Source organism: Lachnospira rogosae (ex Hitch et al. 2025) (genome assembly GCF_040096455.1).
GTDB lineage: Bacteria > Bacillota > Clostridia > Lachnospirales > Lachnospiraceae > Lachnospira > Lachnospira rogosae.
The window spans coordinates 346,029-396,281 of record NZ_JBBMER010000003.1 but is presented as its reverse complement, the minus strand read 5'-3'; the positions used below and the strand labels follow the sequence as shown (position 1 = coordinate 396,281).

The window sequence follows — 50,253 nt, the reverse complement described above, 5'->3', positions numbered from 1 at the left end:
AATAACAGGAAACTTACAGTATCACATATAAGACACAATAAAACTAAAACAGGATATGTGAGTGAAAAAACTATCTACACATGTGAGAATTGCAGCGACTGCCCTTACAAGAGTGACTGCATAAAAGATAATAACTGCAAAACGCCATTAGGAGAAAGAACCAAGGTATTACAAGTTGCAAAAACATTTATAAAACACAGAAAAGAGGATTTGGAACGAATCATATCTGATGAAAGGGTATTGTATCGTATGAACCGGAGCATTCAGGCTGAAGGCTCATTTGGAGACATAAAACAGGACATTCAGTTCAGAAGATACCTAAGCAAAGGGACTGCGAATGTACTCGCTGAAAGTACTCTTTTAGCAATTGCAAGAAACATAAATAAACTTCATAATAAGATTCAGAACGGGAAGACAGGAACACATTTATTTCCTTTAAAAAGTGCCTGAATTTAGAAATATCAAAATAAAAATTTTTAAAATCTGTATAGGTTTATTAAAGTACGCCAATTTTTGGAACATCCCATTCATTTTAATAAATAGTAACTTAAAAATCGTATTTTTATAGGAAAAAGAGGCTGGTACTTTAACGATTTTCAATCGTTAAAGCGACAGCCCCTTTTTGTTATCCGAGAAGTGCGAGGCACTTCTCGAAACCCAACTGCTTCGAAGTTTGGGTTCGATTTCTCAGAGTGCTAAAGCACTCTTCGGTCGTGTCAGAGCAGAGGTCCACCGGACCTCTTAACACCCGTCTCGCGTGACGTACGGGAGGGATTATCAATAAGTCCTAAAACAAAAGTTAGTTCACTACCTCTAATATTCCTTGTGCATCGGCACGGGCCAGGACATCTAGCTGGGAGTCGGTGCTGAAATGAGTTCTGTAGTCGTTCTCGTTGCTTAGAAATGAGTGTTCTATTATAATTGTTGGTATTCCGGCATATGTGCCGTTGTATATAAGTCCATAATAATCTGCTGGTGAACCGTCTGGGTAGAGTTCATTTACTGTGTTGGTACGCTGTAATATGCCATTAGTGTATTCTGTGTTCCAGTCATCTGCTATTGGAATTCCTATATTGTTAAGATTGCGGATAATTGCATTTGCAAGCATATTTTCTTTATCATATATGCTTGCAAATCTTGAATCAGATGGCTGATATCGGCTACAGCTCATTAATACCATACAGCCTCTTGGATTAGTATTATCCTGGCTTTTGCTGTTAATATGAACCGATATAACATAATCGGCGTTATTGCCTTTAGCATAGTCTATTCTTCCCCCTATGCTCACATCTGTATCAGAAGTACGTGTCATAATGACATTAAGATTATCATTCTGTTCAAGATACCACTGAAGCTTTTTTGCTATTACAAGATTAATATCTTTCTCTTTAATGAGTACACCATCATATGTTTCTTTCGTTCCCTCATTACTTCCACCGTGTCCTGCATCTATACATATAGTTGTCTTGTGCTGCGCTTCCTGAATATTTTCCTGTGTATCATCATCTTCTGCTCCACCTGATACATAAGAAAATGTGTCATTATATACAGGCTGCTGGCTGTTATCATCTACATTGTTACCATTTTCTGTATAATTATCCGTATCATAATCCGAATTATCATTACTTATACTTTCATCACCGCTGTTATTTTCATCTTCAATATCTGCATTATTTTCGTTATCCGTTACAGCAGATGTGTTATCGGCTTCGCTGGTGTTCTGGTTCTCATCTGAATTAACAGACAGATCATCTGCATTTACATTCTGCATACTATCTGTATCACTATTATTTACCGCAACAACTGCCGTATCTGCTTCATTATTAGAATTATCAGACTTACCATCTGTCCTTCCGCACGCTGTCAGGCTCAATGTCAATGTACTTACTAACAACGCTGTATTTATCACTTTTATTATATTCTTTAAATTATTGTTTCTCATTTTACTCCATTCCTATGTATTTAATGTGTATATGATATACCTTTCATTTAATAATATCTATACCTCAATTTTATTTTTAAATTTACTTTTCAATTTTGTTTCAAATTTCATTTCTATATTTTATAGTGTTCTGATAATGTATTTTCAATAATATAATTTCAATAATAAAATATACCATTTTACATATCTTTTCACACACATATTATTAATATATCCCCTGTTTATGTGCCCTCATTTGTGTACACATTCACACATTTGTTGCGTCATTTTGCATTAATTTTAATATTTTTTAGTTTTTTACTTGTATATTATTCACAAAGTGTTAAAATATAAACATAAATTCAACGTGAATGGAGGTAAATATTATTATGGCACAGAGATTTATTCTTAACGGTACATCTTACCACGGAAAGGGAGCTATCAAGGAGATAGCTACAGAGGCTATTTCAAGGGGATTTAAGAAAGCATTTGTATGCTCTGACCCTGACCTTATCAAATTTGGTGTAACTAAGAAAGTTCTTGATGTATTAGACGAGAACGGACTGGCTTATGAGGTTTATTCAGACATCAAGCCTAATCCAACAGTAGAGAATGTTAAGACAGGTGTACAGGCATTTAAAGATGCTGGTACAGATTATCTTATCGCAATCGGCGGTGGTTCTTCAATGGATACAGCCAAGGCTATTGGTATTATTATTAACAACCCTGAATTCAGTGATGTTATAAGCCTTGAAGGTGTTGCTCCTACTAAGAAACCTGCCGTTCCTATTATTGCAGTTCCAACTACTGCTGGTACAGCCGCAGAAGTTACTATCAACTACGTTATCACAGATACAAGCAAGAACCGTAAAATGGTATGCGTTGACCCACACGATATCCCTGTCGTAGCTGTTGTTGACCCTGATATGATGTCTAGTATGCCTAAGGGGCTTACAGCCGCAACTGGTATGGATGCTTTAACACACGCTATTGAAGGTTACATAACTGCTGGTGCCTGGGAATTATCTGATATGTTCCATCTTAAAGCTATTGAAATCATTTCTAAGAGCCTTAGAGGTGCTGTTGAGAACACACCTGAGGGACGTGAAGGTATGGCACTTGGACAGTATATAGCAGGTATGGGCTTCTCTAATGTAGGTCTTGGTATTGTCCATTCCATGGCTCACCCACTTGGTGCCCTCTATGATACACCACACGGTGTTGCTAACGCTATTATCCTTCCAACAGTTATGGAATACAATGCTCCAGCAACCGGTGAGAAATATCGTGACATTGCCAAAGCTATGGGTGTCAAAGGCACAGATGATATGACACAGGAAGAATACAGAAAAGCTGCTGTAGATGCTGTAAGAAAGTTATCACAGGACGTAGGTATCCCAGCTAACTTAAAGGATATTGTCAAGGAAGAAGATATTCCATTCCTTGCACAGTCAGCTTATGATGATGCATGCAGACCTGGTAATCCAAGAGAAACAAGTGTTGAAGAGATAACAGAGCTTTACAAGAGCCTTATTTAACAGACAACTACTTAAATTATTGTTTATCATATTTTACACCTCTAAAAAAGAACCCCGCTATACCGGCAGGGTTCTTTTACTATTTACTATTTTAGTGTTATATAACAAAACATAGGTTATATGACAAAACGCATTAACAGCTTAATCCCACTCATCAAGCAGTCCATTAAATACATTTAATGCAGACTGTACAACTTCACGTTTTTCCATATCTATTCGGCATAGCTTAAGCAGGTCAATAGGGTGAAGACTGCTGCCGCCTGAAAGGAACTTTTTATAGCCCTCTTTAACAGCTTTATCTCCCTTTAATATTCCAGCCGCTATCGCAATAGCAGCAGAATATCCTGTTGCATACTGGTATACATAAAATGGAGTATAAAAATGTGGTATTCTCGCCCACTCGTATGCTATCTCATCATCAATAACACACTCACTTCCAAAATACTTTTCATTAAGCTTTCTGTATACATCACACAGGTTATCAGCAGTAAGGACATTGCCTTCTTCGACCATTTTATGGGCTGTCATCTCGAATTCAGCAAACATCGTCTGTCTGAACAATGTACCCTTAAACTGCTCAAAATAATGGTTAAGAAGATACTTTCTTCTCTTATTATCTTTATCATTCTTACAGCTTTCCAACAGATAATTCATAAGAAGTGCTTCGTTACAGGTTGAGGCAACTTCTGCAACGAATATCTTGTAACCGGCATATATATATGGCTGGTTGGAATTAGAATAATATGTGTGCATTGCGTGACCCATCTCGTGAATAATTGTAAACACATCATCTAATGTTCCTGAGAAATTAAGGAATACATAAGGGTGAGTTCCATATGCTCCCCATGAGAATGCTCCCGTTCTCTTTCCTTTATTCTCATATACATCAACCCAGCCTGTTTCAAAGCCTTCTTTAACCTTAGCAACATACTCTTCGCCCATAGGTGCTAAAGCTTCAAGAACCATCTGTCTGGCTTCATCATAGGTAACCTTCCACTCATAGTCCGCTACCATCGGAGCATATATATCATAAAAATGAAGCTCATCAACCCCTAAAGCTTTCTTTCTTATATCAACATACCTGTGCATAAGATTAAGATTGTCATCTACAGTATTAATGAGATTCTTGTATACATCTACAGGAATAAATGAATCAGACAGATACATATGTAATGTTGATTCATATTTTCTTGCTTCAGCCTTAAATACTGCCTGTTTTACGTTGCCATAAAAGCAGGCTGCAAGCGTATTGATGTACTGCTTATATTCCTTATAAAGACACTCAAAGGCTTCTTTTCTTACACTTCTTTGCTGGCTCTGCATATATTTTACATATGTTCCATTAGTCAGCTCAACCTTATTCCCAGATTCATCAATTATACTGCCAAAATGGACATCTGCATTGTTAAACTTAGAAAATATCTCATTAGGAACAGACATTACCTGCGATGCTTTTGCAAGAAGAACTTCTTCCTTCTCAGACAGCGAATGTTCTTTCTGGCTTAACATATCGTCAATCATATGCTTATACAACTTAAGCCTGTCATCTTTTAAATATTCATAGAGAACATTTTCATCCATACTTAATATTGCAGGCTCAACAAATGCGTACTTCTCAGCACATTTAGCTGCTGCCGTCTGTGCCCTGCCTGACATATCCTGATACACCGAATTAGCTGTATCCTCATAATATCTCATATATGCGTATACATATAATCTCTCAACAAGATAATCAGTATCATTCAATTCCTTTAATACATTATAAAGATTATCAGCCGACTCAGTTAAAACAAACTGATATTCACAAGGCTCGCCTGCCTGTTTAATAAGCTTCTGGTAATCTTCTTCCCACGCATTATCTGATGAGTAGATGTCATTAACTGCCCATTTGAACTCATTATCAATCTCACTTCTTAAAGGTGCTGCCATTATTCTGCCTCCGGTACATAAGCTGACACTGCTATTGCCAATGAACCATATCCTATATGGCACGCAACACTGAGTGACAATGGATCCATATGGAAATCATACTGAGGAAATGCTTCTTTTACAGCCTCAGCCCATTCCCTGGCTTCTTCTTCATTACCAGTATATGCAACTTCCATATGAAGCTTTCCTTGTTGTGCATAATCTTTAAATCTGTTATCACAGTCATCCTTCATAGCCTTAAGCATAATCTTCTTGGCTGATGACTTTCCTCTTGCCTTGGCAAATGCATCAAGCTTCTCACCCTGTATCTGTAATACAGGATTGAGCTTTAACATAGTTCCAATAGCTGCCGCCGCAGGTGTTATTCTTCCACCCTTCTTAAGATACTTAAGTGTTTCAAGAGTTATATATATGCTTGAGTCCATTTTGTGAGCTTCAAGTATATCCTTAATCTCCTCGGCATTCTTACCCTTATCTGCCAGAGCCTTTGCATCCATAACTGACTGGCGCATAGTAACTGATATACGCTGGTTATTAACAACCTGCACCTTTCCATCATAATCACCTGCAACCATAGTTGCTGTCTGGCAGGTACCACTAAGACCGCTTGACATAGGTATAAATACAACCTCATCATTGTCCTTTAACAATTCATCAAAATAGTCCTGTAATGTTCCTATTGATGGCTGTGATGTAGATATATCTGCATCATTTTTAAGCTTTTCATAGAATTCTTCCTGTGTAAGATTAATATCTTCAAGGTATTCCACTCCATCAATAAAAAAAGGCATAGGTATAACTGTAACACCCATATCCTTAGACTGTGCCTGTGTAATACCGCTATTGCTGTCTGTTAATATTGCTACTTTACTCATAATATGACCTTCCTATTATTTACTGTAATTGCTACCAATCATCACTAATATATATAGCAATTACTCTCTATCTACCCGTAGTATAAAAATGATTATCAACTCTTATTGTACATTATCTTTTAGTTTGCTACAATGATTTTTACATAAAATTTGCAACAGATTACCAATTTTACTTAAATCAGGGGGATTTAATATATGAACGCACACGCCAATACTACTTCATTCGCCAATACTACTTCATTCGCCAATACAGATATTATTATAGAAAATGTCTTCTCTTATGATGATGTTTTAAAGCTTTCCGAATTATGCAATTATGAACCATTCTGTGATGAACCTGAGGCTGAAGACTTAATACAACTTGCGGCTTTTACAAAGGATACCCACTGCCTTGTCGGGTTTATTTCGTGTTTAAACCCTATTATTAACTGCAACACTGATGACTCCGATGACATAGACACTCACAATAATTCAGATACTATTAAACCGAGTATATATGATGATATGGTAATTGAATTTACCGCTATGACTGCCCCTGACTACAGGCAGCAGCACATTTTCACAGCAATGTTTTATGCACTTATGTGCACCGTTAATGCTTTAATATCAGACAGAAACATAAAATACATCACCGCCATTGACGATAAAACCGCGAACAGCATTATCAGCCACAAGCATAATCCTGCTTGTAATATTTCCGGCAATATCAATATAGCATATGCCTGCAGCGAATATCTTATGGAACTTTCAATTAAACATATAACTAATAACTTTTCCACTGTCCTTCCGGACACTATTGAGTTATTAAAATATGATGATGAATATCAGCTTTTATCAAGTGCCTCTGATGAGCTTATATCATCAATATCATTTGAACATTTTAACACACATATATGTATACACGATGTATGGACTGACCCTGATATGCGCAGATGTGGCTATGCCAGATTATTATTAACAGAGCTTATTCAGGATTGGAAAAATGACAGCTTAAACAACAGCCACGATAATACTATAATTCCTCTTATACTTCACGTTTCAGGCAGTAATATGCCCGCTGTCAGGCTTTATAAGTCAAGCGGATTTGTTGTAAGGGAAGAACTAAAGTATTATAACGTAAAATAAGTCCTACAAGCAAAAGGTGTGGATAATGTAACTAACAATTCAGGCTTTAGCCCTGAATACTGCGGTTGTTACATTATCCACACCTTTAATAATTTAATCTGTTCTCTTCGTGCTATCCCATTTATTATCTTGCCGCTATAACATCTGACATATCATACATTCCTGCACTCTTACCTGCAAGGAACTTAGCTGCTTCTATAGCACCCTTTGCAAATACTGACTTAGAATATGCTGTGTGTGTGAATTCAATAACTTCATCTTCACCAGCGAATATTACATCATGTACTCCTACTATTGTTCCACCACGCACTGCGCTGATACCGATTTCTTTAGGATCTCTCTTTACTCTTTCCTGACTTCTGTCATATTTATAGTAATAATCATCACCAAGAACTTCCTTGATTGAATCTGCTAATGCAAGTGCTGTTCCACTTGGAGCATCTACCTTCTTGTTATGATGTCTTTCTACTATCTCAACATCGAAGCCTGCTGGTGCAAGAATCTTAGTTGCATCCTGTAAAAGCTTCATAAGCATATTAATGCCAAGTGACATATTAGCAGACTTAAGCACTGCAACTTTGCAGGCTGTCTTTCTTACGTGTTCAATCTGCTCATCTGTAAGTCCTGTTGTACATACTACAACCGGAATCTGCTTCTTTTCACAATAATCAAGAAGTGCATCCTCTGCCTTTGCTGCTGCAAAGTCAATTATGACATCTGCTTCTACATCACAGTCATTAACTGATGCAAATACAGGATAATCATTATGTCCATCGTCAAATGGATCAATTCCTGCTACTATCTTACATTCATCATCTTTGCTTACAAGGTCTGTAATAACTCTTCCCATATGTCCATTACAGCCATGCATAATAATTCTTGTCATTATCATAGCCTCCATACATTATTTTCTTTATTATTTCAATATTTATGTTCGCACACTTCTTTTATCTGCCAAATTATAGATTCTTACACTACTTTATAAGTCCGTAATTCTTAAGTGCTGTCTTTAACTTATTAAGGTTAGCTTCTTCCATTTCGCAAAGAGGCATTCTGAGTGGTCCTACTTCCATACCCATAAGATTAAGAGCTGTCTTAACTGGAATAGGATTAACCTCACTGAATAAAGCATCTACAAGCTCAAGTGCCTCAAACTGTAACTGACGGCTCTTTTCAATATTACCGGCAAAGAACTCAGCACATATGTCGTGTGTCTGCTTTGGTGCAACATTTGATAATACAGATATAACACCCTTAGCACCAATAGACATAAGCGGTACGATAAGTCCGTCTTCACCTGAATACATATCAAGACAGCCTTCTGCTAACATCATTGTCTTAGATTCCTGTGAAAGATTGCCTGTTGCAGCCTTAATGGCTACGATATTATCTACTTCCCTGGCAAGCTTTACTGCTGTCTCTGGCTGAATGTTGCAGCCTGTTCTGCTTGGTACATTATACATAATAATTGGAAGGTCAATTGATCTGGCAACTGCTGTGTAATGCTCTATAAGTCCCTTCTGTGTAGCCTTATTATAGTAAGGTGTTACAACAAGACATCCGTCAACGCCTGCCGCCTGTGCTTCCTTTGAAAGTTCAACAGCTGTCTTAGTACAGTTAGAACCTGTTCCTGCAACAACAGGAACTCTCTTTTTAACATAATCAGCAGTAAATCTTATAGCTTCGATATGCTCTTTTTCTGTCATAGTTGCAGACTCACCAGTTGTTCCACAGATAACAATCGCATCTGTTGAATTATTAATCTGATAATCAAGAAGCTCTGCAAGCTTATCATAGTTGATTTCTCCATTGGCTTTCATTGGTGTGACAATAGCGACACCTGCACCTGTAAATATTGACATAACTCCTCCATTCCAACGCTTATCCGTTGTATTAATATTAATTATTTCAATTCTATTCCTGTATTGTCTAATAGAGTACAACGTTTAAATAACCCTTTTACAATAAAACAGACCGATCTAATGACAGACCGGCCTAAGTAAGAATTCATTATACAAATATCATTATATAAATCTTCGCGTAGCCCTCCATCATAAGGCATCAATGCCCATAATGACAGTCATAAGATTATTAACCTTATGCCCAGCATATAACTTCCCTGAATTATATGCTTCGGCACTTTCCCCTTTCGCTGCACATCATATGCTTGGGGACATCCGTACAGTTACTCTTGAATCGTGCGACCTCTACTTTGTAGAATTAAAAGTTAATTTGACTATATCACTTGCGTAGTTCATTGTCAATATCAACACATTCTTATTTATATGATGTCAGGTGTAAATAGCCATAAACTATTCGTGACTACGCAATATTTTATTCTTCTTCAACTAAATCAATCTTGCTGACAGAAACCTCATAGGCTACTCTCTTCTCAACTGACTCCTCATCAACCTTTTTGGTGTATTCTCTTGACTGTACTCTTCCACATATCTGAAGGTGGCTTCCTACTTCAAGTCCGCCTGCAAATCTTGCATTTCTTCCCCACGCAATACATGGTATGTAATCAGACTTGCCATATGGTCTGTTGACAGCTACAAGAATATCAGCTATCTCTCTTCCTAATGGAGTCTTTCTATATATAGGTGGCTTACATACATAGCCATCAAGGAATATCTGATTAGACTTTGACTGCTCCTCTGGAATATCTTCATCTTCTATAAAGCGTAATTCTCTTACAAATATTGAAAGAACGAGCTTATTCTTAACACCTTCGTGTCTGTTATAAGAACGGAACTGTCCAGATACCTCTATCTTCATTCCCCTGTAGTCTTTAGTTACATCAATAAGTCTTTCACTTATCATAAGTGGAATTATATCCACCATATCACTGAGACGGTTGACAGATACATTTGCAATATAAAAGCCCTCTCCAAATACCTCGTGGCTAAATGTAAATTCTGATACCACTTCTCCGATGATACACACCCTGTTGTTTTCAATTACCTTATCAAGCATAAGTATTTCTCCCTTCTTTGACCGATATTATTATGCCTCGGTCCTGTGCTTTATTTATTGTTCTCAATATGTATATGTTCTAACTTGCTGTAATATTACAAAAATATTTTGAAAAAGTTGTGTACAAATTATAATATTTTTGAAAACATTATAAAAATACTGTGTTTTACTGTATTTACACAAATTGTATTTTTTTACGAACATAGTGGTATACCGGTATACTTCTATTAAAATATATGTTATAGTCTTACTAGCATAATCGCAATTATTAAATATTAATATGTATATATATGTGCAATCTGCTATAAAATATATTTGATATTTTTTAATATTTTTACCATATATACTATTGTATTTTGATAGCTTTGTGATAGAATATAAAAGTTGCTAACCATAACCATTCAATGTATAATATATATTGCTGGTAAATATGTAACAGTGATTGAACATTTTGACTTATATATGAAAGGAAAACATAATGAAAACTAAACGCGAAGATATTCGTAATATCGCTATTATCGCCCACGTTGACCATGGTAAGACAACTCTTGTAGATGAACTTTTGAAACAGAGTGGTACTTTCCGTGCTAATCAGGAAGTTGCTGAACGTGTAATGGATTCTAACGATATAGAACGTGAAAGAGGTATTACTATACTTTCAAAGAATACTGCCATTCACTATAAAGATACTAAGATTAATATTATTGATACTCCAGGACATGCTGATTTCGGTGGAGAAGTTGAGCGAGTTTTAAAGATGGTTAATGGTGTTGTTCTTGTCGTTGATGCTTTTGAAGGCGTTATGCCTCAGACTAAGTTCGTTCTTCAGAAGGCACTTGATCTTAATCTTGCAGTTATCGTATGTATTAATAAGATTGATCGTCCAGAAGCCAGACCTAATGAAGTTATCGATGAAATTCTTGAATTATTCATCGACCTTGATGCAAGCGATGAACAGCTTGATTGTCCATTCATATTCGCATCAGCTAAGTCTGGTTATGCTATGGCTGACCTTGATGACGAAAGAAAGGATATGCAGCCTTTATTTGACTGCATAGTTAATAATATACCAGCACCAGAGGGTGATCCTGATGCTGATACACAGATGCTTATATCTACTATTGATTATAATGAATTCGTTGGACGTATCGGTGTAGGTAAGATCGAGAATGGTAAGATTAAGGTTAATCAGGAAGTAGCTATTGTTAACCACCACGACCCATCTTTAAGAAAGAGAGTACGTGTAACTAAGCTTTACACATTCAACGGACTTAATAAGGTAGAAGTTAATGAGGCAGGCTTCGGTGATATCGTTGCCGTATCTGGTATTGCCGACCTTAAGATTGGTGATACACTCTGTTCTGTAGAGAACCCTGTTGCTATCCCATTCCAGAAGATTTCAGAGCCTACTCTTTCTATGGACTTTATGGTTAATGACAGCCCACTCGCTGGTAAAGAGGGTAAGTTCGTAACTTCAAGACATATCCGCGACAGACTTTTCAAGGAACTTAATACTGATGTAAGTTTAAGAGTAGAAGAAAATCCTGGTTCTGAGAACTCATTTAAGGTATCAGGACGTGGTGAACTTCATTTATCTGTTCTTATTGAGAATATGAGACGTGAAGGCTATGAATTTGCTGTAAGTAAGGCTGAAGTTCTCTACCACACTGATGAACGTGGCAAGAAGCTTGAACCTATGGAGCTTGCATATATTGATGTTCCAGAAGAATTCTCTGGTTCTGTAATCCAGAAGCTCAGCCAGAGAAAGGGAGAACTACTTGGAATGACACCTATTAATGGTGGTTACACAAGATTACAGTTCTCTATTCCATCCCGTGGTCTTATCGGCTACAGAGGTGAATTCCTTACTGACACTAAGGGTAATGGTATTATTAACACTTCATTTGAAGGTTATGAAGAATACAAGGGTGATATATCTTACAGAAAGACTGGCTCACTTATAGCTTACGAAGATGGTGAAGCTGTTACTTATGGTCTTTTCAATGCACAGGACAGAGGTACTCTTTTCATCGGACCTGGCGAAAAGGTATATGCTGGTATGATTATCGGTGAGAACCCAAGAACTGAGGATATTGAAGTTAATGTCTGCAAGACAAAGCACCTTACTAACACTCGTTCTTCAAGTGCTGATGAAGCTTTAAGACTTGTACCACCTAAGATATTAAGTCTTGAACAGGCTCTTGATTATATTGACACAGATGAGCTTCTTGAAGTAACACCAACTCATCTTAGAATCCGTAAAAAGATTCTTGATTCTACAGCAAGATACAGAGCTAATAAGAAGTAATTACATTTAATCATAATTCTTCTTATTAATATATAACAACCAATTAACAATTTATAATTATCAATGGAGGTCTACTATGGATAGCGATTTAGGAGCAAAAGTTAAAAAATTAAGAATTTCACAGGGTTTAACACAGGAAGACGTTGCTAAGGCACTTGATGTAACTCCAGGTTATATCAGTAATGTAGAAAATGGACGTAATCTTATGACATTAAGAATGCTTTCATACTATGCAGAGCTTACAGGCGTTTCTCTTGACTACCTTGCAGGAAGTGTTGATAAGAACTACCAGAGCACAGCTCTTGATAATGAAATTATGCAGTTAGTATCTAAATTAGATTCTGAGACTAAGGAAAAGTTAATCTCAACATTAAGAATCTGGATTAATAACTAATAAGATAAGTTGATATAATATATGTTCTTCGTCAAGTTAAGGACTTTGAATATCACATATAAAAGAAACCTGGTGCTAATAAATGGCATCAGGTTTCTTTTTACATATTGGCTGATAATTTATGCTGTGACTTCGTTAAAAATGCAGGCAGACCCCCTCTGTGCTTTCGGGTTAGACAGACATTATGACTGTATCTTCTTCATCTGATAGAACTCACCCTTGAGGTTCATTAATTCATCATATGTTCCGTATTCTACACAGTGGCCATCAGCTATTACGGCTATTTTGTCAGCGTCTTTTATTGTTGAAAGACGATGGGCTACTATAAAGGTTGTTCTATCTTTGGTAAGGTTATTGAGAGCCTCCTGTATAAGTTTTTCTGATATACTGTCTAAGGCTGATGTGGCCTCATCTAACACTATAACCTTAGGATTTCGTATAAGTGCTCTTGCTATTGATATACGCTGCCGCTGACCGCCTGAAAGCTTTCCACCGTGCTCTCCTACCATCGTATCAAGTCCGTCTGGAAGTGAATTGATTAAATCTGTAAGATTGGCGGCTTTAACTATTTCATCAAGTGTTGCCTCATCAACGTTATCAACACCATATGTAATATTATCCCTTATTGTCCCTGAAAATAATATTGATGTCTGTGGAACAACCGCAAGATACTTTCTATATGAGCGAAGGTCAATATCCTTCATATTGTGTCCGTCTATAAGCACTTCTCCGCTGTTAACCTGATTAAAACCTATTACTAGGTTAAGAATTGTCGATTTACCAGCTCCGGATTCACCAACCAGTGCAATTGTTTCGCCTTTATCCACATGAAGATTAAGGTTATGCAGAACTGGCCTGTCGATATTATTATATCTGAATGTTACATCTTTAAAATCGAACTCACCATATATGTCCTTAATTATTTCCTTACCTTCATTCTGTTCTATGTCATCTTCTAATAATACTTCACCTATTGAATTAACCGATTCAATACCTTTGGCTATTGTAGGAATAAGAGACATAAGTGATGATACCTGACTTACGATTGTAGCAAAATAGCTCTGGTAAAGTGTTATATCTCCCGGCATTACAGTTCCTTTAATTGCAAGAAAGCCTGTGAATCCAAGACATACTACCTGAAATATCTGGAATATCGCCCAGCCTACTGAACCAAATAATGATTGTATTACATCAAGTCTGTAGCCTTTTTCTGCAACAGCAAATAATTGTCCACTCATTTTCTGAACTTCTTCCTCCTCAAGTGCATGTGCCCTTGTGACAGGAATAAGCTCAACCATCTCCATTACCCTTGCAGAAGTTTCTTCCATCTCTTTTCTGAATTCATTATTACGCTTCTTCATTACATTCCTGAAAAATACCATTGTCGCAGCGGCAATTGGTGTTGTGAGCAGAAAGAATATGAATACTACAAGGCTCTTATTAATGGTTACTATAAGTGCTATAGCTATATTAAGTGCTATATTAAGTATGCTAAGAAACATCTGCGTTGACAGTGTTTCCACCGCTTCGACATCTCGCATAATCTTGGATTGCAGACGTCCTGACTGCGTTTCCTTATGATAAGATATAGATAACTGCTGCAGCTTTCTTACAAGTGCCCTTCTTAAGCCTGTCTCTGCATATCTTGTTGCTAATGATTTGTATCTTGTATACATATAATTCATAGGAATATTAAGTGCTACAAGAACAATCATAATCATCGCCTGTATAATTATGTTCTGATAAGTTTCTGGCGAACCACTCGTTATATCATTAATAATATTCGCTGTGACAATAGGCAGTACCCATACAGGTGCATGCTTTATAAAGAAGAATATAACAGCAAGAAAGAACTTATGATAGTTGCCTTTATAAAGACCTAACAATATCTGCATAGGGTGACCTTTATGCTTTTTATAACATTCTATAAACCAGCTCTCGACATCTATTCCCTTTGGTGCTCTTAAATTCAATATACTCACCCCGCTTTCATCGTTATAAAAAGGAATGTGCCGCGGCACATTCCCCTATTTATAGTTGTAATCATATGATGATAAAGTCATAAGTTCCAAATCCTATTACGCAGGTATTAACGACTTTCTGAACTTTTGACTCTGACATCTTATTATTTCTTAATTATATTATCTACATTTTCTGCGACAATTTCTTCACCGTCACAGCCTGTAACCTTAACATTATCAAGAATAAGTGTGTTGATATTACTTACAATCATACCTTGTCTGCTTGCTTCATCACAGCCTAACATCATAGCTGCAACACCTGACTTGGCATTATCTGCGTATGTAATATTAATATTCTCAAATGTAAGTTCTTCTATTTTGCTTTCTGGAAGTCCGCATATATAAGTACCTGCAACGTGGCAGTTCTTAGCATTGATATTCTTAAATGTGAACTTCTTAATTGAAGGTGTTCTATCATCTACAGGAAGCGGCTTCTTAGAACCAACATACTCTGTCTTACCATCCGGGTCACAGAAATAGAAGCTGTTGACTACAAATGGTGTCATAACATTATCCATATCTATATTCTCGAAAGAAATGTCATCAAGAACTGAAAGCTTTCCTCTTCCTCGTCTTGTCTTAACTCTTAAGCCTCTGTCTGTGTTCATAAACAGGCAGTCTTTGATATGCACGTCCATAACACCTGCGGCAATCTCGCTTCCTACTGTTACAGCTCCGTGTCCATCTCTCATACAGCACTGTCTTACTATCATATTGGTTGTTGGAACATTGTACTTCTGTGCCATATAGATTTTGCCTGATTTAATAGCAATACAATCATCTCCAACTGAAATATATGTACCAAGTACAAGTACGTCCTCACAGCTTTCTGGATCAAGACCATCTGTGTTGTGTGAGTCTGCTGGTGCTTTAATCTTTACATCTATAAATTTAAGGTGGTTACTAAAATATGGGTGAATAGTCCAGCAAGGTGAATTCTGTACTGTTATGCCCTGCATAGTAACATTTTCACAATGATTTATAAAGAAAAGGTTAGGTCTCCACGCTATATTACGCACTTTGCAGTTCTTCCACCAGTTATCGTGTGTTGTACCACCATCAATAGTACCCTCACCTGTTATAACAATATTTTTAACATTAAGACCACATATTATTGCCGAGAAAGAGTCTACCGGATTACCTTCCCATGAAGCCAGATTGTATTCTGACTTCTCATCATATGACTCAATAAGACCTGGTAATATAGGGAACTTATCTCTGTCTGTGAATGCAAGTAATGTAGCACCCTTGGCAAGCTCAAGTGTAAGGTCATCTTTTAAGAAAATGCTTGATATTCTGTAAGTTCCTTCTGGAACATATACTCTGCAATTCTTCTTAGAAGCCATAATTGCACACTGGATTGCATTGGTATCATCGTGCACACCATCACCATATGCACCGAAATCCCTTACATTAAGTGTTACAAATTCATAATCTGTATGAAGCTCGACAGGACCATATTCTTTACCGTCATATACCGCTGTTATCTCATAATCTGTATCTGGCTTGAAGCCATATAAAGATGTAACCTGCTTGTCTGTATGTGTGAACAATTCTCCATTAACATATATGTCATATTCTTTCTTGGAATAATACTTTCCTGCTTCTGTTAATTCTACAACTGCATTTCTGCTTGTATTAGTTACTAATACTAACTCCATAATGCTCCTCCCTTGCCACGGCCATAATCCTGATATTCTCTGTTGCGTACTGTCTCGCTGTATACTAATGCCGCCTTGCTTACTACATTCTTATCGGTATCATCATCAGTGAATATCTCACCTGCCATTACCTTATCGCACACGCCTAACACAATGCCTTCGTATTTCTCTGTGTGAAGTGCCTTCATTCTACATCCCTTTAATACAGCATAGGCAAACATAAGCTCTGACTCTTCATCAAAATCATCAAAGTCATCATAATCTCTCCCTGTTTCAAGAACAGCCTTAACTGATGCCTTGAAATAGTCCTGCATCTTTCTGTAGATTTCATATATCATCTGGTCCATAACTTCCATTGTATCAATAAGTGAAGCTGCATATACAGATAATACCTTAACCTTGGCTGTTGTATCTGATGAATACTTAGTGTCTGCAAAAAGCTCATCATTCATAGCGTTATACTGTCCAATAACATCATTATACTGCTCTTTTCCGCCGTCCTTTGTTTCATATGCCATATAAAATGGTTCATATGAATATGCCTTACATAAGCATTTCTTATCATCTGCATCTTTAAAATAACCTGCTTCATTTCTTGCAAAATTCTTAAAACCAGCCGCAAGCTTTACAGCTTCATTCTTATATTTATCATCACCTGTAAAATCTGATGCTGTATAGAACGCATTACCAATCATAAAATGCTTAAGGCTATTCTTATCGATGCTGTCTATAATACCACTCTCTATAACCTTATCAAGTGCTTCTGTTAATGCTTTAACTGCACTATCTTCTCTTAATGCCTTACATAATGAAGAAAGTGCGTTAAGTCTTAATCCAAGAGCGTACACATCGTTACTGCTGATTAATTCATCAACCTGTGATAACTTTGCATACATATTCTTTTCCAATTCTGAATTTCTGTTAATTATCATTGCAATCTCCTTACTATATATTAAGATGAGCACCTTGGTGCTCATTATTCCGTAATTTACGATGTCTTTCAACGCTTACAAAGTTTCGCAAGAAACTTTTAAGATGAGCACCTTGGTGCTCATTATTTCGTAATTCACGATACTTTTCAACACTTATAAAGTTTCGCAAGAAACTTTTAAGATGAGCACCTTGGTGCTCATTATTTTATGCTTTATATCTGAAATAATCAAATGCCGCATAATAATCATCTGTTCCGTGTCTTCCCTCGCTATCAGTATACTGGCTTCCATAATCTCCAGCGTAAGCATACATTCCAATCATTGCACCTGTAAAACGCTTACCCTTACGAATTCCTTCATCACACAGATAATAGACATTATCCAGAGTAACAACTTTATTATAGTCTTTATCATTATAACTATATGAAAATGTCCTTCTTAGATTATTCGTATCTATCTTAAGGTATATGTCTTTATTACTGTTATCAACGCATACACCATCGTGTGTAATGACCTCATCACCAATCTTCTCCACTACATTAAGCATAAGTCTTGGTGTTTCCTCTAACGTAGCAAATACACCGAATTTTATATAGGTGTTCTCATCATAATAGCAAGTCATGCCGCAGTTCTGACCCGGATATAATTCTGGCATACAAAGCTTGCATACAGCACTAAATCTGAAATGTTTCTGTCTTCTTAAAAGTATATTCTTAGCTTTCATAGTATCAAGGTTATATCTGCTTCCCTTGATATGAATATGAGAGTCTTTTAACTTAATGCCGTCCATCTCCGGCACTCTTGGGAACCACCATTCATTACTCAGATATGAATTATTAAAATCATCATCTGACTCATCTTCCCATATCATCTCTGGCAGATCAGGCTTTACCTGTAATGCACTAGGACCTTTAAGGTTATTGACTATCGGCCAGCCGTCCATAGTCCAGCTTATAGGGTCAAGAGCAGTTTCTCTTCCTAAAATGCTGTATCCATCGCCAATCTTTCTTCCACACAGATACACCATATACCAGTCACCATTCTGTGTCTGTACCGGCTTTCCGTGACCACACCTCTGTATTATCTCATCAGGGTTGTTCTGTCTCATAATAGGATTGTATGGGCAGGGTTCATATATTCCTTTAAGCTCCTTGCTTCTGGATACCGTTATTCTGTGTCCCGGTCCTGTTCCACCCTCTGCTTCAAACAGATAATAATATCCATCCTTCTTTAAAAGATGAGGTCCTTCCGGTGCTCTCTTATTATCTCCATAGAACAGAAGCTCTGCTTTGGATATCTGTTTAGTAGCATCCTCATTAAGCTCAAATATTCTTGCTCCCCTGTTAAGGAGCATATATCTTCTTCCATCATCATCATTAAATATAGATGGGTCAATACCATCTTCATCTATAATGGCAGGCTTGCTGTATGGTCCTTCCGGCTTATCTGAACTTACAACTATCTGCTTTCTGTATACATTACCTGTATCATTAAGTCTGTATGTAGCTGTTATATAAAATCTTCCCTTATAATAAGATATATCGGGAGCCCAGTAACCTCGTCCTCCTTCAAGGTCATCAAGAGCCGCCCACTCTGGTTCTGTAATAGCATAACCTATTATCTTCCAGTGAATAAGGTCTTTAGAATGCGATACTGGTATACAAGGATAGAATATAAATGAAGAATTAACCATATAATAATCATCTTCAACCCTGACAATTGATGGGTCAGGATACATACCTGTCCTTATTGGATTGTGATACATCTCACTTAACTTATGACCAACAACACTCTCAAAATATTCTTCTAACTCTATAAAATGATTCTGATGAGCAACCTCAAAAGGTGTCTGTAAATTAATATCTCCAGACAAAGGTGACATTCCAACTCTCTCAACCAGATACCTGCAAGTAGGTACGCTTCCTGACATAGCCGCATAATGAAGCATATTCTTATTATTATCATCGTGAATATTCATACTTGCCCTTGAATATTCAACTATATACTTCACAAGCTCAAGGTTACCCGTCTTAGCGGCAAGTAATGCCATAAGTACTCCATGTTCGTCCTTCTCATCTATAAGATTAGGCTCATTCTCAAGTATAGTCTTAACTTCTGCAATATTTTCAAGATATATCGAATCTGCTAACTTTCTCAATTCTCCACCACCTTAACGTGTTTTATATAGACAATTCCTAAGTATGTCCTAATTTTAACATATAGATATATGTATTTCTACATAAAAAATGCCAATACAACAAAAAAGACGGAAATGATATTAGCATTTCCGTCTTTTTTAATAATTATAATAATTAATCTCAACAATCAGATAATAGTTGATTAATAACTATTCTTATATTCCTGATATTACTCCTTAACGGCACCTACATTAACACCCTGTACAAAGTACTGCTGGCAGAATGGGTAGATAATCATGAAAGGTAATATAGCAACGATTGTAGCCGCATTAGAGATTGTGTTAGGGTCTACTGAATCATCGTTAGGAATATTACTATCCATAACCATATTACGAAGCTTAATCTGGAAGTTGTATAACTTATCTGTTCTGATATAAATCTTGAAGTTAGTATAATCATTCCAGAATGTTACGGCAAACATAAGACCGATTGAAGCAAGGGCAGCCTTAGAAAGTGGTAACACGATCTTAAAGAATATACCCATTGGTGAACAACCATCAATCTGAGCAGCCTCAAACAATGATTCTGGAATACCTTCAAAGAAGTTTCTCATAAGTACAAGGTTATATACGTTGATAGACATTGGTAAAATTACTGCCCATAATGTATCAAGTAAGTGTAAGTTCTGCATAACTAAGTACTTAGGAACCATACCACCATCGAAAATCATTGTGAACAATAACATATATGCGAAGAAGTTTCTTCCTGGCATTTCCCACTGAATGAGTACATAACCACCAAGTGTAGCAAGTAATAATCCCATAAATGTACCAGCTAATGTTGTAACAACTGATACAAGGAATGGACGATAAAGAGAAGCTCTTGAAATAATCGCACCATATCCACCTAATGAGAATGTGCTTGGCCACCATCTAAAACTTGTTGCTGAATGAGCATCAAATGAATCTACAATAACCTTCCACATAGGGAAAAGAATTAACAATGAAATCAATATAAAGAAGATTACATTGACTATTGGGAAGATCTTAAATTTTTTCTTTTTCTTTTTATAAACTAACTGTTCTTCACTCATCGTCTAACCTCCTATACAATTCCACGTCCACGGACTTTTTTACTTGCGTAGTTACAACCAAGTACGAGAATCATACCTACAAATGACTTGAATAAACCTACGGCTGTTGTATAACCATAATCAGAGAATGAAGCCGAGAATGTCTTATTGTAAATGTATGTCTGTAATACCTGAGAAACATCATATGTACCAGCACTCTGTGTAACGAATACTGATTCAAAAAGGTTCATAACCTTAGCAAGGTTAAGAATAAATACTGTGATGATTGTGTTAGCTAAAGCAGGAAGAGTTATATATATAAGTCTCTTAAATCTGTTAGCACCATCAATCTGAGCAGCCTCATAAAGATCTGGGCTGATACCTGATAATGTAGCAAGGAAAAGAATAGTTCCCCATCCTGTATCCTTCCAGATATTCATTACGAAGAATGTACCTGTCCAATACTTAGAGCTACCAAGGAAATCAATTGGAGAATTGATAAGTCCCATATTAATTAAAGCACCATTAACAACACCTGTGCTGTTAACAGAAAGAATTACTTTGAATACAGCAGCAACAACTACCCATGACATAAAGTGAGGTAAGTATACAATTGTCTGTACTGTCTTCTTAAATGCCATATTAGTAATCTCGTTAAGAAGAAGTGAGATAATAACTGCGGCACCTGTATTAAGTATTAACTTAACAATTGATAATACAAGTGTATTTCTGAATGCTGCCCAGAAGAATGTATCAAATTTTAACATTGTCTGGAAGTGGAATACACCAATATAATAAGGGTTAGCTAATACATATGAAGTAAAGGCGTAACGACATCCTAACATTGGCCAGTAGAAGAATAATAATACCATTACTAATACTGGCAGGAACATAAGATAAAATCCTCTGTAGTAGAACATCTTCTGCCCAATATTCTGATTTAATGTGTTAGATAAATACTTTGTATCAACACCGAGGTCTTTCTTGAATATCTTAACGACATCCCAGAACACACCAACAATAGCAACTATAAGGCCGATGATTATAACATATACACCTGAACCTACTGAATAAGAATTACCATTATAACCATTAGATAATAAATCTGAAATGTTATGGTATACATACTTTAACGCACCAGTCTTAGTCTTTCCATCAGCACTAGTAAACTGGAATGCAAACATTGAAATAAATGCAACAGCTGTAGCTGCCACAGATGTAATAATAGATAACTTTTCTTTCTTAGCAACAACTAATAAAATACCAGCAACAAGTATTAACATAAATATGTACCACATTGCAATGACACTGATATTCATAAAGCCGAATGAATATGCCTTAGGTGTATAACCATCCATAAGAGTTTCGTTAGACTTTGCAAATGGAAGTAATCCGCCTATTAACATAATAACCATACCGATAATAGCTAAATATCTGGTATTACCAGCTGGCTTACCATTAAGTGCTCCACACTTAGGGCAAATCTTTGCCTTCTTAGGAAGCTCTGTTCCACAAGACTTACACTGCATCTTTATACCCTTCTTTCCTAATATTATAGTAACAATTGCTTATATCAAGCAAAATTCGTGCCAGAAGACCAGGTCTACTGGCACGAAATATAAAGTGATGTTTAAAACATCTTTTAACACATATTAAGTAGCATTAATTCTTTCCAGCGAACTGTGTATTTAATGACTTAAGAGCCGCATCTACCTTAGAACCAACAGTCTTTGTGTATTCCTGCATACCCTGATCAACTGTCCATTCACCTCTTGCAACGTTATCAATTACTGTGTATCTTTCTGTATTGATATCACCAACAAGCTTACCAACTTCTTCTGTCATAGCAGGTGAATCTACAAGTGTAGAATGTTCAAAGAACATATCTGAGCAAGATGTAACATTTTCTGGCTGTTCAGCCTTTCCTGGATCCTTACCGTTTGTGAAGTTAGCAAGAACTAAGTTGCAGTCAAGATGAGCCTTAGCATAAAGTGTCTTAGGGTTAGTCTTCTTACCAAGGAACTTGAATGAACCATCAGCCTGCTCTTCATAGTAGTAACCCTTAGGACCATATTCCCAAAGTGTCTGGATATCTCCACCATCTAACATTGTATCGATGAAGTACTTGAAGATTCCTTCAGCCTTACCTGTCTCAGCAGCGTGAGATGTAATACACCATGATGGTGCAAGTCTTTCTGCGTATGAACCAAGTTCCTTAATTGGAAGTATTGGAATAATTGAATCATCAAGACCAGCTGTCTTTAAGTATCCTCTTAATGTATCAGCCCACTGTCCAGCCCAGTATGTAAATACACCTGATTCTGTCTTAGGATCTGATGACTTAAAGTCGTTACGTGCTGTCTGAGTTGTCTTTGTGCTTGTTTCCTTATTGATAAGACCATCGTTAACAGCGTTCTGAATTCTCTGAAGAGCATCCTTCATCTCCTTCTGAGAGAAACCATCTACATATTCACCCTTTGCCTGGTCATAGTAGAAAGTAAACTGAGCATTCTGATAGAATTCTGGAAGGTAGTTAGTATAAGGTGCTTCCTTTGAATAGAAACCTGGAGCAGAAATTACATAATCAACTCCTCTAGCTTCCTTCATCTTCTTAAGCATTGTGTAGAACTCATCATATGAGAGCTGCTTGCTTGTTAAATCTGCCTTAGAATAACCAGCCTGAGTAGCCCAAGCTTCCTTTACATATGTAACACATCCGTTACCACGAGCAGGTACGAATCCGTAGAGAGCCTTCTCACCATCAACGCCTCTTACATAGTTAGCCTGCATAATCTTCTCTGCATCTGAGATAAGTCTTCCAGAAGACTTTGTTGCTGAATTATTCCAAGCATCTGTCATATCCCAAAGAAGACCCTGGCTTGCATAAAGTGCTAAATAATCAGATGAAAGAATGATAACATCTGGCATTGCACTTGCATCAAGCATTGAGTTAGCAACTGCATCATAGTATGAGTTGTGGTCAGGACGTGTGATTTCAAAATCAAGGCCTGTTAATGACATAAGCTGTTCATCAAACTTCTCGCCCCATTCTTCTAATGTAGGAACTGTACCATCAACCATAATTGTGAAATGTCCTGGCTTTTCTACGCTTGCCCAATCTACAGTTTCTTTTGTGTTGTTTGAAGCATTGTTATTGCCACATGCTACAAGACCCATTACTGATGTAAGAGTTAAACCTACAGCAGTAAGCTTTTTAATTGTCTTTCTCATAAACTTGTAAACCTCCCTTAATTGGTTCTTGTGGGGCAACCCCACTTAATATGTTTTTTGACATTGATATATTACCATTTTTGTACTATTTTAACAAGACTATTTTTAACAATTCTTGTATTTTTTTTAATTTTTTTATGAACCCCAGTATTTATGCGGCTTCCCAGCACTATATTTTTGAACAATTTATTAACAAAACGCCCTCTATACATTCGTTTTGTATATTTTTGCTTTTATTAAAAAATGATATTTTATGTAAATTTTGCACTATTATTAAGATAATTTTAGTATTTTTTTACATCACTTTAACAATCAAATGTAATTTTTATCTAAAAACCATACTTAAATTGTGCTTATTTACCAGTGTTAATTATTTGTTCACAATTCGTCCATTTGTTACAATCATATAATTGTACGATATGTTATAAAAATATTATATTTCCAGCCATATTTCTGCAAAATTTAACATTTTCTTTATCATTAAGAACTACATTACCCGCAAACGTGTCCATCAGCTTCTTTTCAAATGTGTCACAAACTGACATTTCTGCTGCAAGTTTAATTGTGACATTTGCACCAAAGTCAGTATCAATGATATCCACATTATTATCATTACATATATACTGCAATTTGCCATATGCGTTATAATCAGTCGTTATGACAGCAGTTATTCCGTCACACACCTGTGCTATGTCCGAATTCTTAATCCCTTCTTTAGCAGCAGCCTGATATGCTCTTATAAGTCCGCCTGTTCCAAGAAGCACGCCGCCAAAATATCTTGTTACAACTAAGAGGCAGTCTGTAAGCCCATATGAATTAAGTATATCAAGCATCGGCTTTCCTGCTGTCCCCTGCGGTTCTCCATCATCACTAAATCTCTGTATCTGCCCCTTATCGCCTGTTACATAAGCATAGCAGTTATGTCTTGCATCCCAGTATTTCTTCTTTACTGCAGTGATATACTCCTCTGCTTCTTCTTCGCTTTTTATTTTGAAAATGTGGCAGATGAAACGCGACTTCTTCTCCTCTATTTCTCCACTGCCGTTCTTTAAAATTATATTCATAACTCCTCCGATTGCCTGTCATTCATTTCTATGGTACAATAAGGTATCCGTGTTACGGATTATCACTTTAAATCCTTATTGGATTTTGTACCTTGCATTTGGTAAATAATATCATAGTTTTACCATTTATAACAATATGGAGGATTTACAATTATGAATTATGGTGGAAACGGCATAAGACGAAAGAAAAAGCTCCTTAATTCATCAGCAACGAAGTTTAGGACTAAGTTTAACATTTTCTTTATCAAACTACTTCTTGTTGGTGCAATTGCAGTTGTAATAAGCGGCTCATGCCTTATATTCGGTGCTGCACAGGGCATAATTGAGAGTGCACCTGATATATCGTCAATCAATGTTTCACCCGAAGGTTACGCAACTAAGATATACGATAACAATGGTGAAGAAATACAGACGCTTGCAACAACCGGAGCTAACAGAATATACGCTTCCCTTGACCAGATTCCAGTATATCTTCAGCACGCATTTGTTGCTATTGAAGATGAAAGATTCTACAAGCATAACGGAATTGACCTTCAGGGTATTATGAGAGCTGCCATGATTACTGTATCCGATGGCGAGATGTCACAGGGTGCCAGTACAATCACACAGCAGTTACTTAAGAATAATGTATTTAATGCTTACAATGAATCTACTATGGAGAAGATTAAAAGAAAGGTTCAGGAACAATATCTTGCTATCAAGCTAGAAACTGTTATGGACAAAGACAGCATTTTAGAGAACTATCTTAATACAATTAACCTAGGCAATGGTTATTATGGTGTACAGGCGGCTGCTAACGGATACTTTAATAAAGATGTATCCGAGCTTACTTTAAGCGAATGTGCCGTACTTGCTTCTATTACCAAGAACCCTTCAAGACTTAACCCTTTGAAGAATCCTGATGATAATAAGGAAAGACAGCTTGCCGTGCTTAATAATATGTTAAAGCAGGAATACATCTCTACTAATGAATACAGCGAGGCTGTTGCAGATGATGTATATGCAAGACTTGAAGGTATTGATGTATCAGCTGCTGCTTCTTCATCTAATTATTCTTATTTTGTAGATGAAGTTATCAACCAGCTTATAGATGACCTTATGCAGCAGAAGGGTTATTCTAAACAGCAGGCTACAAGTATGATATATTCTGGCGGTTTATCTGTATACACTACTCAGGATATGTCTATGCAGAACATTGCAGATTCAATACTTAATGACCCAGACTACTATCCATCCAATACAGATTTTACTATTAATTATAATCTCACAGTAAAAGAGACAGATGGAACATTTTCATATTATTCACAGAATAATATGGAGAAATGGTTTAAAGAAAATGTTGATTCTTCTTTCAGCCTTACATTAAGAAATGAAACTACTGCTCAGGGCTATATTGACCAGTACAGGGAAGCTATGACAGCTAATGGCGGAACTGTTACTTATGAGAAGTCCTATTTTGTTATACAGCCTCAGATTTCTTTCTCTATAATAGAACAGTCAACAGGCTATGTTAAAGTTCTTGTCGGCGGACGTGGAGATAAGGCTACTGACAGAGGCTTAAACAGAGCTACTGATGATGTAACAAGACAGCCGGGTTCTTCTATCAAGCCGCTTGTTGCTTATGGACCAGGACTTGATACTGGTGCTATCACTCTTGCTTCTGCTATCGATGATGCACCTTACTATTATTCAGGAACAGATGCACGACTTGTAAAGAACTACACAGAAGGACAGTATCTTGGATATATGACAGTGCGTGAAGCACTCACACGTTCACAGAACGTACCTGCTGTAAAGGTTCTTACACAGATAACACCAAGCGTTGGTTTCAGCTACCTTGAAAAGTTCGGACTTTCAACTTTGGTATCTACCAAGAATGCAATTAACGGAAACCACGATGTTGTGCAGTCACTTGCACTTGGTGGTATGACAAAGGGTGTATGTAATATAGATATGACAGCCGCCTATGCGGCAATCGCCAACAAAGGAACATATACTAAGCCAATATATTACACTAAGGTATTAGACAGAGAAGGTAATGTAATTATTGACAACTCAATACCAGAAACACACAGAGTCTTAAAAGAGTCATCTGCATGGCTTCTTACAAGCGGTATGGAATCTGTTGTTAATTCAGGTACCGCTACAAGAGCCAAGTTATCTAACCAGCCGGTTGCTGGTAAGACTGGTACTACACAGTTTGATACTGATATATGGTTCTGTGGATTTACACCTTACTACACTGCTTCTATATGGGTAGGTTATGATGATAACTCTAAGCGTGTTGACTCAGTCAACCATACCGGTATATGGAAAGCTATTATGCAGGAAATCCACGAAAATCTTCCTACTGGAAGCTTCACACAGCCAGATGATATTGTACAGGTTGCTGTATGCTCTAAGTCAGGCAAGCTCCCTGTTGAAGGTTTATGTGATGCTGACCCTAGAGGAAGCTGTATAATCACTGAATATTTTGCGGCTGACAACCAGCCTACAGAAACCTGTGATACTCACGTTAAGGTTAATATATGTAATGACTCAGGTCTTGTTGCTAACGCAGGCTGTACTAATGTTTCAACTAACATTTATGTTAAGAAGTCATCAACTAACACTTTAGGTGGTGAGGATACTTCTGGTTATACAACTGCTGATGCACAATATGCGATAACTGATGAGAAGCTAAGCAGGCTTTGTACGCTTCACTCAACAGCCGCACCTGTAACACCATCAACAACTACTAACAATAACAGTAACAATAACAGTAACAACAGCCAGTCAACAACTGCAAAGCAGAACACGACCCCGCAGAACACAACAGCTACAACCACCACACAGAACGCTTCTAATTCGCAGTCAACAACTGCAAAGCAGAACACAACCGCTTCTACTACAGGAAGCAGTAATTAATCTGTCGGTAACAATAGCTTGTAACTGTCAGCCAGCTGATTATTTAGTTATTTAATTAGTTATTGCGTTAATTAGTTCGTTAATATTCATAACGATATGCAATATAAAAAAGCCCCTGCTTACTATATTTATAAGGTCCTTCCTAAATGCCCTATAGCCTTTATGCAAGTGCTATAAGCAAACCCTATAAATTAATAAGCAGGGGCTTTTTATATATCGCTGTAAATTTTATTTCTTTTTCATCTTAGGCTCGAATATCCACGAGGCAATATAGCCGAATACAAGTGCCGCTGACACTCCCACCGCACAGGCTGTAAAGCCACCTTTGAACAATCCCAAGAAGCCCGAGTTATCAACAGCCATTTTCATTCCCTTCCATAGTACATTTCCAAAGCCTGTCAATGGAACGCTCGCTCCCGCTCCTGCAAACTGCACAAGCGGTTCATAAAGTCCTATTGCACCAAGAACAGTACCCGTGGTTACAAGTATAACCATTATTCTTCCTGGCATAAGCCTGGTCTTTTCCATTAAAATCTGTGTCAGGACGCATATAATTCCGCCTACAACAAATGCTTTCAAATAATCCATTTTAACGCCCAGCTCCTTTCTTTTACTGACATATAACAATCCTGTTATGCACTTTTAACTTATATCTGCCGCAATGCTGTGTTATGCACATTATACAGCCTCAAGCACAACGCCGTGTGCTATTCCCGGTATTGACTTACCTTCATTAAAGCTTACCTGCGATAACAATGCCCCTGTTGGAACAAATAATACCCTTTTTAATTCACGTTTTCTTAACTTGTCCAATACAAGAGTATCAAGAACTATCGCACTGCACCCACAACCACTTCCACCTGACTGGGTATCCTGCTCATTTTTATCAAATACTTCTATTCCGCAGTCCGTGTATATATCACTTATGTCTATTCCTTTCTCTTTAAGAAGTGTAAGAAGTATCTCTTTACCTGTATACCCCAAGTCACCGGTTATAATCATATCGTAATACCCTTTAGTCACTTCAAAATCCTTATAGTTGGCTTCTATAAGGTCTGCCGCTGCAGGTGCCATACAAGCTCCCATATTCATAGAGTCCTTAACACCATAATCAACTATTTTTCCTGTAGTTATACCCGATATAATTACATTTGCATAGCCGTTATCAACAATCCGGCATACATCTCCATCACATTTTGTTATCACTGGGGAATTAGATACAAGATACGCTCCTGCACCTGTAACCGTCCACGTTGAACTCATTGGCCTCTGGTTACCATATAATAATGGAAATCTGAACTGCTTCTCAGCACTTGCAAAATGGCTTGAAGCTATCGCCGCCACATTATCCGCGAAACCAGCATTAACACACATAGCCGCAAGCGATAATGACTCACCCATAGTTGAACACGCACCATAAAGTCCAAAAAGCGGCACATCATACGTCTTTAATCCAAAAGATGTCGCTATAAGCTGACCTAACAAGTCACCTGCATATATATATCTTATGTCCTCTGGCATCATTCCTGTCTTTTCTAACAGCTTCTCAAATGCAAGGCTCTGTATCCTGCTCTCTGCCTCCTCCCAGCTTTCACCACCAAATAAATCATCTTGCGAAACGACATCAAAGCAGCAGCCCAGCGGTCCTTTCTTTTCCTTAGTTCCCGCCACTGTAGCTCCTGCTTTGATGTATACATTATTATCAAATTTAATACTCTGTTTACCTGCAATCATACGCTACCTCTTAATATTTATTCATAATCAATCATCAATAGGTAGTATCTGCTTTATCAGGTAATTTATTCATTATTGTATTATTTCCCCAGCATTATCCGTTAATTATTCTATATTAATATTATCATATGAGTGTCAAAAGTAAATTCTGCCACTCACTGATGTATCCAGTTAAAATTACTTAACTCTTAATATATCAAGTGTATGTGCTGCCGCTCCGATTAAATCCTGTCTTTCGCACGTTGCAAGATGATACTTCACGAATTCTGCGAATTCTTCTTCTGTAAGCTTATTAAGATATGGTCTTATATAGTTAGCCGGTCCATCTGGTGATAATATTTTAATTCTCTCAAGCCCTGCCGCCTCATTAAGACTGTTAATATCTTCTATTCTCATATAATCATAGAGGTTCTCCTCACTTGATACAGTGTGATAATCCTCTGTCAGTCTGTTCCCATTAAGACATTCATTAATATGTCCTTCTTTAAACGCATATGTAATAACACTATATTCATTCATAAGATATGCCACAAGTATAATTCCACCCGGCTTGACAACTCTCTTTGCTTCATTAAGTGCCTTAAGCTTATCCTCAAATGTAAACAAATGGTACATAGGTCCAAAAAGCAGTGCCATATCAAATGTATTATCTTCAAAACGCTTAAGCTTAAGTGCATTGCCCTGATATGCCTTGACATTTGAATTCTTAGCCTTTAGAAGTCCAAGATTATGCTTTACTAGTTCCACCGCAGTGACATCGTACCCTTCCTCAGATAATGGAACGCTGTATCTTCCTGTTCCTGCACCTATATCAAGTATCTTTATATCACTGGCAATATCCATAGCCGCCTTAATATCATCAAGGCAGTTATGGATATATTTCATAGATGTTATAAATTCAACCCTTCCGTGACGTGAATCCAGACGTTTCTCCTCATTGAATTTATTATAATGCTGTTCTAATTCGGTCATTGCCATTTCCTTAGTACCTCCAAATAGTTAATCACATAAGACTTATTATCCAGTATATCAGACCTATAATCCAGCTGAAAAATATTCCATACAATATAACCGGTCCTGCTATCGTAAATATTTTACAGCCAATACCAAATACCTGTCCCTCTTTCTTATATTCAATCGCAGGAGAAGCTATACTGTTCGCAAATCCTGTAATCGGAACAAGTGCACCAGCTCCTCCAAAAGACGTGATAAGCGGATATATTCCAAAGCCTGTAAATATAACACTTAAAGCAACAAGTATAAGCGTTGTATAACTTGCTGCATCATCTGCTGTCATTCCTGTCATCTTCATAAAATTCATAATAAGCTGGCCTATTGTACATATAATTCCACCTGTTATAAATGCCTTAAAGCAGTTGTATACACACCCCGCCTTTTTCGTGACATTTTCAACATACTGGTTATAGCTTTTATTTCTTTTTTCAACATCCTGAACCATAATAATCCTCATTCCTACATATGCTTTATTAGTGACATATGTTGATATTAATAATCATATATTCCGCCTGTCTTATTGCATTATATTACTATTAACATATGTTTCTATTAGCATTACCATAAACTTAAGAATTATTCATAAATAATAATACATATCATATATGTTAAGGCATGTTATTCCCTCGCCCACATTAGGGTGCTTCTTTGTATACAACTGGTCTGCAACAAATATCATCATAAGTGCCACACATAATGGTATAATAATCTGAAGCTTTATCTTTCTGAAATAATTATCAAGCAATGGTGCTACAAAATACACTATAGCCATTCCACCAATACCAAAGGCTAACAGGCCTTCCGCACATATACGCCCGTGAAGATTAAGGAAAAATCCTGTGTAGTCCCACCACTTCTGTCCGTTATGTGTAAGTTCCAGCACAAGTCCTGTAAAATACTCAACAACTCCACACAGAATAATCGCCAGCACGAACTCAACAGCCGGCTTTTCCCTGAACTTTTTAAGAAGCAGAAGTATCAAAAGACCGCCAACTCCGTATATTGGAAGCCAGGGACCGTGGAGCACGCCTCTGTTAGCAAATGAATGATACAGCATTAAGTGTGATGAAACTTCCCAGAACCACCCTATAAATGACATTACAAAGAATATAAGTATAAGCGATGGAATTGAGTAATTACGCATATATACCGTACTTTCAAAATTAGCTCTATGCTCCTTTAATGTAAACAGCCTTGAAGGATACATATTACCAAGTATCTCCTGTTTACATCTGTCAGCTTTTATCTGTTCCGCCTTGGCATCCTCGAACTTCTTTTCCTCACTCGTATTAAAAAGAATTACGCCGAACCAGTCAGCAAGAAACTTTCTTAATCTCCTGAAATACCTGATGTCAGATTTCATAATATTATCATCAAATCTTTCCTCTGGAGAGTCTTCATTCATATATAGATATATGTCTGCGTAAGCTGCCTGCAATTCTTCTTCGTCTGCCCGCTCATACAGATATACATCGCTTAGCATTTCCACGCCTTCTATATTATTCTTAATAGCATTTTCTCTTATAAGAACATACAATTCTGTAAAAAATGCTGTCTTATATGGATTGGAATATAATACCCCCACAAGACCCATAGATATAAAGCTTAATATATTCCAGCCAATAAATGATAACTGGTAGCAGAAACATTTCCACTTATAGCCGTTCATCATTCTTCTTGATAAGGTTATTGCATCATTAGCCTTTATGTCTGGATTTTCGGCTATTATATATGGCACAAGCATATATGACAGCGGCTTAATAAAAGCCCCTGCTATTGTAAGCGACCATAATATGGTATACAAGTCTTTAACTAACATTGTAAAGGCTACACGCATCCACCTTTTTACTCTCATAAGAAACATAAATTTGCCGACCCCTACACTTTTATATGTCCGGCTTTCAAGAAATATTCTTCTTGATATAACAACATAAGACATTTTCACGACATATCTTATTCCAAAATAAAATATAAGTGCCAGACATAAAAGCAGGATAACAACAAGATGTCTTGAACCCGTAATTCCGTATACAACATCAACTATAGTAAATACAACCGCACCTGATGATACGTTATTAACAACTGATGATAATATTCCCGAAGTTCTCCCCAGTATGTCCCCTGCATTATCCTTTGCTTTGTCGATAAGTGTCTGCGACTGCTCTTTGCCCTGTTCCTCATTGTTCATAATAACTGATACAATTGCATCAAGCATTGCACTTTTCGTCCTGTTATCAATATCTGATGTAACAAGCGTAACGCCCTGTGATTCGTTCGTATCTGTATTATTAATGTCTGTCATCTGCATTTTAAAGAAACTGAAAGTTTCCGTAAATTCACTTCCAACAAACGCTGCTATAAGACACACAACAACCAATATCCAGAAATGCTTTTTTAATGTTCTCTTAGCTGCTTTTGCAAGCTCTTTTCTCGTAATCATATTATTTCTTCCTGTCTGTTTAGTATTTAAGGTACTAAATAGTATACCAAATGTCCCACCATCTTTCCAATAGCAATAAACAAAACTACAAAGCCAAGACATTTTTTAAGCTTAACCCTGTGTGCTAATATAGGCAGTACCTTGACTGTTTCTGCAAGACATATTAAAAATGTACCTATAAATATTCCAGATACCGCACCATACAATATAACACCTGCCACGCCAAGCTTAATCGGCAGTTCAAATATATACCATATATTCCCAATCCCTGCACCAAATATAATCATTTCCTCATAAAGCATTATTGATTCTGTTGTGTTGGTCACATCTGCGTATCTGTTAATAAGACCTATGCTTGATATTAGGGCGAACAGTCCTGTAGCCGTAACACCTCCGGCACTTAACCCGATAAGTATGATAAATAATATTTTAATCAGCATTTTGTTGCCCCCGGATAATTGTTTCTTACGCATCTTGGCATACACTCTACAGAGTCAATCATAGCCTGATTTTCATCTTTGACATACTGGTTCATAGACACCTCTATAGGGGTTGGTGCTTTACTCATCTTCTTTCCAGCAAAATGGTCATAAAATACTGCTATCCCGGCAAACAACCCTATTGCATAAGCTATCTCACACACATTGTATTCCATAAGCCAGTCCACACCTGACATCCGGTATACTTTTTCAAATATCTCTATTGTGCTGACATCATTATTATACGCCATTATCGCATAAGCACTTCCTATAAATATTATTATGCACACGATAATCTTAAGAATAACAGATAACCACACCGGCTGCTGGTTCTTTCTGTAATCGATTATAAAATCACTCTCGCCTATATTATTAACGTCAAGTGTATCATCAAGCTGCTGTATCGCTGATATAACCTGCATTGAGCTTATACATATCCTGTCCTTTTTAGTCCTGTAAAATGTTGCCAGCTTTATGCTTTTTATCTTAGGAAGCAGCTTTTTTTCAGCATACACTTCTGCCACATCAGACAGATACACATCCTGCTTGTCTGTTTTAGTAAGCTGTCTTATCTTTAAATATACTGTTTTTGACATAGTAACCTCCATTTCACAGCATTTTATGCTGATTAAATAATGCTGTTAGAAGTATTGCCAATATTGCCCATATTATTCTATATCTATCTGGCTTCGCATACGGTTTAATATTTTCTTTTCGAGACGTGATACCTGAACCTGTGATATTCCTAATACCCTGGCGGCCTGTGTCTGTGTCATATCCTCATAATATCTCATTCTTATAAGCTTCCTGTCCCTCTCGCACAGGCTGTCCACAAGCTCATTAATCATTATATTATCAATAATGCTGTCGCTTCCGCCATCCTTGCCCTCTAACTTATCTATAAGACATACCTCATTGCCATCCTTCTGGTATATTGTCTTATAGATTGACTCCACGCAGTCGCCAGCCTCCATTGTAACGATTATATCCTCTGTCGCTATTCCAGTTTCCCTGGACAGCTCCTCAATAGTCGGCTCGCGGTTAAGAATACCCTTTAACTTCTGGGAAGCCGTAAAACATTTGTATCCATTTTCCTTAATACTACGGCTTATCTTTATTATGCCGTCATCTCTAAGAAATCTTTTAATCTCACCCGTAATCATCGGAACTGCATAAGTTGAGAACTTCACATCATAGTCCATATTAAAATTGTCTATTGCCTTTATAAGCCCTATACAGCCTATCTGGTACAAATCCTCCATCTCTGCACCCCGCCCTGTAAATCTTTTAACTATGCTCCACACAAGTCCGCTGTTATCAATAACAAGCTTCTCCCTTGCTGATTTATCATTGTTGTGTGCTTTAATGATCAATTCTTTAGTATGATCGCAAGCATACACATCCATTCTACCTGTTACTTTCTCCTATTCTTTTCTTCATAATTACAGTTGTACCCACATTTTTTCTTGAATACACATTAAGCTCGTCCATAAATGCTTCCATAAATGAAAAGCCCATTCCTGACCTTTCAAGCTCTGGCTTTGTTGTATACAAAGGCTCCATTGCTTTATGGACATTTTCTATTCCTACACCCTCATCTTTTATCCTTATAATAATCTCCCTATCCTCTAAAGAAAGTGTCATATATACCTTGCCGCCTTTTCCCTCATAGCCGTGCACAATACTGTTGGTAACTGCCTCTGATACTGCTGTTTTTATATCTGATATTTCCTCTAAGGTCGGGTCTAATCTTGTCACAAAAGCTGCAGCAACCACTCTTGCAAAACTCTCATTCTCTGATATTGCATCAAATATTACATCCACATTATTCTCCTGCATTTTACATCCCCCTCTTATTCTGCTTTCTGACGGCATCGCACAGATTATCATATATATCTACTATTTTATGAAGTCCAGATATAAGCAGTATTCTTTTAATGCTCTCATTAATTCCGACAACACATATATCACCTATATCACGTATCTTCTTATATCTTCCCATTATAAGCCCTATTCCAGCACTATCCATAAAATCAACCTTGGAAAAGTCTATAATAACCCTGTCCACTCCCCTTTTATCGATTATATCGTCTATTACCTCTCTCATCTCATCTGCCAGATGATGGTCAAGTTCTGCATTAAGGCTTATAACAAGATTATTCCCGCTGACCATATATATGTAATCGGTTCTTTTAATATCCTCTGCTGTATCATAGCTGTCTAATTCACTGTCTAATCCATTATTAAGAAGCTGTGTATCATCTCTCATAACTATCCTCCTATCCTCTATTCAGGGTATCGGCACCCTTGTGCTAAGCGTAACATATAATTATATCAGAATTTCCTGTTACACAAAAATATCCCTGACGGACTAATTTCCGTCAGGGATTTATCGTGTGGTAATTAATGTGATGTCACATAATCATTAGCTTCTTTATAATATCCACTTGTCTTAAAGTCATTTACAATGTACTGATAGTACTTCTTGGCATTGTCTGTCTGTGAAAGTGCGACATAACATTTAGCCGCATAATAAGCTGCATCTACCTTAGTGGCGTCGCACTTAAATGCCTTAACATAATCATCAACTGCTGTAGCATAATCTGACTTATAGTATGAAGTCTGAGCCTTGCTGTAGAACTCATTAGCTGCCTGTGCCATAACAGCAGTCGAAATTGTATTATATAAAGTCTTGGCTGAGTCTGATGGAAGTGCACTTACATCAACGTCAATAAGCTTCTCAGCAGCTTCTGTCCTTTTATTGGCTATATAAGCATTAGCAGACTCAATAACTGATATTAAAAGCTTATTGCCACCGCCAGTTCCATTAAGTTCACTTAACTGCTGTTCAAGTGATTCTTTCTCTGCCTTTACAGTCTTTAATTCACTTTCCATACTGTTAAGCTCTACATTGCCTGATGAAAGCTGTTCACTGTATTCTGCCAGACTTCTGTTATAATCTTCTGTTATGCCCTTGTATCTTGATGGCATTACTAAGAACCATATAAGTGCCGCACCAATCACAACACCTACAAGCACATTGACTATTGTAATAGCACCATTGCTTGGTTCTTTGTATGATGACCTTGGAAGTATTACATCATTACCATTAAGAGGCTTGCTTTCTTCTTCCTTTACCTTCTTCTTAGGTAAGAAGCTTCCAGATATATCATTATCTTTAATATTCTGGCTCTGGTTTATCTGTTCAAGGTACTTACTTGCAAGAGTATTATTCCTGTCTATCTTAAGCACTGAATTCAGGAGCTTTCTTGCTCTTTGATATTCATTATCTTTAATATATATAAGCGCAAGCAACAGATGTGCCTTTATAAAATGCGGATTAGATATAACAATCTTCTTTAACTGTATTACTGCCATATCTGTATTCTTATCCTTGGCATACTGAAGCGATACGTTATATTTCTTAATAGCATTAGTAACTGATTCAAACTTATTCTGATTAGACTGGATTTTCTTTATATAACTCTCTGCAACATTATCGTCCGGGGCAAGGTTCTTGCTCATTACCCACTGTGATAATGCCTCAACCACTTCTCCCATCTCACAATATATAAGTCCGAGAAGATTTCTTGCATTAATATTATATTTGTTAATCATAAGACTTACTTTTAAAGTTTCTATTGCTCCTGATAAATCCCTCACACGGGCTTTCTCAAGACCTTTGTTGTAATATATATCTGAAACCCTGGCAGTCTTTTTGTATATAGAGACATCTGTACCACACTTGGCACATGTGTCATTTGCTGAAAGGACACAGCCACATTTGTAACATCTCATAATTACTTCTCACTCTTTCCTTCGATAATCTTGTTAATTAAATCTGTTATATCTGGTACATCATTCTTGTATATTGCATCTTCTGCATCCTCAACTTCCAGACTTGGCTGGAACTTCTGGATTTCCTCATCAAAATCTAACATATCTATTCTCCAATCTTTATATTATTCCAAAACTTTCCTTATATCTGCTACAAGATAAAGTGAACCTGTACAGAATACCATCGGCTCATTCTTTAATGCAAGAACCGCCTCTTTCGCACTATCATACACTTCCACTTCAATATCTGTATGTCTTTTAAATGCCGCACTTATGTATTCCTTATCCAAGTGCCTTATGCCGCCTGTCACAGTAATCGCTATTCGTGCAAATACCTTACAGCCACACAGTATGCTTATCATCTGTTCAAAATTCTTATCACTTACAACTGAGAATAATAATGCCGCTTTATCAGTGCTGTCAGCATACATTCCGTTAACCGAATTAACAAAACTCTGTATTCCCTGAGGATTATGTGCACCGTCAACATATATGTTATCCGTAAGCTTCTCCATTCTGCCCTGCCATATGTGGCTCCCTGCCGAATCTACTATGGCACTGTCTTTAATATCAATATGATACAAATGCTTTAAAAGCCTGCATACTGTAATTGCTATTGACACATTTTCCACCTGATATATTGCAGGAGTAGCCAATCTTAAGCAATTATTAATATAATACTCATTATGCAGTGAAAAATCAATACAGCCATTAAAGTTTTTAATTATTTGATATTGCTGTGGTGATACTCCGTAACAATAGCTGTTCTTGCTGTGTGCAATATCCTCTATCACACCAGAAGCCTCATTGTCATCTGCATATACAACAGGCACGCCCTGCTTTATTATTCCTGCTTTCTGCTCTGCTATTTTCTTAATCGTATCTCCCAGTATTGCTGTATGTTCAAGGCTTATTGTCGTAATTACACAGCACAGTGGATTATGTACTGCATTAGTCGCATCAAGGCTTCCACCAAGCCCTGTTTCTAACACTACATAATCGACCTTGCATTTATCAAAATATAACATAGCCGCACCGAAAAAAAAGTCAAAATATGCAAGCTTAAGATTATTCGCCCTGGCTGTTTCATACACCTTATTAAAGTACTGTGTAAAATCTTCTCTTGATATAAGTTCACCGTCAACCTGTATGCGTTCCCTTATTGTCACAAGATGGGGTGATGTAAACAGACCTGTCTTATATCCTGACTTTTTTAAAATATCATCTATATAAGAACACACAGAACCCTTGCCGTTAGTTCCTGCTATATGTATTATCTTTAAATTCTTATCAGGATTTCCAAGAAGCTCTAAAAGCTTCCCAGCCCTTTCTACTCCTGTAGTTTCACCATACTGCGGCGTATCATTAAGAAACGCTTTTATCTCTGAATATTCCATTAAACACTCCATTCTCATATATGAACACTATCGGTTTCCTGCCGCCTGTATACACATTAAGCTTATCACCATCAAGATATATGCTGTAATCACTGCTGTCGTGCATTTCCTTAAGCATTTCCTCGATAACTACGATATGCTTTCTGTCGTAGTTCTTTACAAGCTCTGTAAATATATCATCACTAAATCTGAATTTATAATAATAAGCACTCCAGAGACGCTGTAAATTCTGCTTTCTTTCATTCGTCTGCTCATCAAGCTTATTATGATAAGTCTCGGTCTGGCTCTTTGTCATCTCAATTTTCTCTTTAGTAAGATATATCTGGTTAAGAAGTTCCTGATTTTTTCTCTCCCTTACACCAGCTTCTTCTGATGCCCTGTCTAACTGTCTTTTAACCTCATTAACCCTTGCATAGTAGCTTTTAGTTTCCTGCTCGGTATGCGAACCACTCATATATTCGTTCTTCTTAGCTTCAAGCTCTGAGAATTCTTTATCTACTTCATCTAAATGTTCTTTGGCTTTTTCAAGCTTTTCCTCTGCATCTGCCTGCCTTTTTTCTATTCCTTCAAGTTCTTTTATAAGCTTGTCTGTTTCACCATCTATCTCTTTTACCTGATTGATAAGTGCTGCATATTCCATATCCTGCTCAAGCTTTGCCTTATCATCTTCTGCCACATAGGAAGGCATAAGTTCATCTTTAGCATATAACGGCTTATTGTATCTTCTTACAGCTATATTAATCATTCTTGCAAGCTGTAGCGAAGATACCTTATTGAAGGTTCTAATTGCCTGATACATAGTCTTTATCTCTACTGTCTTATAATCAAATGCTTCAACTCCAAAACACTCTATAACAAGTCTTAGCTTCTCCTGTGTCTTCTGCTTTCTTAAGCTCTTTAACACACCCATTCCATTAAATGCGTCCGGCATAAGTTCTTTATGTACTACCCTCTTCATCTCAATATCTGCCCTGGCAATTGCTTTATCCATAATGGCTGACCACTCCCTGAACTGGTCAGGTGTTATATTCTTAATGCTCTGGTACAGATTATCCATAAATGCCTCGTTATATTTGTCACTTATAATCTGCATTTTATGGGCTGGTGCTATGTACTGGTTAATGGAATATCCTGCTCCTGCCGCATTAACAGCAAGCATTAAAAGCTTATCCCTCCCTGCCACTGTGCTGACATCTATGCTGCCCTGTGCTCCTGCTATCTCAAGCAGTTTAAGTTCTAACATTGACATTAAATGTGTCCTGTCCGCTGTCTTAAGCTGCATATATTTGGCTTCCACCATATCTGACACTTTCTTATAATCATATTCGACTTTTAACTTACTGCTGAATATCTCTGCAAATGAATTCGCCATATCTGCAAGTCCGGATATGATACGTGAACCTGTCTCCTTCGCTGCATTTCCTATTGTCACACTATCAAAAAATGCAAGTTGCAGCCTTATATCATCATCTGTTAAATTATTAAGAATACTGTATAAATCTGACATTAATACTCCTCTCCAAGTGTTTTGTCATATTTTTTTAGAAAAATACCATTTTCTCCCTGATACATCAGTAATGGGCATAATACTATCTGGCACCTACATCTTAATTTTTAATTATATAAGTTATGCAGACAAAATACAATGTGATATTTATTAAAAAGCTTTCATTCTATCGGAATTTCCTATTACACAAAAAGAGCCGCCGCATAAGCCCAATGTCAACTTAATAACATTGCACCTAAGCGGCAGCCCTCATATATTAATTCGTTATAATTATGGGATAATTAGTATACACCCTGAGCGAGCATAGCGTTAACAACCTTCTCGAAACCAGCGATATTAGCACCAGCTACATAGTTGCCTTCCATACCATATCTCTTAGCAGCATCATCGATGTTGTGGTAGATATTAACCATAATGTTCTTAAGCTTAGCGTCAACTTCTTCAAATGTCCAGCTAAGTCTTTCGCTGTTCTGGCTCATTTCAAGAGCTGATGTAGCAACACCACCAGCGTTGGCAGCCTTACCACAGATGAACATTACGCCGTTGTTCTGGAAGTATTCTGTAGCTTCAAGAGTTGTAGGCATATTAGCACCTTCGCAAACAGCCTTAACGCCGTTAGCTACTAACTGCTTAGCATCTTCAAGGTCAAGTTCGTTCTGTGTAGCACAAGGAAGAGCGATATCACACTTAACTGACCATACACCGTGCTCACCATTCTTCTTCTCGTGGTATTCAGCAGACTTTCTTGCAGCAGCATATTCTGTAAGTCTTGCTCTCTTAACTTCCTTAACTTCTCTTAAGAGTTCTACATCGATTCCTTCTGGATCATATATCCAGCCTGTTGAATCAGAGCATGTAACAACCTTAGCACCAAGCTGCTGTGCCTTCTGGATAGCATAGATAGCAACATTACCAGCACCTGAAACAGCGATTGTCTTGCCTTCAAGTGAATCACCGTGGCACTTCATAAGTTCTTCTGTGATGTAAAGAAGACCATATCCTGTAGCTTCTGTTCTAGCAAGTGAACCACCATATGAAAGACCCTTACCTGTAAGTACACCTTCGTATGTACCTCTTATTCTCTTGTACTGGCCAAACATAAAACCGATTTCTCTTGCGCCTGTTCCGATATCACCAGCAGGAACATCGACATCAGCACCGATATATTTGCAAAGCTCTGTCATAAAGCTCTGGCAGAATGCCATAATCTCTCTATCTGACTTGCCCTTAGGATCGAAATCAGAACCACCTTTACCACCACCGATTGGAAGGCTTGTAAGTGAGTTCTTGAATACCTGCTCGAAACCTAAGAACTTGATAATTCCTAAGTTAACAGATGGATGTAATCTTAAACCACCCTTGTAAGGTCCGATAGCGTTGTTGAACTGTACTCTGAAACCTCTGTTTACCTGTACCTGTCCCTTGTCATCTACCCAAGGTACACGGAACATTAATACTCTGTCAGGTTCTGTAATTCTTTCAAGAATTGCATTGCTTCTGTAAAGCTCCTCGTTAGCATCAACAACTGGTCTTAATGTATTAAGAACCTCTGTTACAGCCTGTAAGAATTCTGGCTGATCTGCATTCTTCTTAGAAACTAATTCTAATACTTCATCAACATATCCCATAATCGTTTAACTCCTTTGATTTAATATTCGTACGCTTTAGTACGTTACCCAAGTGATATTATATTAATTTCACTTAATTTATGCAAGTTTTTTATGTGTTTCACATAATTAAATTGAACAAAAATGAATATTATTAAGTTTAATTAGGTTTATCTTTAATTTTTCACTTTATTTTCTTAATATTATTAAGCAAAACATATAATGTCAATATGTTTGTATACTGCATACAGGCGTATTTTTACATTTTTCTATATTTAATACTCTATTTATTTATTTTTTTTTAGTAATATGTTATAGTATTTTTGTTACGTTAAGCTTTTAATTGAATATATTTCACATCTTTTTAAAGCTTGGCTTATACATTTATTCTATGAATACTAACAGGAGATAACATTATGTCAGGATTCTTTGACAAGACCAGAGAAGATATGCAATATATCTTCAAAAAGGGGAGCACTCTTTCCCAGAGTGAGAAGAAGCACAAGCTAAGAGCGTGGGCGACAGTTATTGGTATTGCACTCGTTGTTGTTCAGCTTGTATTCACTGTATTGACACTATTAAAGCTTTACAAACTTGATATTCTTCCGCTCAAGTATATCGCAGCTATTGACGCCGTTCTTGTACTTGTGGCAATATACGACTTTTTATCACAGTTTACTAAGACGCATATTATAGGAAAAGTAATATCTATACTTTTATCCGCTGTACTTTTATACACATTCCTTTTCACATCAAAGGTTGACACAACTCTTGATAAGATAAGCAGTAATGGTAATAACGTACAGGAGATTACAGATGTCGTTGATGTCGTTGTATTAAAGAAGGATAAAGCACAGTCACTTTCTGATACTTTATCATATACATTTGGTTATAACTCTACTGTAGATGCCGATGATAATCAGGATGCCATACAGAAGATTAACTTTAATAACAATGCAGACATCAAGACTAAGGAATATACAACCTGGGAAGATATCATTCCTGCATTAGAGGCTGGAACTGATATTCAGGCTATGCTTATTAATGACAACACATTGTCATCATTTGATGAAGAATATGAAGAATTCCTTGACTCAATAAGAATTGTCGGAACTATTGAACTTAAGAGAACTATAGAATTAAGCGAATCTGACAAAAAGGTCAACGAAGAACCTTTTGTAATATATATATCAGGTAATGACGAAGAAGGCAAGATACTTTCAACAGGACGAAGCGATGTCAACATTTTATGTGTCATCCACCCAATAACAAGACAAGTGCTTCTTATCACTACTCCAAGAGATGCCTATATCAACCTTACTAATCCTGGTACGGGTGCTCAGGGCTATGATAAGCTTACACACGCCGGACAATGGGGTATAGAGGGTTCTATACTAAACCTTCAGAATCTGTATGACCTTAATATTGATTACTATGTTAAGATTAACTTTACCGGCTGCGAGACAATTGTAGATGCACTTGGTGGTGTAACCATCAATTCATCTGTTGACTTTGTCAATGGACTTGAGGCAGCTCCAACAAGATATCACTATGTAATAGGTGATAATGAATGTAATGGTGAACAGACCTTAGCTTTCTGCCGTGAAAGAAATGCTTTCTTAGATGGTGATTACCAGAGAGGCCGTAACCAGCTTGCAGCCCTTACAGCTATTATCAATAAGCTTACATCACCTGCAATACTTGCAAAGTACAGTGCATTACTTGATTCTGTCGGTGATATGCTCTACACTAATATGCCTGTATCAGATATTACATCACTTGTAAAAGGGCAGCTTGCCAACAGCCGTTCATGGAATATACAGACATACAGCACAGGTGCAGAACCTGACAGCAGACTATGCCAGCATTTCGGTTCTTATCGTTCTGTATCACTTCTTTATCAGGCTGATGTTGATATTGCCAGACAGCTTGCCAAGAAGATAATTAATGGTGATATATTCGATGCACAGGAATATTATGACGAAGAGATCAGCAAGGTTTCTAACCCAACTGGTTTGATGTCTTTACCTAATACTTCAAAATCATCAAGCACTAACAAAGAAGAAACTTCTGCTGCCACATCAACTAAGAGTTCATCAACAACTAAGCAGCAGCAGACTACAACTAAAGCAACTGCCGCACCTACAGAAGCAGCAACAACTACAGCAGCTCCTACACAGACCCCTGCTCCTGATAACAATAGCAATAACAATAACAACAACAACAGTAACAACAACAACAGTAATAACAATAACAGTAATAATAATAATAACAGCAATAATACCGGCAGTAACGGCAATAAGACAGAAGCTACAACAGCTCCTACACAGGCGGCTGCCGCCCCTGCCCAGGCAGATAGCAATTCCAATGCTAATCAGGCTGCAGCTAATTAACTATAAAATATTGCTCAAAATACTATTAATAAAACACTATTAACAAAATACTATCAAGTATTAGAAAAAGGCTTCACATTATGTATATCGTAATGCGAAGCCTTTTTGACCTTTTAAATAGTTATTAAGTTAATATGTCAATTAGCTGTTTATAATATTATATGTTATTTACGACATAACCAGCCACCTATTTATTGGCATGTTCTCCATACTTGCCATAGTATTTGCCATAATACTTACCATAGTATTTGTTATCGTCCATATCGACCTTATTAAGTACCACTCCAAGAAGCTTGCAGTCTGTCTTTTTAATCTGCTCCAGACCCTTCTGGGCGTATTTGTAGCTTACATCATTAGCCGCCATTACATAGGCAACTCCGTCACACTCCTGTGCCACTATGGCACTGTCTATTACACTTCCTATAGGTGGTGTATCAATTATTATATAATCATACAAATCCCTTAATACTTTTATAAGTGTCTTAAACACCTTATTGCCAAGAAGCTCTGTAGGATTAGGTGGCACCGGACCAGAAAATACTACATTAAAATTCTCAACATTAGTTGCATACATAACTTCTTCAAATTTATTAATTCCTGATAAGAAATGTGTAAGTCCCTTAACAGACGTATTAATCTTATAACGTCCTACAAGCACCGACTTTCTTAAATCCGCATCAATAAATATAACCTTCTTGCCTGCTTCTGCAAGTGATACCGCAAGATTAAATGATACAGTAGATTTACCTTCTCCCGGTGTCGTACTTGTGAGCATAATAACCTTGATATCCGAACCGCAAAGCTGGATATTCGTTCTTAAATTCTTATATGCCTCATTAGCCCTGTAATCAAGCTTTCTTAATCGTTCTATATTGATAGTCTGCATATTATCTTTTCACCTGACTTTTACTTTTTATTCTTGTTCTTTTTGTTCTTCCTGCTCTTTTTCTTGTTCTTTGGCAAGCCATCATCCATTTCTTCTGAAATTGGAATAACTGCAAGTGTACTGAGGTCAAAATATTTCTCCACATCTTCTGTAGTCTTTACAGTATCATCTAACATTGACTTTATTACTATAACCGCCGCTGACAGCACAATACCTGCAAGAGCACCTATAATTGTCCATTTCTGGACAACAGCAAATGCTGGTATCTCTGATAATGAGCCTTCCTCAATAACATTTACCTGTTCAATCTTCATAATATCACATATCTTCTGTGATGATACTTTAGCCACGCAGTCAGCTATCTTCTTAGCCTGATAAGGATCATCACTAACAACTGTTATCTGCAATACACGTGTATCCGAAGGTGTATCAACAGATATGCTTGAAGCAAGCTGTGAGGCTTTCATATCAAGCTTTAATTCCTTGATAACTTCATTCATAACCGGAGCACTTGTTACAAGTATCTTATAATCTTTCGTAAGCTGTGTAGATAACTGGACATCTGATAAAGTAGTCGCACTGTCGTTAGCTCTGTTTAATACATACAGCTTGGTTTCTGACTCATACTGTGGTGTTATAAAAAACTTTGCCACAAGAAATGCACCAAGTCCCACTATTATGCCTGTTGCAATAATAACCATTATCTTATCCCATAATATAGATAAAATATGTCCAATATCAATTTCTATTTCTTCATTCTGAACATTATCTCTTCCCATTGTCAATCTCCATAATTATTTATCACTTAATCACTCTAAGCATTTAATATAAATCTTTTAATTATATCGGCAACTCCCGATTCATCATTAGATGGTGCGATATAGTCTGCATACTTTTTCACTTCTTCATACGCATTATCCATAACAGCCGCAACACCTGCTATCTTTAACATTGGTATATCATTCATTCCATCTCCACAGGCTATAAGCTCATCTTCTTTGATAGACAGCTTACCTAATAACTGCTGTAATGATTTATCTTTGGCAACCCCCTTTGGTACTACCTCAAGGAAATAATCTTCTGAATAAAATGCATCAAGCACGTCAGAATAATGCTCTAATAAAGCTTCCTGCACTGGCACAAGCTTATCGTGTCTTCCTACAACAAGGAACTTATTAACTGGATAATCTACATATTTCTTTAAATCATCTGTCTTAATTATTGTTGTATTATTGCAAAATGCTTCTTTTAACACATACTCATCATCATCACTCTCTGCTGCTATCTTTCCGTCCGAATATGTAAGTGCATACACATCATTAGCTCTTGCATAATCACATATATCGTCTATACACTGCCTTGGAAGCTCGTGGCTTACAATTACATCTCCATTCAGGCAGTTAATTATCTCACCACCATTGTAAGCTAATATATATCCGCCTCTCTTATCTAACTCAAGCTCATCTGCTATCGGTGTTATCCCAAATAATGGACGTCCCGAAGCCAATATAACTGTAACATCTTTATCAATTGCAGCCCATACAGCCTCCTTATTAGCCTCCGGAAGCTTCTTATTATGGTCTGTGAGTGTTCCGTCAAGATCGAGTGCAATCGCTTTATATTTCATCGTTAAATACCTGTCCTTTATAATTCTTATATAGGTGTCAGGGATACTTCCCTTACATATGCCAATTAATTGCTTCATTGTTACATCACCCTGCAATTCCTTACAATATATCCGCATACATAATCACTTTATCATATGTACTTAATAATTACAATAAGCTAAGCCTTAAGCTTTTATTAACTTATCCTCATCTGGTCAAATGCACCTGCTATATTCAATCTGCCATAGCCATATTCAACATTTGGATAAGCAATATCCCCCGGTCGGTCTGCTCCCCTTATTATATATGACTTAATCTCGCTATTACTTATAACTGATCTGTTATTGTTAGTAACTCCCCAGCTAAAAAATAATGCCGCTGCCCCTGCAACGTGTGCCGCAGCAATGCTTGTTCCTGATCTAACTGTATAGCCTCTTACGCCTCCAACACCATACACATTAACTCCTGGTGCTGCTATATCAGGCTTAACCCTGTTATCCGCCGTATAACCCCTGCTGCTGTTCACGTCGCTTCCGTTGGTATTATGATTATATGCACCAACAGTAATAAGCCTTAAACCGCTGGCAGGCTCTACAAGCGTTACATCAGCATCTGAATTAAGAAAATAGGCATCACAGTCCATAAGCTCTTTTAAAGTTATCCACGCATTAAAATATCCAGGAAGATTAGTAAGACTGTATACATCTATCTTCCACAGTCCCTCTGCCGGACGTTCAAATCTCATAAATATAACTTCCTGCCCTGCAACAGTTTCTGTAATCTGGTAATCAACATATATCCTTGAATTCTCCAAAAGAAATGAATATTGTGTACTTGAGCCTATCCTTGCTGGTATTCTTGGAATAATCTCGCCTGTCGGTGATATTATTGATACCGACAGTACATCAAGACTTTTTGCCCATATTTCAAGCACAAAGCCTTTTCCACGCCTCTCAACATTTATCTCCATTTCCTTATATTCAGGAACAACAGAAGCGTAACCGCTAAAATGTGTCCTTTTGACTGCCTCATTGCCAGCAGGAACAACAACACATGTATTAACGTGCATTGTAAGTGAATCAAGAACATTTGATAAAGGACTTCCGCCTGTTCTTGAGCCCAGACCACTACCCAGTCCCATATATATGACAAGAGGCATTTTCTTTAACCCGGCATAATCCTTTAGAAATCTTGCGGCAAGCATAATATCCGTTTCCTCAAAACACACTGCATCATCCCTTATGTAGAAGTAATCCCTTAAATATTTCTTTGCATTTTTTAATTTTACACATACTATGCTTGCCTCTGGTGCAACACCTATGTAATCATCAATTTTTCTTGAAGCAATTACTCCAGCCATAAATGTTCCGTGCCCTGTAATATCGGTTGTTCCCACATAATCGTAAGGATTTAGTCCATTGCGGTATGCTTCAAGTGCTGTATTAATCTCTGCCTGTTCATATATACGACCATAATTAACATATAAATTCTGCCTGTACTCAAGGGTCTGATCCCATATAGCCATAATACGCGTATTACCAGCCGTATCACAGAAGTTCTCACTAAGATAATCAATTCCTGTGTCTATTATCCCCACGATAACACCCTGCCCTTTTGAATTTAAAAAAGGCTGGCTTGTTATGTTGGTGGCATTTACCGCATCAATGCTTGATGTATCCATAAGCCCATACAACTTGGGAATTGTATAATATCCCAAGTCACTTATATTAAAATCCCTGTCATCCGGAAGCCTGCTATGTGCAACAAGCCATTGGTCATCAACCTTCTGTATACATACATCAGGGTTGCTTTGAAGCATCTTATTAATTCCCGGAAGATTGACAACTATATAATCATATATATCCTCATCTGTTATCATTTCACTGCATAAAGGCATAAAAAATGTCCTTAAAGATAATCTTTAAGGACATTATATGATTAATATTTTATAATAATACTAATATACTGACATACTGACATATACATAATAACTTCTGCAAAATAACATCAGCAGAATATCTTGTGCATAATGGCTTGTGAAACTGACAGCATTAAGCTTCTGCATTATTCATTGGAAGTCTTTCCTGTCCACGCATCATAATAAGCGGTGTGCCCTTCTTCTCAATGTAATCTGCTGTTATTGTGACACTTCCGATATTATCATCTTTAGGAATTTCATACATTATATCAAGCATATATTCTTCTATTATAGACCTTAATGCTCTTGCTCCTGTATCTTTTTCCATAGCTTTCTTTGCAATCTGTCTTAAAGCATCATCATCAAATTCAAGCTTAACCTCATCAAGTTCTAATAACTTCTGATACTGCTTAAGTATTGCATTCTTAGGCTCTTTCATAATCTTAACAAGCATATCCTCTGTAAGACCCTCTAAAGAGAATACTATAGGAAGTCGTCCTAAGAATTCAGGAATCATACCAAATTCCCTTAAATCCTCTAATTCAACCTTTGATAATATATTCTTGTCATTATCATATTTATCTTTAAGGTCTGAGTTAAAACCTATTGATGACTGCTTATTAAGTCTTGCCTTTATTATATTCTCAATGTCTGGAAATGCACCACCGCATATAAATAATATGTTGCGTGTGTTAACTGTAACCTGCGGAACCATAGCATTTTTGCTTGTAGCACCTACTGGAACTTCTATATCACTTCCCTCAAGAAGCTTTAACATTCCCTGCTGTACAGATTCACCGCTTACATCACGGCTTCTTGTTTCTTTCTTCTTGGCAATCTTATCTATCTCATCAATAAATATAATGCCTCTTTCTGCCTTCTCCACGTCATTATCTGCTGCCTGTAAAAGCTTTGATACAACGCTCTCTATATCATCACCTATATAGCCAGCTTCGGTAAGTGAAGTAGCATCTGTAATTGCAAGAGGTACTTTTAAAAGTCTTGCCAGTGTCTTTACAAGATAAGTCTTTCCGCTTCCTGTAGGTCCTATCATAAGCATATTAGACTTTTCAATCTCAATATCGTCCATAGTTCCTGTGGCAACTCTCTTATAATGATTGTATACAGCAACTGACATAACCTTCTTGGCATAGTCCTGACCTATTACATATTCATCTAACATTGCCTTTATCTGATGAGGTGCTGGAAGATTAGCCAAATCAAGTGTATCGTCCTTTTCCTTATCTGCAGGCTTGTTATTATCTTCTTTCTTTTTCTTGACTTTCTGCCTGTTGGAAATGTCATTACCCATCATATTAAAGCCGCCGAACATTCCCATATT

General features: G+C 37.0%; 41 protein-coding genes and 1 riboswitch (1 of these 42 cut by a window edge). Of the genes, 7 read left to right on the top strand and 34 right to left on the bottom strand.

The window, feature by feature from the left end; translation table 11 throughout:
- Positions 1-450, top strand: a 450-nt coding sequence (locus WMO14_RS06050; protein WP_349153456.1) for a transposase, incomplete at its 5' end; no start/stop codon positions are given.
- A gap of 349 nt (positions 451-799) precedes the next feature.
- Here the strand turns inward: WMO14_RS06050 and WMO14_RS06045 are convergent.
- A complete protein-coding gene (locus WMO14_RS06045; RefSeq protein ID WP_349153455.1) occupies positions 800-1,942 on the bottom strand; it encodes an N-acetylmuramoyl-L-alanine amidase family protein in 1,143 nt (380 codons plus the stop codon).
- Between the two features lie 368 nt (positions 1,943-2,310).
- Between WMO14_RS06045 and fucO the strand changes: the two genes are divergently transcribed.
- Entirely contained in the window at positions 2,311-3,459 is a 1,149-nt protein-coding gene (gene fucO / locus WMO14_RS06040) for a lactaldehyde reductase (RefSeq protein WP_022501879.1), read from the top strand.
- 141 nt (positions 3,460-3,600) lie between these two features.
- On the opposite strand, the gene pepF is transcribed toward fucO, so the two are convergent.
- Together pepF and WMO14_RS06030 are read right to left on the bottom strand one after the other, a co-directional pair.
- Positions 3,601-5,388, bottom strand: coding sequence for an oligoendopeptidase F (gene pepF, locus WMO14_RS06035; protein WP_055174040.1), 1,788 nt, complete (start codon positions 5,386-5,388; stop codon positions 3,601-3,603).
- On the bottom strand, positions 5,388-6,263 hold the full coding sequence (locus tag WMO14_RS06030) for a DegV family protein (RefSeq protein ID WP_022501881.1): 876 nt from the start codon (positions 6,261-6,263) through the stop codon (positions 5,388-5,390). Before WMO14_RS06030 ends, pepF begins: the two co-directional genes overlap by 1 nt.
- Before the next feature lie 195 nt (positions 6,264-6,458).
- Here WMO14_RS06030 and WMO14_RS06025 point away from each other — a divergent pair, with 195 nt between their 5' ends.
- Entirely contained in the window at positions 6,459-7,388 is a 930-nt protein-coding gene (locus tag WMO14_RS06025; RefSeq protein WP_349153454.1) for a GNAT family N-acetyltransferase, read from the top strand.
- Positions 7,389-7,512: 124 nt separating this feature from the next.
- Here the strand turns inward: WMO14_RS06025 and dapB are convergent, their stop codons facing one another.
- The 3 genes from dapB to WMO14_RS06010 form a co-directional block, all read right to left on the bottom strand.
- Positions 7,513-8,274 carry a 4-hydroxy-tetrahydrodipicolinate reductase gene (gene dapB / locus WMO14_RS06020; protein WP_022501883.1) on the bottom strand — a complete coding sequence of 254 codons (762 nt, stop codon included), beginning with the start codon at positions 8,272-8,274 and terminating at the stop codon, positions 7,513-7,515.
- Positions 8,275-8,362: 88 nt separating this feature from the next.
- Entirely contained in the window at positions 8,363-9,250 is an 888-nt protein-coding gene (dapA, locus tag WMO14_RS06015) for a 4-hydroxy-tetrahydrodipicolinate synthase (RefSeq protein ID WP_022501884.1), read from the bottom strand.
- Between the two features lie 171 nt (positions 9,251-9,421).
- Positions 9,422-9,606: riboswitch (Lysine riboswitch) on the bottom strand.
- 116 nt (positions 9,607-9,722) lie between these two features.
- Positions 9,723-10,364: a single-stranded DNA-binding protein gene (locus WMO14_RS06010; protein ID WP_022501885.1), complete on the bottom strand. Its 642-nt coding sequence runs from the start codon at positions 10,362-10,364 to the stop codon at positions 9,723-9,725.
- A gap of 478 nt (positions 10,365-10,842) precedes the next feature.
- Between WMO14_RS06010 and typA the strand changes: the two genes are divergently transcribed.
- Positions 10,843-12,672, top strand: coding sequence for a translational GTPase TypA (gene typA, locus WMO14_RS06005; RefSeq protein WP_022501886.1), 1,830 nt, complete (start codon positions 10,843-10,845; stop codon positions 12,670-12,672).
- Positions 12,673-12,748: 76 nt separating this feature from the next.
- Complete coding sequence (locus tag WMO14_RS06000) at positions 12,749-13,066, top strand: helix-turn-helix domain-containing protein (RefSeq protein ID WP_022501887.1); 318 nt, start codon at positions 12,749-12,751, stop codon at positions 13,064-13,066.
- Positions 13,067-13,248: 182 nt separating this feature from the next.
- Here WMO14_RS06000 and WMO14_RS05995 read toward each other — a convergent pair whose 3' ends face one another.
- The 8 genes from WMO14_RS05995 to WMO14_RS05960 form a co-directional block, all read right to left on the bottom strand.
- Positions 13,249-15,039, bottom strand: coding sequence for an ABC transporter ATP-binding protein (locus WMO14_RS05995; protein WP_082421509.1), 1,791 nt, complete (start codon positions 15,037-15,039; stop codon positions 13,249-13,251).
- A gap of 152 nt (positions 15,040-15,191) precedes the next feature.
- The gene (locus WMO14_RS05990) at positions 15,192-16,748 is read right to left on the bottom strand and encodes a glycoside hydrolase family 28 protein (RefSeq protein WP_022501889.1); all 1,557 of its coding nucleotides are present in this window, start codon (positions 16,746-16,748) and stop codon (positions 15,192-15,194) included.
- Positions 16,739-17,680 (bottom strand): glycoside hydrolase family 88 protein, encoded by a 942-nt coding sequence (locus WMO14_RS05985; RefSeq protein ID WP_022501890.1) that lies wholly within the window; start codon positions 17,678-17,680, stop codon positions 16,739-16,741. The genes WMO14_RS05990 and WMO14_RS05985 overlap by 10 nt, the downstream gene beginning before the upstream one ends.
- Before the next feature lie 205 nt (positions 17,681-17,885).
- Positions 17,886-19,838 carry a family 43 glycosylhydrolase gene (locus WMO14_RS05980; protein WP_349153453.1) on the bottom strand — a complete coding sequence of 651 codons (1,953 nt, stop codon included), beginning with the start codon at positions 19,836-19,838 and terminating at the stop codon, positions 17,886-17,888.
- A gap of 209 nt (positions 19,839-20,047) precedes the next feature.
- Positions 20,048-20,911 (bottom strand): carbohydrate ABC transporter permease, encoded by an 864-nt coding sequence (locus WMO14_RS05975; RefSeq protein WP_349153452.1) that lies wholly within the window; start codon positions 20,909-20,911, stop codon positions 20,048-20,050.
- A gap of 11 nt (positions 20,912-20,922) precedes the next feature.
- Positions 20,923-22,419, bottom strand: coding sequence for an ABC transporter permease subunit (locus WMO14_RS05970; RefSeq protein ID WP_022501893.1), 1,497 nt, complete (start codon positions 22,417-22,419; stop codon positions 20,923-20,925).
- A 133-nt stretch (positions 22,420-22,552) separates the two neighbouring features.
- Positions 22,553-24,121, bottom strand: a complete 1,569-nt coding sequence (locus WMO14_RS05965) for an extracellular solute-binding protein (protein WP_022501894.1) — start codon at positions 24,119-24,121, stop codon at positions 22,553-22,555.
- Positions 24,122-24,543: 422 nt separating this feature from the next.
- Positions 24,544-25,185, bottom strand: a complete 642-nt coding sequence (locus WMO14_RS05960) for a YigZ family protein (protein ID WP_022501895.1) — start codon at positions 25,183-25,185, stop codon at positions 24,544-24,546.
- Between the two features lie 153 nt (positions 25,186-25,338).
- On the opposite strand from WMO14_RS05960, the gene WMO14_RS05955 reads away from it, so the two are divergent.
- Positions 25,339-28,092 (top strand): transglycosylase domain-containing protein, encoded by a 2,754-nt coding sequence (locus WMO14_RS05955; RefSeq protein WP_349153451.1) that lies wholly within the window; start codon positions 25,339-25,341, stop codon positions 28,090-28,092.
- A 228-nt stretch (positions 28,093-28,320) separates the two neighbouring features.
- Here WMO14_RS05955 and spoVAE read toward each other — a convergent pair whose 3' ends face one another.
- From spoVAE to gdhA, 15 genes are all read right to left on the bottom strand, one after another.
- Positions 28,321-28,680, bottom strand: a complete 360-nt coding sequence (spoVAE, locus tag WMO14_RS05950; protein ID WP_022501897.1) for a stage V sporulation protein AE — start codon at positions 28,678-28,680, stop codon at positions 28,321-28,323.
- Positions 28,681-28,770: 90 nt separating this feature from the next.
- Positions 28,771-29,826 carry a stage V sporulation protein AD gene (locus WMO14_RS05945; protein WP_022501898.1) on the bottom strand — a complete coding sequence of 352 codons (1,056 nt, stop codon included), beginning with the start codon at positions 29,824-29,826 and terminating at the stop codon, positions 28,771-28,773.
- A 177-nt stretch (positions 29,827-30,003) separates the two neighbouring features.
- Positions 30,004-30,798 (bottom strand): class I SAM-dependent methyltransferase, encoded by a 795-nt coding sequence (locus WMO14_RS05940; RefSeq protein ID WP_055174313.1) that lies wholly within the window; start codon positions 30,796-30,798, stop codon positions 30,004-30,006.
- A 31-nt stretch (positions 30,799-30,829) separates the two neighbouring features.
- Positions 30,830-31,285 (bottom strand): stage V sporulation protein AC, encoded by a 456-nt coding sequence (gene spoVAC, locus WMO14_RS05935; RefSeq protein ID WP_022501900.1) that lies wholly within the window; start codon positions 31,283-31,285, stop codon positions 30,830-30,832.
- Positions 31,286-31,420: 135 nt separating this feature from the next.
- Positions 31,421-33,280: a DUF975 family protein gene (locus WMO14_RS05930; protein WP_055174028.1), complete on the bottom strand. Its 1,860-nt coding sequence runs from the start codon at positions 33,278-33,280 to the stop codon at positions 31,421-31,423.
- A 26-nt stretch (positions 33,281-33,306) separates the two neighbouring features.
- Positions 33,307-33,720 (bottom strand): stage V sporulation protein AB, encoded by a 414-nt coding sequence (locus WMO14_RS05925; protein WP_022501902.1) that lies wholly within the window; start codon positions 33,718-33,720, stop codon positions 33,307-33,309.
- A complete protein-coding gene (locus WMO14_RS05920; protein WP_055174027.1) occupies positions 33,714-34,355 on the bottom strand; it encodes a stage V sporulation protein AA in 642 nt (213 codons plus the stop codon). Before WMO14_RS05920 ends, WMO14_RS05925 begins: the two co-directional genes overlap by 7 nt.
- Positions 34,356-34,427: 72 nt before the next feature.
- The gene (locus tag WMO14_RS05915; protein ID WP_055174026.1) at positions 34,428-35,165 is read right to left on the bottom strand and encodes a SigF/SigG family RNA polymerase sporulation sigma factor; all 738 of its coding nucleotides are present in this window, start codon (positions 35,163-35,165) and stop codon (positions 34,428-34,430) included.
- A 1-nt stretch (position 35,166) separates the two neighbouring features.
- Complete coding sequence (spoIIAB, locus tag WMO14_RS05910; RefSeq protein ID WP_349153450.1) at positions 35,167-35,598, bottom strand: anti-sigma F factor; 432 nt, start codon at positions 35,596-35,598, stop codon at positions 35,167-35,169.
- A gap of 1 nt (position 35,599) precedes the next feature.
- Positions 35,600-36,028, bottom strand: a complete 429-nt coding sequence (locus tag WMO14_RS05905; RefSeq protein WP_022501906.1) for an STAS domain-containing protein — start codon at positions 36,026-36,028, stop codon at positions 35,600-35,602.
- Between the two features lie 134 nt (positions 36,029-36,162).
- The gene (locus tag WMO14_RS05900; protein WP_055174025.1) at positions 36,163-37,557 is read right to left on the bottom strand and encodes a tetratricopeptide repeat protein; all 1,395 of its coding nucleotides are present in this window, start codon (positions 37,555-37,557) and stop codon (positions 36,163-36,165) included.
- A 2-nt stretch (positions 37,558-37,559) separates the two neighbouring features.
- Complete coding sequence (locus WMO14_RS05895) at positions 37,560-37,700, bottom strand: hypothetical protein (RefSeq protein ID WP_172677765.1); 141 nt, start codon at positions 37,698-37,700, stop codon at positions 37,560-37,562.
- Positions 37,701-37,721: 21 nt separating this feature from the next.
- Positions 37,722-38,993: a bifunctional folylpolyglutamate synthase/dihydrofolate synthase gene (locus tag WMO14_RS05890; protein WP_055174024.1), complete on the bottom strand. Its 1,272-nt coding sequence runs from the start codon at positions 38,991-38,993 to the stop codon at positions 37,722-37,724.
- The gene (locus WMO14_RS05885; RefSeq protein ID WP_349153449.1) at positions 38,962-40,500 is read right to left on the bottom strand and encodes a hypothetical protein; all 1,539 of its coding nucleotides are present in this window, start codon (positions 40,498-40,500) and stop codon (positions 38,962-38,964) included. Before WMO14_RS05885 ends, WMO14_RS05890 begins: the two co-directional genes overlap by 32 nt.
- 281 nt (positions 40,501-40,781) lie before the next feature.
- The gene (gene gdhA / locus WMO14_RS05880) at positions 40,782-42,128 is read right to left on the bottom strand and encodes an NADP-specific glutamate dehydrogenase (protein WP_022501910.1); all 1,347 of its coding nucleotides are present in this window, start codon (positions 42,126-42,128) and stop codon (positions 40,782-40,784) included.
- A 395-nt stretch (positions 42,129-42,523) separates the two neighbouring features.
- Here gdhA and WMO14_RS05875 point away from each other — a divergent pair, with 395 nt between their 5' ends.
- On the top strand, positions 42,524-44,500 hold the full coding sequence (locus tag WMO14_RS05875; RefSeq protein WP_055306206.1) for an LCP family protein: 1,977 nt from the start codon (positions 42,524-42,526) through the stop codon (positions 44,498-44,500).
- A gap of 187 nt (positions 44,501-44,687) precedes the next feature.
- On the opposite strand, the gene WMO14_RS05870 is transcribed toward WMO14_RS05875, so the two are convergent.
- The 5 genes from WMO14_RS05870 to clpX form a co-directional block, all read right to left on the bottom strand.
- Complete coding sequence (locus WMO14_RS05870; RefSeq protein ID WP_022501912.1) at positions 44,688-45,386, bottom strand: polysaccharide biosynthesis tyrosine autokinase; 699 nt, start codon at positions 45,384-45,386, stop codon at positions 44,688-44,690.
- 20 nt (positions 45,387-45,406) lie between these two features.
- Positions 45,407-46,165, bottom strand: coding sequence for a YveK family protein (locus tag WMO14_RS05865; RefSeq protein ID WP_022501913.1), 759 nt, complete (start codon positions 46,163-46,165; stop codon positions 45,407-45,409).
- 35 nt (positions 46,166-46,200) lie between these two features.
- Positions 46,201-47,091, bottom strand: a complete 891-nt coding sequence (locus WMO14_RS05860) for a Cof-type HAD-IIB family hydrolase (protein WP_242858612.1) — start codon at positions 47,089-47,091, stop codon at positions 46,201-46,203.
- A 98-nt stretch (positions 47,092-47,189) separates the two neighbouring features.
- Positions 47,190-48,890, bottom strand: a complete 1,701-nt coding sequence (locus WMO14_RS05855; protein ID WP_055174021.1) for a S8 family peptidase — start codon at positions 48,888-48,890, stop codon at positions 47,190-47,192.
- A 154-nt stretch (positions 48,891-49,044) separates the two neighbouring features.
- Positions 49,045-50,253, bottom strand: the 3' portion of a protein-coding gene (gene clpX / locus WMO14_RS05850; RefSeq protein ID WP_349153448.1) for an ATP-dependent Clp protease ATP-binding subunit ClpX. 216 nt of this gene lie beyond the right edge of the window; 1,209 of the gene's 1,425 nt are visible here — the last part of the coding sequence; its start codon lies beyond the right edge, outside the window — the gene reads right to left on this strand; its stop codon occupies positions 49,045-49,047.

What these genes read in the sequence shown, in the direction of transcription:
- WMO14_RS06045 (WP_349153455.1), bottom strand. Translation starts at nt 1,942, where the DNA reads ATGAGAAACAATAATTTAAAGAATATAATAAAAGTGATAAATACAGCG.
- fucO (WP_022501879.1), top strand. Translation starts at nt 2,311, where the DNA reads ATGGCACAGAGATTTATTCTTAACGGTACATCTTACCACGGAAAGGGA.
- pepF (WP_055174040.1), bottom strand. Translation starts at nt 5,388, where the DNA reads ATGGCAGCACCTTTAAGAAGTGAGATTGATAATGAGTTCAAATGGGCA.
- WMO14_RS06030 (WP_022501881.1), bottom strand. Translation starts at nt 6,263, where the DNA reads ATGAGTAAAGTAGCAATATTAACAGACAGCAATAGCGGTATTACACAG.
- WMO14_RS06025 (WP_349153454.1), top strand. Translation starts at nt 6,459, where the DNA reads ATGAACGCACACGCCAATACTACTTCATTCGCCAATACTACTTCATTC.
- dapB (WP_022501883.1), bottom strand. Translation starts at nt 8,274, where the DNA reads ATGACAAGAATTATTATGCATGGCTGTAATGGACATATGGGAAGAGTT.
- dapA (WP_022501884.1), bottom strand. Translation starts at nt 9,250, where the DNA reads ATGTCAATATTTACAGGTGCAGGTGTCGCTATTGTCACACCAATGAAA.
- WMO14_RS06010 (WP_022501885.1), bottom strand. Translation starts at nt 10,364, where the DNA reads ATGCTTGATAAGGTAATTGAAAACAACAGGGTGTGTATCATCGGAGAA.
- typA (WP_022501886.1), top strand. Translation starts at nt 10,843, where the DNA reads ATGAAAACTAAACGCGAAGATATTCGTAATATCGCTATTATCGCCCAC.
- WMO14_RS06000 (WP_022501887.1), top strand. Translation starts at nt 12,749, where the DNA reads ATGGATAGCGATTTAGGAGCAAAAGTTAAAAAATTAAGAATTTCACAG.
- WMO14_RS05990 (WP_022501889.1), bottom strand. Translation starts at nt 16,748, where the DNA reads ATGGAGTTAGTATTAGTAACTAATACAAGCAGAAATGCAGTTGTAGAA.
- WMO14_RS05985 (WP_022501890.1), bottom strand. Translation starts at nt 17,680, where the DNA reads ATGATAATTAACAGAAATTCAGAATTGGAAAAGAATATGTATGCAAAG.
- WMO14_RS05975 (WP_349153452.1), bottom strand. Translation starts at nt 20,911, where the DNA reads ATGAGTGAAGAACAGTTAGTTTATAAAAAGAAAAAGAAAAAATTTAAG.
- WMO14_RS05970 (WP_022501893.1), bottom strand. Translation starts at nt 22,419, where the DNA reads ATGCAGTGTAAGTCTTGTGGAACAGAGCTTCCTAAGAAGGCAAAGATT.
- WMO14_RS05965 (WP_022501894.1), bottom strand. Translation starts at nt 24,121, where the DNA reads ATGAGAAAGACAATTAAAAAGCTTACTGCTGTAGGTTTAACTCTTACA.
- WMO14_RS05960 (WP_022501895.1), bottom strand. Translation starts at nt 25,185, where the DNA reads ATGAATATAATTTTAAAGAACGGCAGTGGAGAAATAGAGGAGAAGAAG.
- WMO14_RS05955 (WP_349153451.1), top strand. Translation starts at nt 25,339, where the DNA reads ATGAATTATGGTGGAAACGGCATAAGACGAAAGAAAAAGCTCCTTAAT.
- spoVAE (WP_022501897.1), bottom strand. Translation starts at nt 28,680, where the DNA reads ATGGATTATTTGAAAGCATTTGTTGTAGGCGGAATTATATGCGTCCTG.
- WMO14_RS05945 (WP_022501898.1), bottom strand. Translation starts at nt 29,826, where the DNA reads ATGATTGCAGGTAAACAGAGTATTAAATTTGATAATAATGTATACATC.
- WMO14_RS05940 (WP_055174313.1), bottom strand. Translation starts at nt 30,798, where the DNA reads ATGACCGAATTAGAACAGCATTATAATAAATTCAATGAGGAGAAACGT.
- spoVAC (WP_022501900.1), bottom strand. Translation starts at nt 31,285, where the DNA reads ATGGTTCAGGATGTTGAAAAAAGAAATAAAAGCTATAACCAGTATGTT.
- WMO14_RS05930 (WP_055174028.1), bottom strand. Translation starts at nt 33,280, where the DNA reads ATGATTACGAGAAAAGAGCTTGCAAAAGCAGCTAAGAGAACATTAAAA.
- WMO14_RS05925 (WP_022501902.1), bottom strand. Translation starts at nt 33,720, where the DNA reads ATGCTGATTAAAATATTATTTATCATACTTATCGGGTTAAGTGCCGGA.
- WMO14_RS05920 (WP_055174027.1), bottom strand. Translation starts at nt 34,355, where the DNA reads ATGTCAAAAACAGTATATTTAAAGATAAGACAGCTTACTAAAACAGAC.
- WMO14_RS05915 (WP_055174026.1), bottom strand. Translation starts at nt 35,165, where the DNA reads ATGGATGTGTATGCTTGCGATCATACTAAAGAATTGATCATTAAAGCA.
- spoIIAB (WP_349153450.1), bottom strand. Translation starts at nt 35,598, where the DNA reads ATGCAGGAGAATAATGTGGATGTAATATTTGATGCAATATCAGAGAAT.
- WMO14_RS05905 (WP_022501906.1), bottom strand. Translation starts at nt 36,028, where the DNA reads ATGAGAGATGATACACAGCTTCTTAATAATGGATTAGACAGTGAATTA.
- WMO14_RS05900 (WP_055174025.1), bottom strand. Translation starts at nt 37,557, where the DNA reads ATGAGATGTTACAAATGTGGCTGTGTCCTTTCAGCAAATGACACATGT.
- WMO14_RS05895 (WP_172677765.1), bottom strand. Translation starts at nt 37,700, where the DNA reads ATGTTAGATTTTGATGAGGAAATCCAGAAGTTCCAGCCAAGTCTGGAA.
- WMO14_RS05890 (WP_055174024.1), bottom strand. Translation starts at nt 38,993, where the DNA reads ATGGAATATTCAGAGATAAAAGCGTTTCTTAATGATACGCCGCAGTAT.
- WMO14_RS05885 (WP_349153449.1), bottom strand. Translation starts at nt 40,500, where the DNA reads ATGTCAGATTTATACAGTATTCTTAATAATTTAACAGATGATGATATA.
- gdhA (WP_022501910.1), bottom strand. Translation starts at nt 42,128, where the DNA reads ATGGGATATGTTGATGAAGTATTAGAATTAGTTTCTAAGAAGAATGCA.
- WMO14_RS05875 (WP_055306206.1), top strand. Translation starts at nt 42,524, where the DNA reads ATGTCAGGATTCTTTGACAAGACCAGAGAAGATATGCAATATATCTTC.
- WMO14_RS05870 (WP_022501912.1), bottom strand. Translation starts at nt 45,386, where the DNA reads ATGCAGACTATCAATATAGAACGATTAAGAAAGCTTGATTACAGGGCT.
- WMO14_RS05865 (WP_022501913.1), bottom strand. Translation starts at nt 46,165, where the DNA reads ATGGGAAGAGATAATGTTCAGAATGAAGAAATAGAAATTGATATTGGA.
- WMO14_RS05860 (WP_242858612.1), bottom strand. Translation starts at nt 47,091, where the DNA reads ATGAAGCAATTAATTGGCATATGTAAGGGAAGTATCCCTGACACCTAT.
- WMO14_RS05855 (WP_055174021.1), bottom strand. Translation starts at nt 48,890, where the DNA reads ATGCCTTTATGCAGTGAAATGATAACAGATGAGGATATATATGATTAT.